This is a genomic window from bacterium, from assembly GCA_030697645.1.
Lineage (GTDB): Bacteria > Patescibacteriota > Minisyncoccia > Phycocordibacterales > VMGT01 > JAUYPI01.
On sequence record JAUYPI010000003.1, the window covers coordinates 1 to 57,671 of the forward strand.

50 protein-coding genes, 2 tRNA genes, 3 rRNA genes and 1 other annotated feature (1 of these 56 running past the window's edge) are annotated in these 57,671 nt (G+C 52.8%); of the genes, 40 read left to right on the forward strand and 15 right to left on the reverse strand.

Going from position 1 to position 57,671, the window contains the following annotated elements:
- Nucleotides 1-185 precede the first annotated feature (185 nt).
- The 3 genes from uppS to Q8R39_00390 all read left to right on the forward strand — a co-directional run bounded on the left by uppS (nt 186) and on the right by Q8R39_00390 (nt 1,354).
- On the forward strand, nt 186-902 hold the full coding sequence (uppS, locus tag Q8R39_00380) for a polyprenyl diphosphate synthase (protein ID MDP3734873.1): 717 nt from the start codon (nt 186-188) through the stop codon (nt 900-902).
- A gap of 76 nt (nt 903-978) precedes the next feature.
- The gene (locus Q8R39_00385; GenBank protein ID MDP3734874.1) at nt 979-1,206 is read left to right on the forward strand and encodes a hypothetical protein; all 228 of its coding nucleotides are present in this window, start codon (nt 979-981) and stop codon (nt 1,204-1,206) included.
- 74 nt (nt 1,207-1,280) lie between these two features.
- Nucleotides 1,281-1,354 (forward strand) — tRNA-Phe (locus tag Q8R39_00390).
- A 1,862-nt stretch (nt 1,355-3,216) separates the two neighbouring features.
- Here Q8R39_00390 and Q8R39_00395 read toward each other — a convergent pair.
- Together Q8R39_00395 and Q8R39_00400 are read right to left on the reverse strand one after the other, a co-directional pair.
- Nucleotides 3,217-3,301, reverse strand: a tRNA-Leu gene (locus Q8R39_00395).
- Nucleotides 3,302-3,466: 165 nt separating this feature from the next.
- Nucleotides 3,467-5,059 (reverse strand): aldehyde dehydrogenase family protein, encoded by a 1,593-nt coding sequence (locus Q8R39_00400; GenBank protein MDP3734875.1) that lies wholly within the window; start codon nt 5,057-5,059, stop codon nt 3,467-3,469.
- Between the two features lie 233 nt (nt 5,060-5,292).
- Here Q8R39_00400 and Q8R39_00405 point away from each other — a divergent pair, with 233 nt between their 5' ends.
- On the forward strand, nt 5,293-6,438 hold the full coding sequence (locus Q8R39_00405) for a hypothetical protein (GenBank protein MDP3734876.1): 1,146 nt from the start codon (nt 5,293-5,295) through the stop codon (nt 6,436-6,438).
- Between the two features lie 296 nt (nt 6,439-6,734).
- Here Q8R39_00405 and Q8R39_00410 read toward each other — a convergent pair whose 3' ends face one another.
- The 8 genes from Q8R39_00410 to Q8R39_00445 form a co-directional block, all read right to left on the reverse strand.
- Entirely contained in the window at nt 6,735-8,693 is a 1,959-nt protein-coding gene (locus Q8R39_00410; protein ID MDP3734877.1) for a ribonuclease J, read from the reverse strand.
- A 238-nt stretch (nt 8,694-8,931) separates the two neighbouring features.
- Nucleotides 8,932-10,728 carry an ABC transporter substrate-binding protein gene (locus tag Q8R39_00415; GenBank protein MDP3734878.1) on the reverse strand — a complete coding sequence of 599 codons (1,797 nt, stop codon included), beginning with the start codon at nt 10,726-10,728 and terminating at the stop codon, nt 8,932-8,934.
- A 299-nt stretch (nt 10,729-11,027) separates the two neighbouring features.
- Nucleotides 11,028-11,264: a preprotein translocase subunit SecG gene (gene secG / locus Q8R39_00420; protein MDP3734879.1), complete on the reverse strand. Its 237-nt coding sequence runs from the start codon at nt 11,262-11,264 to the stop codon at nt 11,028-11,030.
- A 168-nt stretch (nt 11,265-11,432) separates the two neighbouring features.
- Complete coding sequence (locus Q8R39_00425; protein MDP3734880.1) at nt 11,433-13,202, reverse strand: Ig-like domain-containing protein; 1,770 nt, start codon at nt 13,200-13,202, stop codon at nt 11,433-11,435.
- A 141-nt stretch (nt 13,203-13,343) separates the two neighbouring features.
- On the reverse strand, nt 13,344-15,023 hold the full coding sequence (locus Q8R39_00430) for a hypothetical protein (protein ID MDP3734881.1): 1,680 nt from the start codon (nt 15,021-15,023) through the stop codon (nt 13,344-13,346).
- Nucleotides 15,024-15,219: 196 nt separating this feature from the next.
- On the reverse strand, nt 15,220-15,621 hold the full coding sequence (locus tag Q8R39_00435; GenBank protein ID MDP3734882.1) for a response regulator: 402 nt from the start codon (nt 15,619-15,621) through the stop codon (nt 15,220-15,222).
- A 4-nt stretch (nt 15,622-15,625) separates the two neighbouring features.
- On the reverse strand, nt 15,626-16,828 hold the full coding sequence (locus Q8R39_00440) for a PAS domain-containing sensor histidine kinase (GenBank protein MDP3734883.1): 1,203 nt from the start codon (nt 16,826-16,828) through the stop codon (nt 15,626-15,628).
- Nucleotides 16,829-17,238: 410 nt separating this feature from the next.
- On the reverse strand, nt 17,239-17,802 hold the full coding sequence (locus tag Q8R39_00445) for a PAS domain-containing protein (GenBank protein ID MDP3734884.1): 564 nt from the start codon (nt 17,800-17,802) through the stop codon (nt 17,239-17,241).
- Nucleotides 17,803-18,395: 593 nt separating this feature from the next.
- On the opposite strand from Q8R39_00445, the gene Q8R39_00450 reads away from it, so the two are divergent.
- Nucleotides 18,396-18,608, forward strand: a complete 213-nt coding sequence (locus Q8R39_00450; GenBank protein ID MDP3734885.1) for a DUF2283 domain-containing protein — start codon at nt 18,396-18,398, stop codon at nt 18,606-18,608.
- Nucleotides 18,609-18,642: 34 nt separating this feature from the next.
- Here Q8R39_00450 and Q8R39_00455 read toward each other — a convergent pair whose 3' ends face one another.
- The 3 genes from Q8R39_00455 to Q8R39_00465 all read right to left on the reverse strand — a co-directional run bounded on the left by Q8R39_00455 (nt 18,643) and on the right by Q8R39_00465 (nt 22,268).
- On the reverse strand, nt 18,643-19,161 hold the full coding sequence (locus Q8R39_00455; protein MDP3734886.1) for an Hsp20/alpha crystallin family protein: 519 nt from the start codon (nt 19,159-19,161) through the stop codon (nt 18,643-18,645).
- Nucleotides 19,162-19,331: 170 nt separating this feature from the next.
- Complete coding sequence (locus Q8R39_00460) at nt 19,332-20,009, reverse strand: PrsW family glutamic-type intramembrane protease (protein ID MDP3734887.1); 678 nt, start codon at nt 20,007-20,009, stop codon at nt 19,332-19,334.
- A gap of 96 nt (nt 20,010-20,105) precedes the next feature.
- On the reverse strand, nt 20,106-22,268 hold the full coding sequence (locus tag Q8R39_00465; protein MDP3734888.1) for a valine--tRNA ligase: 2,163 nt from the start codon (nt 22,266-22,268) through the stop codon (nt 20,106-20,108).
- Nucleotides 22,269-22,646: 378 nt separating this feature from the next.
- On the opposite strand from Q8R39_00465, the gene rpsS reads away from it, so the two are divergent.
- The 23 genes from rpsS (at nt 22,647) to rodA (ending at nt 42,992) form a co-directional block, all read left to right on the forward strand.
- The gene (rpsS, locus tag Q8R39_00470; GenBank protein MDP3734889.1) at nt 22,647-22,991 is read left to right on the forward strand and encodes a 30S ribosomal protein S19; all 345 of its coding nucleotides are present in this window, start codon (nt 22,647-22,649) and stop codon (nt 22,989-22,991) included.
- Nucleotides 22,992-23,101: 110 nt separating this feature from the next.
- Nucleotides 23,102-23,425 (forward strand): 50S ribosomal protein L22, encoded by a 324-nt coding sequence (gene rplV / locus Q8R39_00475; GenBank protein ID MDP3734890.1) that lies wholly within the window; start codon nt 23,102-23,104, stop codon nt 23,423-23,425.
- A 157-nt stretch (nt 23,426-23,582) separates the two neighbouring features.
- On the forward strand, nt 23,583-24,245 hold the full coding sequence (rpsC, locus tag Q8R39_00480; protein MDP3734891.1) for a 30S ribosomal protein S3: 663 nt from the start codon (nt 23,583-23,585) through the stop codon (nt 24,243-24,245).
- Between the two features lie 168 nt (nt 24,246-24,413).
- Nucleotides 24,414-24,830, forward strand: a complete 417-nt coding sequence (gene rplP, locus Q8R39_00485) for a 50S ribosomal protein L16 (protein ID MDP3734892.1) — start codon at nt 24,414-24,416, stop codon at nt 24,828-24,830.
- 11 nt (nt 24,831-24,841) lie between these two features.
- The gene (rpmC, locus tag Q8R39_00490) at nt 24,842-25,051 is read left to right on the forward strand and encodes a 50S ribosomal protein L29 (GenBank protein ID MDP3734893.1); all 210 of its coding nucleotides are present in this window, start codon (nt 24,842-24,844) and stop codon (nt 25,049-25,051) included.
- Nucleotides 25,052-25,207: 156 nt separating this feature from the next.
- Nucleotides 25,208-25,465, forward strand: coding sequence for a 30S ribosomal protein S17 (gene rpsQ, locus Q8R39_00495; protein MDP3734894.1), 258 nt, complete (start codon nt 25,208-25,210; stop codon nt 25,463-25,465).
- Nucleotides 25,466-25,579: 114 nt separating this feature from the next.
- Nucleotides 25,580-25,951, forward strand: a complete 372-nt coding sequence (gene rplN / locus Q8R39_00500) for a 50S ribosomal protein L14 (GenBank protein MDP3734895.1) — start codon at nt 25,580-25,582, stop codon at nt 25,949-25,951.
- 157 nt (nt 25,952-26,108) lie between these two features.
- Nucleotides 26,109-26,417, forward strand: a complete 309-nt coding sequence (gene rplX, locus Q8R39_00505) for a 50S ribosomal protein L24 (protein ID MDP3734896.1) — start codon at nt 26,109-26,111, stop codon at nt 26,415-26,417.
- A gap of 196 nt (nt 26,418-26,613) precedes the next feature.
- On the forward strand, nt 26,614-27,144 hold the full coding sequence (gene rplE, locus Q8R39_00510; GenBank protein MDP3734897.1) for a 50S ribosomal protein L5: 531 nt from the start codon (nt 26,614-26,616) through the stop codon (nt 27,142-27,144).
- Nucleotides 27,145-27,346: 202 nt separating this feature from the next.
- A complete protein-coding gene (locus Q8R39_00515; protein MDP3734898.1) occupies nt 27,347-27,532 on the forward strand; it encodes a type Z 30S ribosomal protein S14 in 186 nt (61 codons plus the stop codon).
- A 98-nt stretch (nt 27,533-27,630) separates the two neighbouring features.
- On the forward strand, nt 27,631-28,017 hold the full coding sequence (rpsH, locus tag Q8R39_00520) for a 30S ribosomal protein S8 (protein MDP3734899.1): 387 nt from the start codon (nt 27,631-27,633) through the stop codon (nt 28,015-28,017).
- A 171-nt stretch (nt 28,018-28,188) separates the two neighbouring features.
- The gene (gene rplF, locus Q8R39_00525; GenBank protein ID MDP3734900.1) at nt 28,189-28,725 is read left to right on the forward strand and encodes a 50S ribosomal protein L6; all 537 of its coding nucleotides are present in this window, start codon (nt 28,189-28,191) and stop codon (nt 28,723-28,725) included.
- Nucleotides 28,726-28,820: 95 nt separating this feature from the next.
- On the forward strand, nt 28,821-29,165 hold the full coding sequence (gene rplR / locus Q8R39_00530; protein ID MDP3734901.1) for a 50S ribosomal protein L18: 345 nt from the start codon (nt 28,821-28,823) through the stop codon (nt 29,163-29,165).
- A gap of 111 nt (nt 29,166-29,276) precedes the next feature.
- Nucleotides 29,277-29,918 (forward strand): 30S ribosomal protein S5, encoded by a 642-nt coding sequence (locus tag Q8R39_00535; GenBank protein MDP3734902.1) that lies wholly within the window; start codon nt 29,277-29,279, stop codon nt 29,916-29,918.
- Between the two features lie 183 nt (nt 29,919-30,101).
- Nucleotides 30,102-30,557, forward strand: a complete 456-nt coding sequence (locus Q8R39_00540; GenBank protein ID MDP3734903.1) for an uL15 family ribosomal protein — start codon at nt 30,102-30,104, stop codon at nt 30,555-30,557.
- A 636-nt stretch (nt 30,558-31,193) separates the two neighbouring features.
- Nucleotides 31,194-35,222: ribosomal RNA gene (locus Q8R39_00545) — 23S ribosomal RNA — on the forward strand.
- Between the two features lie 57 nt (nt 35,223-35,279).
- Nucleotides 35,280-35,460 (forward strand) — a sequence feature (23S ribosomal RNA rRNA prediction is too short).
- Between the two features lie 335 nt (nt 35,461-35,795).
- Nucleotides 35,796-35,984, forward strand: a complete 189-nt coding sequence (locus tag Q8R39_00550) for a hypothetical protein (GenBank protein MDP3734904.1) — start codon at nt 35,796-35,798, stop codon at nt 35,982-35,984.
- Between the two features lie 4 nt (nt 35,985-35,988).
- On the forward strand, nt 35,989-36,267 hold the full coding sequence (locus Q8R39_00555; GenBank protein ID MDP3734905.1) for a hypothetical protein: 279 nt from the start codon (nt 35,989-35,991) through the stop codon (nt 36,265-36,267).
- 79 nt (nt 36,268-36,346) lie between these two features.
- A 23S ribosomal RNA gene (locus Q8R39_00560) occupies nt 36,347-38,641 on the forward strand.
- A 282-nt stretch (nt 38,642-38,923) separates the two neighbouring features.
- Nucleotides 38,924-39,029, forward strand: a 5S ribosomal RNA gene (gene rrf / locus Q8R39_00565).
- 274 nt (nt 39,030-39,303) lie between these two features.
- Nucleotides 39,304-40,698 (forward strand): phosphoribosylamine--glycine ligase, encoded by a 1,395-nt coding sequence (purD, locus tag Q8R39_00570; protein MDP3734906.1) that lies wholly within the window; start codon nt 39,304-39,306, stop codon nt 40,696-40,698.
- A gap of 258 nt (nt 40,699-40,956) precedes the next feature.
- Entirely contained in the window at nt 40,957-41,721 is a 765-nt protein-coding gene (locus Q8R39_00575; GenBank protein ID MDP3734907.1) for a hypothetical protein, read from the forward strand.
- Between the two features lie 143 nt (nt 41,722-41,864).
- Nucleotides 41,865-42,992 (forward strand): rod shape-determining protein RodA, encoded by a 1,128-nt coding sequence (rodA, locus tag Q8R39_00580; GenBank protein ID MDP3734908.1) that lies wholly within the window; start codon nt 41,865-41,867, stop codon nt 42,990-42,992.
- A 248-nt stretch (nt 42,993-43,240) separates the two neighbouring features.
- Here the strand turns inward: rodA and Q8R39_00585 are convergent, their stop codons facing one another.
- Entirely contained in the window at nt 43,241-44,503 is a 1,263-nt protein-coding gene (locus Q8R39_00585; GenBank protein MDP3734909.1) for a glycosyltransferase family 4 protein, read from the reverse strand.
- A gap of 141 nt (nt 44,504-44,644) precedes the next feature.
- Here Q8R39_00585 and Q8R39_00590 point away from each other — a divergent pair, with 141 nt between their 5' ends.
- The 6 genes from Q8R39_00590 to Q8R39_00615 all read left to right on the forward strand — a co-directional run bounded on the left by Q8R39_00590 (nt 44,645) and on the right by Q8R39_00615 (nt 50,014).
- A complete protein-coding gene (locus Q8R39_00590; GenBank protein ID MDP3734910.1) occupies nt 44,645-44,839 on the forward strand; it encodes a hypothetical protein in 195 nt (64 codons plus the stop codon).
- A gap of 117 nt (nt 44,840-44,956) precedes the next feature.
- Nucleotides 44,957-46,306 (forward strand): sugar transferase, encoded by a 1,350-nt coding sequence (locus Q8R39_00595; protein MDP3734911.1) that lies wholly within the window; start codon nt 44,957-44,959, stop codon nt 46,304-46,306.
- 198 nt (nt 46,307-46,504) lie between these two features.
- On the forward strand, nt 46,505-47,434 hold the full coding sequence (gene thyA, locus Q8R39_00600; protein MDP3734912.1) for a thymidylate synthase: 930 nt from the start codon (nt 46,505-46,507) through the stop codon (nt 47,432-47,434).
- A 10-nt stretch (nt 47,435-47,444) separates the two neighbouring features.
- Nucleotides 47,445-48,065, forward strand: coding sequence for a dihydrofolate reductase (locus Q8R39_00605; protein MDP3734913.1), 621 nt, complete (start codon nt 47,445-47,447; stop codon nt 48,063-48,065).
- A 354-nt stretch (nt 48,066-48,419) separates the two neighbouring features.
- A complete protein-coding gene (gene glyA / locus Q8R39_00610; protein ID MDP3734914.1) occupies nt 48,420-49,583 on the forward strand; it encodes a serine hydroxymethyltransferase in 1,164 nt (387 codons plus the stop codon).
- A 35-nt stretch (nt 49,584-49,618) separates the two neighbouring features.
- Nucleotides 49,619-50,014, forward strand: a complete 396-nt coding sequence (locus Q8R39_00615; protein ID MDP3734915.1) for a hypothetical protein — start codon at nt 49,619-49,621, stop codon at nt 50,012-50,014.
- A 193-nt stretch (nt 50,015-50,207) separates the two neighbouring features.
- On the opposite strand, the gene Q8R39_00620 is transcribed toward Q8R39_00615, so the two are convergent.
- A complete protein-coding gene (locus Q8R39_00620) occupies nt 50,208-50,873 on the reverse strand; it encodes a hypothetical protein (GenBank protein MDP3734916.1) in 666 nt (221 codons plus the stop codon).
- Between the two features lie 109 nt (nt 50,874-50,982).
- Here Q8R39_00620 and Q8R39_00625 point away from each other — a divergent pair, with 109 nt between their 5' ends.
- The 6 genes from Q8R39_00625 to ftsH all read left to right on the forward strand — a co-directional run.
- Nucleotides 50,983-51,777 (forward strand): bifunctional 5,10-methylenetetrahydrofolate dehydrogenase/5,10-methenyltetrahydrofolate cyclohydrolase, encoded by a 795-nt coding sequence (locus Q8R39_00625; protein ID MDP3734917.1) that lies wholly within the window; start codon nt 50,983-50,985, stop codon nt 51,775-51,777.
- Between the two features lie 147 nt (nt 51,778-51,924).
- Entirely contained in the window at nt 51,925-52,572 is a 648-nt protein-coding gene (locus Q8R39_00630) for a phosphatase PAP2 family protein (protein ID MDP3734918.1), read from the forward strand.
- A gap of 133 nt (nt 52,573-52,705) precedes the next feature.
- Entirely contained in the window at nt 52,706-54,067 is a 1,362-nt protein-coding gene (secD, locus tag Q8R39_00635; GenBank protein ID MDP3734919.1) for a protein translocase subunit SecD, read from the forward strand.
- A 2-nt stretch (nt 54,068-54,069) separates the two neighbouring features.
- On the forward strand, nt 54,070-55,020 hold the full coding sequence (locus Q8R39_00640) for a hypothetical protein (GenBank protein ID MDP3734920.1): 951 nt from the start codon (nt 54,070-54,072) through the stop codon (nt 55,018-55,020).
- Between the two features lie 177 nt (nt 55,021-55,197).
- Nucleotides 55,198-55,662: a prepilin-type N-terminal cleavage/methylation domain-containing protein gene (locus tag Q8R39_00645; protein MDP3734921.1), complete on the forward strand. Its 465-nt coding sequence runs from the start codon at nt 55,198-55,200 to the stop codon at nt 55,660-55,662.
- Between the two features lie 367 nt (nt 55,663-56,029).
- Nucleotides 56,030-57,671 carry the 5' portion of an ATP-dependent zinc metalloprotease FtsH gene (gene ftsH / locus Q8R39_00650; protein ID MDP3734922.1) on the forward strand. 272 nt of this gene lie beyond the right edge of the window, so only the first 1,642 of its 1,914 coding nucleotides appear in the window; the start codon lies at nt 56,030-56,032; its stop codon lies off the right edge, out of view.

Genomic DNA, 57,671 nt, shown 5'->3' on the forward strand with positions numbered 1-57,671 from the left:
TCCGATTCCCCATAGGTCCACTGATCAACAATAAATGTTTATATCTATGTAAATCCATGAAAGAAACAAATTATCTTTTTAAGAGTTTTATAAGTGCCGGCGGCGTTTTCGTTTATGTATCGGCCGTGGTTTGGCAATGAAACTGTACAAAAGTAAAAAAAGGTTGGTATAATATTACCGTTTTTATGAATTTACCAAATCACATTGTCGTGGTTCCCGATGGTAATCGGCGTTGGGCAAAAAAGAGGGGATGGCCTTCCTTTTTTGGCCATCGCGAAGGGGCTAAAACAACCGGAAAAATTTTAGAAGCCGCTCTTGACTTGAAAATTCCGTATTTTACTTTTTGGGGGACTTCGCTGGATAATGTTACCAAAAGGCCGTCGTCGGAAGTTAAATTTCTGCTGAATCTTTTTGAACGGGATTTTAAAAAACTGATTAAAGATAAAAAAATTTATCAAAATGGCGTGAAGGTTAATGTTTTTGGCCGCTGGGAGAAACTATTTCCTGAAAAAACCAAAAAGGCCATAAAAGAGGCAATTGAAAAAACTAAAAATCATAAAAACTGTCAACTGACTTTTTTACTGGCTTATAGCGGCGTTGACGAAATGGCAAGCGCAATCCAGAGGATTGCTAAAATAAAAAATCAAAATGCAAAAATCAAAATTGATGAGAAATTGATTAAAAACAATCTTTGGACAAAGGATTTACCGGCCGTTGATTTAATGATTCGCACCGGCGGTGAAAGGCAAGGGTGGTCGCATTTTTCCAGCGGTTTGATGATGTGGGACATGGCCGACGCGCAATTTTATTTCACCAAAAATCTTTTTCCGGATTTCTCGGTGGCGGAATTTAAAAAAGTTATAGCGCAATACAGCCAAACCAAGAGGAAAATGGGAGCATAAAGCAGAGAGTCAGTTTGACAAACTTTCCCGATCCTCTATCATTTATTATTAGAAACCTTGAAAGGGGGTGGGGACAATGAGAAGGATTCTCATCAAGGTTTGGCAGGGGGAGTTAAGTCCCAAACAAGCTCTGAAGGAGCTTGAAAAAATGGGATTTAAATTTGCTGCCGGTAAAGAAAAGAGGGGGCTGGAGGTACTTACCGCCTTAAAAAAAAAGGAGGTCAATGTTAATGAAGCCGAAGAGGAGATTGCGCTTCTTGAATGTGTTGGGTGCCAGAGAGAAAAGGATCTCTGCCAAATCTAGAATCTCCCTCAAAAAGCCCGCCGAAATCTTTTAAAAAAATAAAAGAAAGTAAGCGGGCTCACCTATTTAGGTAGGCCGCGGTAGCTTAATGGTAAAGCAGGTGCCTGAAGAGCATCTGAAGGCAGTTCGATTCTGCCCCGCGGCACCACAAACGAACTGAAAGGTTTTTTAGAAGCCCAAAGGTGGGACGCGCGAAGCGCGTCCCACTGATTTCCCCCCATTTTTCCAAACGAATTCGGAGTCCCGCCTTCGGCGGGACGGACTGTTTTTTCGCCAAGAAGCAGGTTCGAAATCAGAAGCAATTTTGACATAGTATTTGCTTTGAATACAAAAAGAATTTTTGTCCTTTTTTCAAAAGTGGTATACTAACTTTGCGCACAATTATTATTAGTAAATCAGCAGAAATGGTTGTGCTAGAACAATTTTGATTTACGTTGAAATTGTGCGCCTAGTACAACCATTTCTGCTTTTGTAAATATATGTCACAAAAATTCTTTTTGTATGCTCGCAAGAGTACCGATGTCGAGGACAAGCAAGTTTTGAGCATTGATGCGCAAATTACGGAATTGCGCGCTTTCGCCAAAAATGAAAAGTTAGAAATCGTTGAGGAGTTTGTAGAAAAGCGTACGGCGAAAATTCCAGGTCGTCCCATTTTTGGCGAAATGATGAGGCGAATAGAGAAAGGTGAAGTGTCTGGGATTATCAGTTGGCATCCCGATCGTTTGGCGCGCAATTCTGTGGACGGCGGACAGATTGTGTACTTTCTCGACATCGGAAACCTTGCGAGCCTCAAATTCCCTAGCCATTGGTTTGAAAACACGCCACAGGGCAAATTCTCGCTGTCTATGGCATTCGTACAAAGCAAATACTATGTTGATTCTCTTTCCGAGAACACGAAGCGTGGACTTCGCCAAAAAGTGAGAATGGGGATATTCCCAAGCCAAGCGCCAGTGGGTTATCTGAACGACAGTAGAACAAAGACGATAGTGGTGGAAAAGAAAAAATCTCGTATCGTGCGCTTGGCTTTTGAGAAATACACGAAAGGAAATATGAGACTGGAAGATGTTTCAAACTTTTTGGCGAAGAACGGAATCAGTACGCGTTCCGGAAAGAGAATCTCAAAAACTAGAGTGTCTTTCATTTTGTCCAATCCGTTCTATGTCGGACTGTTTAACTACGCAAAAGAATTGCACGAAGGAAAACACGAGCCAATCATTTCAAAGAAACTTTTTGATGAAGCACAAGAAATTTTGAAATCTCGCGGACAACCAGAGCGTAAACCACAAAACGAACCTCAACCTTTTTGCGGACTTATTTCTTGTGCTTCTTGTGGAATGATGATAACTGGCGAACACAAATTCAAACGGCAGAAAAATGGAAATGTCCACGAGTATATCTACTATCACTGCACAAAAAAGCGAAAAGTTTTTAAGTGTCCCGAATCTGCCGTTAGAGAAAAAGAATTGGATCGCCAGTTATCATCCCTAATCAAAAAAGTTTCTTTGCCCAAAGACTGGGCGGAGGAATTATTGAAAATGGCGAACAATGACCACAAAAATTCCGCCCAGTCTTTGACTGCTTGTGTGAAAGAGAAAGAGGAAAAGATTTCTTCTTTGTCGAAAAGGTTAGAGCGACTTCTTTCGGGTTATCTCGACCAAGATATTGAAAAGGAAATTTATCGTGTTGAAAAAGGAAAATTGATTTTGCAAAAGAAGTCGCTCGAAGAAGAAATCACTAATCTTTCACACAAGCAGAATGATTGGCTCGAACCGTTTACCGAGTGGCTGAAAGACGCACAATCATTGGACAAAATTGCTTCTGATGATGACCTTTTTGCGAAAAAGGTCAAAGCCAAAGAAATCTTTGGCTCGAACCTGCTTCTTGGCGAAAAAACAGTCCGTCCCGCCGAAGGCGGGACTCCGAATTCGTTTGGAAAAATGGGGGGAAATCAGTGGGACGCGCTTCGCGCGTCCCACTTTCTGGCTTCCAAAAAGCCGTTTAGTTCGTTTGTGGTGCCGGAGGTGGGACTCGAACCCACAAGCCTTTCAGCATGCGATTTTGAGTCGCACGTGTTTGCCAATTTCACCACTCCGGCGCGAGGTTTTTTGCGGGCAGATCTACCAATGCCGCCACCCCGGCGCTGTGCAATGTACGGATTAGTGGTTTCAGTATATATGCTCCGGTGTATTTTTCAAACTCTCTATTCAAAGTAAAGAAGGCCCCCTGTCGCAGAGGTCTGCGACAGGGGGCGAAGCGTGGCTTATGTTTGGACCAAAGGTGCCGCAGTGCGAATCGGCGCTATCGTGTCGAAAATAATTTCACGATGGGCGGTCCATGTTTCTCGTATTGCCTCGGGCGTCCCAATACCGGCGGCGCATGGGCCGCACGGGCCGAACCAGTGGTTTTGTGGCGCGCCGGTGGTTTTGGCTCGTAGGCCGACGTAGGTTGTTCCATTCGTCGTGTGTCCGAGCATGGTGTTCAGAAACCCGTGCTCATTTGAAACAATCGCCGCAGCGAGGCGTGGCTTAATGTGCTCAATGATGCGGAGCAAAAGCTCGATATGCTGGTCGCCGTAGGTAGTGATGATCTGTAAGGGCCCAAACAACTCTTTGGTAACCAGATCAAAATACTTGGGCAGCTCTAAGCGGCGAAACGGGACAAAGATCGCCGTCGGTTCGAACGCGCCATACGTATTCGGTATGGTGTGGTTTTTGAGCCGTTTGCCACCCCAGAGAATGTATGTGCCGCTTAATTTGAGGATTGCGGCGATGTGCGCCTCCACGTACTCGTTTGTCACTGAGAGCAGCGGGCCATTGGTGAGGTCGGAGAGCGTCCGTGTGCTCGCACGGATTTGCAGTGCGTCATAGAGCCGGTATGCCTTCTCGTGGACAAAGAGCAACGATTGCGCAGAGCATTTTTGCCCTGCCGCCGCGTATGCATCCTGATCACACTGCCAGGCGACGTATTCGAGCATGTCATCGCTCACATCGCGTCCTATGACTTTCGGGTTGAAGCCGGAGTCCTCGAGCTTCACTCTGCCTCGAAGCTTTCGCATGAGAGCCGCGCCGACCGCGGATGAACCAGTGAACTGGCACAGAGCAATGTGTTGCTCTGCGGCGTCAATAAACGCAGCCATATGCTCGCCGCTGCAATGGATGAGATCGACGTCGTGTGCGGACAAGCCACAGGCGAGCAAAAGCCGAATGAATTGTTCCGCAACGATTGAGACCTTCAGATCCGCCTTCAGGAGCGGTCGGTTTCCAGCGAGGAGCGCTCCGACGACTTGAAGTGCGGGGATCTCGAGCGGGAAGTTAAACGGCGTGATAATGACAACCGGACCAAGCGGCCAGCGGTACCCATTACTCTCCTGCCCCGCGTGATTGCCGGGAGTGGAAAATCCTCGGCCGAAATGAAAACGAGGATTATCGCCGGCAAAATTGTAGAGAAAGTCTCTCGTTACCTCTACTTCCCCCATGCACTGCGGGAGTGATTTTGGCATGACACGCTGTATGAGCCGCGTGAAGAAATATGCAATGTCGGGATCGGCAAGCGCTCTCGCCGCTCTACTGCATACGAGCCCGAGCCCGCGGTAGCGTTCCACGTTGCGAAACGGATTGTGAAGACCGTAAGACGGACAGGACCGAAGGCCTTCTATAAAACTTTCGAACTTCACCGGAGGCGTGTCGGGGATGCTGATCATGCCTGCTCCGGTGAGCGGGTCCGGCATGAGGTGCGTGAGTGAATTTTCAACGAACCAGAACTTTCCTTCTGAGAGGTTCATGGCGAATGCGGTGCACCCTGTCGCTTTGTGCCGCATCGTATCCGGATCAAGTGTTGCAAACGATAGATCCATCTTTCTTCCTCCTCATATCTTACGAATGTGCGTGTTTTGCCGAGGCCGTCGGGCGGGGCGGTGTCGCTGTAGCTATATGAGCATAAAATCCCCTTGTGCGCAATAGACTTCTTCGGAAACTCCTTACATCGTATAAACGTGGTATAATGTAGACATGCCGCAAAACGAGTCTCGATGTGCGAAGTCGTTTATCAGTCATCAGTCTAGCAAAAGTTTTTTCAAAGAATAAAAATATGAACTCGAAAGGCGCAATCACTACCGTCGTAGTTGTTGGGGTCGTGCTGCTTGTCGGAGTGGCGGGCTTCCTTGCGTTGAGAGAACGGGCGTTGTCGCCCGTGCCAGCCCCTTCACCGACTCCAATGCCTACTCCAATCCCGACACCAACCCCTGCTCCGACACCTACTCCCATACCAACCCCAAAGCCTTCCCCATTACCTAAACTGGCGGCGTTTGAAGACCAGATCACCCTCACGGTTGGCGAGAGAGTAAAATTTAGCGATGGCTTGGTCGTGACGCTTCTCGAAATAAACGATTCGCGTTGCCCAGCACCACCAGTAGTTTGCGTATGGGAGGGCGAACTGGCGCCGGTGTTGCGCGTCACGGGCGGCACTATAGGTAAGGAGGTCAAGGAAGTCCGCCTCGGAACCGTGCGCGCAAAGAGTGTCATTGAAAACGGCTATGGATTTGTATTGGATGGTGCAACCATGACGATGGCAACGGTCGCAGTAACAAGGAAAGAAGGAGACGTATCTTTGCAAGAAGGAGAGCGGGAGGGTCCGTTTTTACTCGAAAAAATTTATCCTGACCACGTCACCGGCCTCAATTTTCTGGAGTATCCTGTAGCGACCAACGTCGGGCACCCTCTCGCTCTGCGGGTCGGCGAGAGCGCGAGTAACGGCTGCACCGTAACGCTCACCCTCACTCGCATAGAAGGCGAGACTGCCACGTTCAGCAAGGAAACGGATTTTGACCGGCCGTGCCCGATATGCCTTGCCGGCGCTACGCTGCTTGATACGCCATCGGGATCAGTGACAGTGAAAGATGTACACGTCGGCATGCCGATATGGACGACTGATATGAATGGCCATCGCGTCCCCGGAGTCGTGATCAAGACTTCGAAAACGCCGGTGCCGCTCACACACCTGATGACCCATTTAGTTTTGAGTGACGGGCGAGAACTCTTTGTCTCCTCCGGACATCCGACTACTGACGGGCGCGTCGTCGGCGACCTCAAGGCCGGCGATGTGTATGATAGTGGCGTCGTAGCGAGCGCTGAGCTCGCTCAGTACGGCGAGAGCGCAACGTATGACATCCTCCCCTCTGGAGAAACAGGCTTCTACTGGGCGAGCGGCATTCTCCTCGATAGTACGCTGTATTAAAGCAGGTGCTTCGTACTGTGAATTACGAAATTGTAAGACATTCGGGTCCCCCGTTCCAGTCTGAATTTCGAAATTCCAAAAAACCCGTCTCCAAACAAATCTCAATACTTAAAATCCAATCTCCAAACACGACGTGCGTGTTTGGAGATTTGATGCATTGGAATTTGAAATTTGGTTGGAGCTTGTTGGTTGGAGCTTGGAATTTATTTGTTTCGGATTTTGTGTATCGAATGTTTACGTCGGCAATTTCGTTATTCACAGTAGGGTAGATTAGAGCGGAGCATGGCGGTACGTTTTTACACCCCGATGAGGACCGGGATGACCATGGGTCTCTTGTTCGTTTTCTGGAAGAGGAAGCGGCCGACGGCGTCGGTCACGGCGCCGCGGATGTAGTCGAAGTTGATCGGGCGCATATTCTCGGTTGCGTCCTCGATCGTCTTTTTGATGATGAGCCGCGTCTGGCCGAGGAGCTCCTGCGACTCGCGGAGATAGACGAACCCGCGCGAGACGATGTCCGGCGACTTGCGGAGCTTGCCGGTCTTCGGGTTCACGCTCGCGATGATGACGAACATGCCTTCCTCGGCGAGCATCTGGCGGTCGCGGAGCACCACCTCCTGCGTGTCCCCGATCGAGAAGCCGTCAACGAGGATGACGCTCGAGGGCGCCTGCTCGCGACGCACGACGATTTTCTCCCCGCGCTCGATTTCGATCACCATGCCGTTGTCGGGAATGACGACGCTCTGCGGCTTCATGCCGCGCGCCTCGGCGATCGCGGCGTGTACGCGGAGCATGTAGTGGTAGCCGTGAATCGGGATGAAGAATTTCGGATTGATGCGGTTTTGGATCCAGATCGTCTCCTCGCGATTCGCGTGCCCGCTCGCGTGGACGTCCGCGACCTGGTAGTGGATGATCGCCGCGCCCTGGCGCGAGAGGTTGTCTTTGAGCTTCTGCACCGCACGCTCATTGCCCGGGATGATCGAGGAGGAGAGGAGGATCGTGTCGCGGTTCGTAATTTTGAAGAATTTGTTCGTCTTGTTCGCCATGCGCATGAGGGCCGCGAACTCGTCCCCCTGCGCGCCAGTCGCGAGCACGACGATTCGGTCTGGCGGGAGCTGCTCCATTTCGGGAGCGCTAATCAGGGTGCCGGGGCGGGTTTTGAGGAGCCCGAGCTCTCGCACGATCTCGACGTTCGTCTTCATGCTCCGGCCTTCGATCACGACTTTTTTATTGTAGCGCTCGCAGATTTCGACGATCTTGATGATGCGCTCAAGCTGCGAGGCGAAGGTACCGATAATGAGCCGGCTGGGAACGTTTTTGATAATCTGTTCGATATTTTTGTGGACAACCGGTTCTGGTATCGAGAAGCCCGGCCGCTCGACGTTCGTCGAGTCGGACATGAGAAGCAGGACGTTCATATTTTTGAAGACGCTGTATTCTTTTTCTTCTTTCTCGCTCGGTACGCCATCGAGGTGGTCAAGCTTGAGGTCGCCGGTGTGGACGATCGCGCCGTAGGGCGTTTCGATGATAATGCCCATCGCGTCGGGGATCGTGTGGGTCACCGAGAAGAACCGCACCTTGAGGCCGCCCAGGGTAATGGATTCTTCCTTCTCGACAACGCGGATATCGAGCGGCGGCAGATGCGGAAATTCTTCCTGGCGCTTTTTGATCATTACGGTCGTGAGGAGTCGGGAGTAGATCGGGGGATTACCGATCTTTTCGAGAATGTAGGGGATGCCGCCGATGTGGTCGAGGTGGCCGTGGGTGACGAGGATCGCGCGGATTTTATCTTTGCGCTCTTCAAGGTAGCTTGCATTCGGCAGGATGTAGTCAATGCCCGGCGTATCGTCGTCACGGAACTGCACGCCCGCGTCAACGACGATGATATCGTCGCGGAATTCGATGAGCGACATGTTGCGCCCGATTTCCTCGACGCCGCCGAGGGGAATGATGCGCACGGTGTCAGGCGCCGGCGGGGGGATTGGCATACTCCGCGAGCGCGACAAGCCGCGCCGCTCGAGGCGCTCGCCGCGCCTGTGCTCTCCGGTCTGCCGCACGAGGCGGCGCGTCTCGCGCGGTGGGCCGCCGCCTGCCGCTCGCCGCGGGGCGGGCCTTCCCCCTTCGGGACGGGGCGCGTGGCGCGGAGCGCGGTGATCGAACCGAGAGCGGCGGCGGGCCTGTCTCCCGCCGCCCGGTCCCCGTCCGCCGCTCTGCGGCGAAGAGGAGGGGCGGGAGTTGTTTGGGTGTGTTGGGTTCATAAAGGGGTCAGATTTTTGATTATAGTTTTGGTTTTTATAAGCAATGACATTATAACAATTTTCAAATTTTCAATTTTCAATCAATTTTCAATTACTCAATTTTCAAACACGACGTCGCCGCAACTCAGTCATTGAAACATTGAAAATTTATTGAAAATTGATCCTTGAAAATTGAAAATTCGCATGAGTAAGAATCTCCGTTCTCTGAGACTGCTAGAGGCGGTTCGACCGAGAGCGCCTACTGTGCTTTGTTGAAGAACGGCCACACTTTTTCGCGTTCAACATACCAGTCTTTAACCTTGAGAAAGCGCTCGGAGGCCACTGTCATGACCCCGAGCTCGAGTCCGCCGAGCCGCTCGGGGACGACATAGATGAACTCGGGCGCATAGAGAAAAATGGCGGGCAGATCTTCTTCGACCTCGCGCTCGAGAGCGCGATAACGCTTGATCCGTTCCGTGTTCGCGGAGACCGTGCGCGCTTCCTCGAGCAGTTTGTCTGCCGTGAGGTTCGTGTACAGAGCGACATTGAGTCCGGGGTCCGCGCGCTGCGATGAGTGCCAGAAGGGGTAGAGGTCAAGGTCGCGGCCGATGACCTCGCCGAAGAGAAGCGCGTCATACTCTCGCGGACGGATGACGTCGTGCTGGAGCGCGCTCATGTCAAAGACGGCGAGCGTGACGCTGATCCCGAGCCGCTCCCATACTTCTTTGATATAGAGTGCGGCGGCTTTGAGCTCTGCGCTGTCCGCGGTTGCGAGCGTAAAAGCAAGCGTTTTCGTTTCTTTGCCGATGCGTTTTTCGAGTGCGTTAGTTTGGGTGTTTTGTTTCCAGCCGGCGCGCTCAAGTATTTCTCGCGCCTCGGCGAGGTGCTCGTCCGGCGCTCGGCGCGCCATACGCTCACTCCGGTCCGCGCCACGCTCTCCATCACTCGCGCTCCGGTGCGGCTCTACCTCGTCCGCAAGACTCGCGAGTAGCCCGGGCGGGATCGGACCCTCTGCCGGAGAGCCGTAGCCGCGGAGCACACGCTCGATGAGTGCCGTCTTGTCAATGGCTGCCGCAAGCGCGCGGCGTACCGCCGCCTCCGAGAACACCGGAGAGCGGTTTTGGTTGAGGAAGACGGCAAAGAGGCGCGGGAGCGTCGAGAGCTCAATGCGAACCCCTGAGGCGGCGAGCCGCTCGGCATAGAACGGCGGCACACTCGTGAGCGTGTCAACATCGCCCGCAGTGTAGGCATCGAGCAGCGCGGCTTCATTGGGGTAAAAAAGGAACTTGATAGTTTCAAGGTACGGCGTGCCGAGCGCATAGTCCTCGAAGCCCTCGAGCGTGTAGCTTTTTGGGACGCCGTTTCGATCGCGGTCAATGCGGCGCAGCCGAAACGGCCCCGCGCCGACCGGCTCGCTCATGAGGGTACTGAAGAGAAACGTGTCCGGGTCGAACTCTCTCCAGAGGCGCGCGGGGAGAATCCCAAGCGTGAGTGCTTCCGGAAACGGCGCATAGGGTTTCGCGAGCGTAAACCGAACATGTCGCTCATCGAGCGCTTCAACCTGGACACCCTCCCAACTCCCCCGCTTCGGGCTCTTCAGCCGGCTGTCTTGCGCCGCAGCGACGGTGAAGACCACATCCTCGGCGCGCACGCTCGATCCGTCGTGGAATCGGGCGTCTTCGCGGATCGTAACGGTGTAGGAGAGGTTGTCGTTTGAAATCTCATACGACTCGGCGAGCTCTGGGGCGAGCGAGCCGTCCGGAAGGGGCTTCAGCAGGCCCGCGTAGAGGAGCGCCGTGAGGTCGCGCTCCGGCTCTGAGAGCGCAAAGAGTGGATTGATGAAGCGCGGCGTGCCGATGAGGCCTTCCCGGAGCGTGCCGCCCCGAGCGGGTATCTCCTCGAGAAGTACCTCATTCAGCCGGCCGAGCGCGAGGAGCGACGTGCCGGCGAGGAGGAGCGCGAACACCCAAAAACAGACTCGCTCCAGGGGCGAGAAATTCTTGCGAAGCCGCTCGAGATAGGCAAGCGGCGCTATGGAGAAAGTGCCGGTTCGCACAAAGTGATAGTGTCAGGGCGCGGGCAACGCTCTATGGTAACCACTCGCATCTTTTATTTTTGTGCTCGTGCTTCGGTGTTTGGAAATGGTGTCGCCTCGTTTACGAAAAACACAGAACTCGGCCTCCCTTTGGTCGGCCTCAGACAGCTGTGTTTTTCTACTCGGCTCGCCATTTCCTAAACACCTCTCGCAATGCACAAAAATAAAAGGCGCGAGTGGTTACGCTCTGTGGCGTTGCCGCACCCTATTTTCCGTGCGGTTTTTTTGTCCCGCTAGACTTCTCTCAAAAAGAAGAAGTCTTACTGATGCAGGAATACTGCCGTGAGCGCGGAGAGAAAGAAAAACGATGCGAAGACGATGGTGAGATAGAAGAGCGTTTTTTCAGCGCCGCGGCGGGTATGAAATCCCACATCCGTGCCAGCTCCGCCGAGCACTTCAGAGAGCCCTGCGCCAGTCTGCTGAAGCAGGATCGTTGCGATGAGGAGGACGGCGACACCAATCTGGAAATACGGCAATCCGGCCGTAAGCGCAGTCATGTGTTTCTATTTATACCGCAGAGCGCCGTTTGTAGCAAACATTGACTTTAATAATTTTTGTGGCGCAGACTACACATATGCGCACCCCACTCCACGGAAATGGGCCTGACCCCATTTCGCCATTCTGACCCCATTTCGCCATTTCGACTAATTTTTTATCATAGTTGGTTATTTTTTAATTTTTTCAAGACCTTTTTTAAGATATGCTTCCATCCTCTTAACATTTTCCTGGAGTTGCTTCAGCGCATAGGCGTCATCAGCGCTCGTCGGAGTCTCGGACGCTTTGGATAGCCGCTCGACATCGTCCATAATCAATGTGAATATTTTTGTGACCTCGGATTCGACGAGCAACACTCGTAAAGAAATTTTCTCCTGCCGTCTTTTATAAAACCAAATTCCTCCGCCAAACCCTGCTATGAGAATAAAGAGAAGAAGCACCGCCGCGCCGCCTTTCCCGAGCTCTAAGAACCCGATCTGAATAATCGGTTTACTCTTCACTTTGATCGGCGCTGAATCCACAATCAAACTCAACGCGCCTCGCGCATCTTTGCTTTGGGCTGTTGCGGTATAGCTCCCATTTTTGAATGCTTGGTCAATAGTAAACTCCCAATTCCCTTTCTCGTCGGTGCGTGCCGTCCCCTCTGCGACGAGCGCCTCTTTTCTATACACCCGAAGAAGGACGTTAATCGCCGGCAGGGCAGTCCCTTTTACGGTCAACCCTTTTTCTTCATCGGAAAACAACTCCTTGGTAACAAAGGTAATGGTTGGAGACGCAATAGGAATCGTTTGGAGCGTCACGCTATCCTCAATGCCATTGTCCGCCTCGTCAACCGCTCGTACACTGATGTGCCGCGTACCGGGAGTTTGTAATGGCAAGGTAAAACTGCCGTCAAATTCTGCTGCGGGGATTTTCAGTACAGCTCCATCCCCTACTCGTATCTGATATTCTTTAAGACCGGATAGGGCGTCGCTCGTTCTAAATTGAAGTGTGGGAGCCGGGTTGTCGGTTGCCTCACCTTCAACAATGGAGAGCTCAAATCCAAGCGGGGGCTCGGTATCAATGGCTAAACGGTGATGTGCTGTCGGCCCCCAGCCGACATCGTTTCGAAAACGGATATGCAGATACCACACGCCATCCGAGAGTGAAGCAAACGTTTTATTATCAAACAGACCTTCGGATCGTTCGGGCGGGATAGAGTTTGGATATTTATTGAGCGCCGTGCTCACGCCGGAGATATCAAGCGGCACATCCCATCGTACCGTAAACTGCGCCACCAGATTATACCAGCGGTTCTCTTCGGGGTAGAGCGGAATTTTGAGCGTGGGCTTCAGGGGCAATTTCCCCGAAGGCACGGGTTTCCGGACAATTTGTTCGGGCTCCGGAATTTTTTGTTGCACCGCCGGAGCCTCGGGAGGCTTTCGCTCTGCCTCCGGCGTCTTCGGGGTAACCCTCTCGGGAATGACCGCAATCGCCGCATCATGCACCTTTGATAAAATATTGGTTCCACTCCCGTCTGATGCGGTAATTGCGGCATCGCTCGCTGAGAGAGTGCCGGCGCCGCTCCCTTTGGCGGTGAATATAACTCTCAAAATCTGAATGGAGCTGCCGGAAGCGCCGTACGGCGTTCCGCCAACAAATGAAATGGCCCCGTCGGTATTAGAAAAGTTTGGCTCCTCAAGCCAAAAGCTGAATATCGAACCGGTTTTATCCACAGAAACGACTTCAAGAATATCTTTCGGAAAACGAAGGACTGCTTGCGCGGCATTGAGACTCACCCCCTCGCTGTCAGTTTTAAGATCGACGGTGAGTTTTTCTCCCATGCCAACTTCGGAACTCGGCGGCGCGATAAAAAGAGTTGCCGCTTCTGCAACGAAAGCACGCGACAAGGCGCCAAGCCCCCATGCCACGAGTACAATAAGTAAAATTTTAGTTTTCATGTTATGACTACACGTAACTCCTCACACTCGTCATTGCGAGCGGAGCGAAGCAATCCAGAGTATAAGTCTATAGTCCCCCTGGATTGCTTCGTCGCTCCGCTCCTCGCAATGACGAAATTTGCCAAAGTTTAGTAAATACCTTCATCGTTTTCGTATATTTCGAACGAAAATACTAAAATCGGAAATATCAATGGCGCCGTCTTCATTCAAATCAATTAATCGGCGAGACCCCGCGTCTTTTGAGGCCCATCGAGACAGAAAAATACTCCAGTCCTTAATATCAACCCGACCGTCGCCGGAGAAATCCGTTTTGGGAACGGCAAGGCGCGACACGACTAAGTTTTTTGTTGGTGAAAAATCGCTTTCTTTCTCCTCTTCTTTCTCCCCCCGAGAGAGCAGTTGCTTCACCCGTACCCGATGCGAGCCAAATTCAAGCATGCTGGTCGGGGCCGCTACCGTATAGGAACCGTCGTCTGCTACTCTGACTTCTTTTTTAATTGTACCATCCATTTCAACGACGACACTGCTTCGCGGCGACGCGAATCCGGTAATAGTTGCCTCATCCCCTCGCGTCACCACGGAACGGACGAAAGCAACGGTCGGTGGAACAACGATGTCTTTTTCCACCAAATCGTCGGCCAGCGTATTCACATTAAAAAACTTCGTTTGCGTCGTCCGGCCTTCTTTGTCTTTAATCAGAAGGCCGAAGCTATGCTGACTTTTTAAGACTCCCACAAAACTCGTATTAAAAGAACCGTCATCGTTTGTAATTACGTCTTGACTCACGATTGTCTCGCGGTGGCTATCCTTATCAACAACGAACACCTGTGCACCCGGGAAGGCCTTCCCGGAAAAACTTATCGTTGTAGGCGTCACTCCCCCGGATATCGGCTGAGAAGGGGGTGGCTGAATTGTTAAAGTCGGACATGCTTCATAGGCATCAAGAGTAGCAGCGTCGTTGGTAACACGAAAGCTATAGGTTCGGCCGAGTGGGACATCGTCTGCGGCTTTCAATGACCATTCGTATTCCGTGGATTGGCCCTTGAGCATGCTCTGGGCTGACGCTGGATTTGTTGACTCAAGAATCTTTCCAGCGACAAAATTGAGGCCGCCTACCAGCTGTTGCGTAGTCGGAGCACTATCATCAAAATTCGTAGACGCCATGAGATTAAAACTGGCGCTTGCGGGAGTAATAATTGCCCAACTGCCTGTAGTACAATCGATTCCTTCTTTAAATTCTACACGAGGCGAGATAGTACCATCAGCGGTGCCGAGTTTGATGGCAAAACGAAGACGAAACGGCGTCCCCTGGGGTACATTTGTAATGTTCGTATTCTGGCTTACATTTTCAGCCCCATAACCAGTGTCGGTGATTTCAGATCCGTCATCATCTCGAAACCAAAATTTCTGTTGATTCCACGATGGTGTTCCACCACCGCCGCCACCACCACTACCTGTTGAAAAGATTGTGGTTTGTGTAGAACTCACATCGAGCCCAGTTGTTTCTGTATCGGAGAGCGAAAGTGTTACGGTTTCGGCCACGAGATCATTGATTTGTCGCGTGCCAACCCCATTCACGATATCCACCACACCTCCACCGGTTGCCGAACCGCCCGCAACAAGCGTGACGTCGCTCTGGTATCCGGTATCTACCTGATTATTCTGTTTTCGCGCTTCAACGGTGACCGTAACCGGCACGCCCGCGGTACTATCATCGGGATTAACAATAAAAAATTTTACTGCTACGCTCGGAGGAGCGGCTACTGCCGCGACCGGTAGTAAACAGAAAAGCAACAAAAATGGTACAAAAGGCAATCGCATAGTGGGGCTAACTTTGGATCACACGCAAAAGCACTGGTATTCCGTCATTGCGAGCGGAGCGAAGCAATCCAGAATATCATCTGTGGCAAGACTTGTCTGAAGAGGTTTAATCCTGGATTGCTTCGTCACTCCGCTCCGCTGCGTTCCTCGCAAAGACGAACGTGAGTCAGAACCATGCTTTTGCGTATGATCCGTACTAACTCTTGACCGGCGGAGTTTTTACCGCTTTTTTCCCCTCCAGATACGCTTTGGTTTTTTCAATCACCTCCTCAATCGGGTGCTGGGATTTTACAAAATAATCATCCGCGCCGAGCGCGAGCGCCCGTTTGATTTGTGTGTCATCGCCAAGATTGGAAAGCACGATAATCGGAATCAGCTTCCAGTCCGGATTTTTCTTCACTTCTTCCAACACATAAAAGCCGTCCTTTTTGGGCATCAAGAGATCGAGCAGAATGATATTCGGCTTCATCTTTTTTATATGCTCCACCGCTTCTTCTCCGTCTGCCGCCGTATCCACACTACAGCCCTCGGATTCGAGATTATCCTTCAGCGCCCGCATCAAAAACTCTTCATCTTCAACGATTAATACTTTGCTCATACGTTTAGGTTGTAGATTTTAGCTTCGGAACGCGTAAATAAAATATCGACCCTTTGCCGGGCTCCGATTCAAGGAGAATTTTCGCCCCGATTTTCTCCGCGAGCATTGAGGCGACATATAGGCCCAACCCAGTGCCATCGGGCTTGAATTTTTTGGCATTGGACGCGCGGTAAAATTTTTCAAAGATGCGCCCCTGCTCGTCGTTGGGTATCCCGATGCCGCTGTCTTTCACGGAAAATACCACACTCCCTGTTTCTTCGGTGACGTCAAAAAATATATCCTGCCCCCGCTCGGAATAATTGATTGCGTTTACGATAAACGTCTCAAGAATGGAGCGCAGCATCTCCGCGTCAGTCTCGACAACGGTCGTGGCGAGATTTTTCACGTCCGCGTGAAGCCGCACCCCTCTCTGCTCGGCGACAGGCGCCGTCGCGAGAGAAACGTCTCGAGCGAGGCGCGCAAGGGAAATCGCTTCTGTTTTCATCGCGACGTCGCCGCCCTCGATACGTAAGGCGTTCAGCATGTCAAAGACGATTTTGAGCGCGCGCTCGTTCAATTGGTAGATTTGATCAAGATATTCTTGCTGTTTTTGATTTACAGTACCGAGTATCTTTCGATCGAGCGTTTCAACGAACCACTTGATGCCGGAGAGCGGCGTTCGCAGTTGGTGCGAGGCAAGAGCAAGAAATTCAGTTTTCATGCGATCAATTTCCTTTTCTTTGGTAATATCGCGAAATACTTCAACGGCGCCTATAATTTTTCCGTCTAAAGTGACGGGGGTGACAATACCCGACGCAGGAAACCTGGTTTTATCTTTGCGAATATAATACCAACTACTACTACTACTACTAGTAGTAGTAGTTCCCACCAATGCCTGCGTTATTGCTCTTTCTTGAGGCGGCACCAAATTCCCGGCTTCATCTTCTTGTGGCACTACTTCAACCATTCGTTTCCCCGCGATTTCCTTTTCACCCCAGCCGGTGAGCGCTTCAAAAGCTTTACTGATGAAAAGAATATTTCCTTCCTTATCGACTGCCACAAGTCCCTCGCCGATGCCTGACAAAATTGCCTCATCTTTGGCTTTGGTATTATCCAGCGCTTCTTTTTCAACTTGAAGGTCTTCGAAGACGTTTTTGGCGGCCGTCCTTGCATTTTCCAAATCCTCCTCTATCTGCTTTCGGTCAGTGATATTTTGCAACACTGCCACAAAAAATCCTTTTTGGGGACTATACGCCGAAACCAAAAACCACATCGATAACGGTTTAACGTATATTTCGAACCTCTTTGATTTTCCAGTTAAATAAAGCCGGCCGTAAATCTCAAACAATTCAGGATTAGACGCGCGAATTCCCGGAATTATCTCTGATATTTTCTTTCCTGTAACATTTTTCAATCCCGTCAGATTTTCATAATTTTTATTAACCCTTAAATGGATCCAATCTATCAGGTTTCCTTGCATATCAAAAATCATTTGGCAGTAAGCCAAACCGTCAAGCATATTATCAAAAAGCGACTCATAAAAGACGCTGGGATCTTCGGGTTTCATTTTTTGTCGGCCATTTTTATGATTACCATTGTGATTTTTCCGGTTCCATTCTTGCCGTTGCCGTTTTTAACTCACTGCCGCTTCAGAATTTCAATTTCTTTTTTAAGCTCCGCCATTTTCAATTCTCTACCAACCATACTTTTATTTGTCTTCTCTAATTCTTTAATTTTATCAGTAAGTTCTTCTGTTTGTTCTGCCACTTTTTTCTCCAGTTCATTTGTATAATCGTCTAATTTTATTTCAAGCTCCTTTCTGACAGTTATGTCTTCAATGGCTAATATGATCAATTGCACCGAATCTATCTGCATGGCGTTGAGCAGCATTATTTTTTGCCCGATTGTTTCAAACTCATGCCTAACCTCATAATCTTTTACAACTTTTTTATTAGGCAAAATGTCTTCCAGCAATTTTTTCAATTTAGGAATATTCCATTGGCCATTTCCTAATCCATAAAGAGATTTGGCCTCTGTTTGTTTTTGCGAGACCTGAAAGGTTTGGTAAAAAACTGGGTTTGCCGAAATCACCACAAGATTAGAGTCAAGAATTAAGAATGCCTCTCTGGAAACATCTACCAGTGTTTTCATGTAATGCAAGGCAAGTTCTTTGTTGTCTAATATATTTTTATTATTTTCCATATTTTTAGTTTTAATCAAACAATTCCTCGCAGCTCTGCTGCGAGGTCGTACAGAACTCGAACGAAGTCACAGCCAGAAAAAAATTATGAGCGAAGCTCCTTTAGATACCTCGGAGCAGAGCTCCGAGGTAGTTCATTTTACTTTTTAGCTAAGTTTATTTCGACCTTTATGCCCCCGTTAGAAGTACCGGCTTTCTATTTTCCAATAGGGCGATAAAACAAAAACACGCGGCCAAAAAGCAGCATGTAAAAACTTTCCTCTAAACGGAGGATCAGAGAGAGAGAGAGAGAGAGAGAGACGAAACCCGTGCCAAATTTTGATATCCAGTGAGCATAAGTTTATGATACCATCAACTTGAAATGTTACCCACATCATTGTGGATAAAATCTTTATTCCCCGTGTTATACGGCGGGTCAATGTAGATGACATCCATCTTGCCTTTGTGGGTATAGTTGAGCACCGAGAGGGCGTGGTAATTCAGTTATACCGTCGCAGCGTGCTGCACGGTTCGTGATTGTTACCGTATATTTCACGAAGAAGATAAAAGAAGGTGAAATCGTATGGCAAAAAAAATAAACAAAAAAGTAACGGGCATTGCTCCGATTCGGGTGTGCTACGATTCTTTCGGGAACACGCTGAACGTATGGTTTGACGATCCGGCAAAAGAGCATATCTCTGAAGAGGTGGGAGACGAAGTGATTTTGAACAAAGATCGTCGCGGGCGGGTTATCGGTTTTGAAAAGCTTAATTTTTCTCACTTCACCGGCAGCCTCACGAAGCTCCCCATAGAATCTCGTGCGTGGTAGACGAGAGACGACATGTCGCACCACCAAGCGTGGTTCACGCCGGGCGGACTTTGAGTTTTGTTTGCCGGTCTTTGTCGAGTTTGGGCAATTTTATAATGAGGAGTCCCTGGCGCGACATCGCTTCGGCCGAGTCGGGGTCCACTTCGGCGGGGAGAAGCACGGTGCGTGAGAACGTGCCCCAGTAGAGCTCGCGGTGGAGATAGTCATCCTCGGAGATCGTGCGGGCCTCGGAGCGGCTGCCGCGGATCGTGAGCATGTCGCGCGTGATGACGATATCTATCTCATCAGGCTTCACACCGGCGACCATGGTCTTCACCACGATATCGGAGGGCGTTTGGTAGACGTCAACGGCGAGCTGGCCTTCGCGCGACTCCGCAAGGAGGTCGGCCGCGTTCTCGCTGTCTGTGTCGAGCGTTGCCTTGTTTTTCCCGATTTCGTTCGCGCCAGCGAGCCCCATACGCTTCGCGAGTGGGACGGTGCGGCCCTCGTCGTCCTCGTTTATTACCTTGTGTCGTGCGCCGGTGAGGCGCTCAAGAAATGATCGTTTGGACATTTGTTTACGAGATATTAGGTTTTAGGTTATAGGCCGCTAGGTTCTACGCTCCCTTATAGGCTCTCGTTTTATCGTCAAAACCTAACACCTATAACCTAGCATCTAGTTAATAACTGCTAACAAGGTCGGCGAACGCTTGCTGCTTACTGCATACTGCTTGTTGCACGTTTTCATCCTCTCCGTTTTATTTTCTCAAACAGGATGATAAGCCCAACCATACCTGCCCAGACTGACGCGAAGACGGAGAAGAGGGCGGAGCCGTTTGAGGTGATTATAAGGAGATTGAAGAGCGCATGCAAGATGACCGCGGCGAGGACCCCGACGAGAAGGTAGTGGTGTCGGACGCTCCGGTGGCGGTGGAATGAGAGCGCGAGCGCGCCGCCGATTGCTGCGGAGGAGAGCGTGTGGAGGAGGGTCGCGCCGATGAAGCGGAGGTTCCCGGTCACGAGCCCGGCGAGGAACCCATCCTCCGTGAGTGGACCGATGAGGAAGAAGGCGTTTTCAAGCGCCGCAAACCCGAGCGCGGTCGTCATAAGGTAGATCAGCGCATCTATCGGCTCATCAACGTAGCGACTCCGGAGGACGAGCACTGCCGCTAGAGCGTATTTTGCGAGTTCTTCTATGACGGCCCAAAGTATGATAGTAGTGCTCGACGCGCCGTAGATGCTCCACACCCAGCGCTCCAGGGGGATCACGAGCGGCACCGCGAGCATCCCCGCGACGAACGCGAGCGCAATCATCCCGCGCGGCTCCGGGCGCTTGCGATCTTCATGGCGCCAGAACCAAAGCCAAAAGAGGGCAGGGAGGAAACCGCCGAGGGCGGCGTACAGAATGGTTGTTAGGTGCATGTTTTTGGTACTAGGTGCAAAGTGCACGGTACACGGCGGGAATTACTAGTATGCATCGAGTGTTGCACCTTGCACTGGGCACCGTGCACCTGGTGTTTACTTCGGCCATCGTTCTACGAGCAGCAATTTCTCCTCGCCTTCGCGCCTCGGTATGATCTGCCAAATCGCCTCGGTGAGAAAGGGCATGAATGGGTGGAGGAGGATGAGGACTCGGCGCAGGAGGGAGTCGAGGAGTAGCGCCGCCACACGCGCATCCTTCGCGTCCTCTCCCCTCAGGCGCGGCTTCGCCTCCTCTATAATTTTATCAGCAAACGTGTGCCAGACGTAGTGGTAGAGCTTCTCCGCGGCGACGTGAAGTCGAAAGTGTTCCATGTCGTCGGTAACCTCGCGCGAGAGCTCGTCAAGCTCGCCGAGGAGTTTGTTGTCGCCCTCGTCTGTATCTTGTATTTTGTATCTTGTATTTTGTATCGTTCCTTCGGCGTTCTCAACAACAAACCGCGCGATGTTCCAGAGCTTGTTTGAGAAATGCTTGTACCCCTTTATCTTATCCTCGGCAAGCGCGAGCGAAGTGCCTGGAGTGTTACCAACAATGAGTCCCATGCGGAGCGCGTCGGTACCATATTTTTCGGTGATGGTGAGGGGATCAATGACGTTGCCTTTCGATTTGCTCATTTTTTTCCCATGCGCGTCAAGGACGAGCCCATGGAGATAAACGGTGCGAAACGGGACCTGGCCCGTCACATAGAGCGAGAGCATGGTCATGCGCGACACCCAAAAAAAGATAATTTCTCCCGCAGTTTCAAGCACATCGGTGGGGAAGAAGGTTTTGAAATCGCTTGAGTCCGGGTAGCCGAGCGCCGCGAACGGCCACTGGCCTGAAGAGAACCAGGTGTCGAACGTATCGGGGTCTTTTCGTACTGCTCCGCCGCAGCGTGGACACACCCCGATGTTTCCTTCGAGATCAACGAAGCCATCCTCGCAGTGCTCGCAGAGCATAGCGGGGATCGGGATGCCCCAGACGATTTGCCGTGAGATATTCCAATCAATGATGTTCTCGAGCCAGTGGAGTACTATCTTTTTATAGTAGTCGGGAATGAAGACAACTTCGCCGCTTTCGATCGCCGTTCTCGCGCGCGCGGCGAGCGGTTGCATGCGTATGAACCACTGCGGTTTTATCTGCGGCTCAATCGGCGTGTCGCATTTGTAGCAGACACGCACCGTGTGCTTATAGCTCTCGTCGACATGGTCGAGCAGCCCTTTTTGTTTTAGTTTCTCAACGATGAGCGGCCGCGCCTTTTTGATGTGCATGCCAGCGAATTCTCCGGCGATGGGAAGCAGCTTTCCGCCCCAATCGATGACTTGCTCCTTATCGAGCCCGTGCCGCTCGGCGATCTCAAAGTCGACGGCGTCGTGCCAGGGAGTGATGGTCATGACGCCAGTGCCGAAATCTCGGTCAATAGCAGTGTCCTTGATAACAGTCGCCCTGACCGGTCCATTGATCCACTCGAGCTCCAGAGTCTCGCCATCTCGGTAATTCCGGTAGCGTTCATCATCCGGGTGCATAACCACATATTTGTCGCCGAACTTCGTTTCCGGCCGCGCGGTGCCGATCGTAAACGGCCCGTATTTGAGATAGTAAAATGCATCGGTGCGCTCTTCGTCCTTGATTTCAAGGTCGGAGAAGGACGTTTGGTGCTTCGGGCACCAGCTTACGATCCGCTTGCCGCGGTAGAGGAGCTTGTCGTCGGCGAGCCTTTTGAATGTCTGGTAGACGGTGCGCACGACATCCTCGTCCAAGGTGAATTTCTCGCGGGACCAGTCGCATGAGGCGCCGAGACGGCGTACTTGGCCGTTGATGTTCGCGCGGTTGGCTTGGGTGAACTCCATGATTTCATCATAGAGTTTCTGCGGCGGCATATCGAAGCGGGAGCGTCCTTCTTTTTCGAGTTTTTTTTCGTACACCACCTGCGTTTCAAATCCCGCGTGGTCATTGCCCGGGAGCCAGAGCGCGCGCTTGCCACGCATACGCTCGTAGCGCACGAGAATGTCCTCGATCGTCATGACGAGTGCATGGCCCGCATGGAGATTACCGTTCGCGTTCGTCGGCGGCATGATGAGCGTAAACGCCGTATCGCGCCCGCCCGGGAGTTTGTCCGGGTTAAAGAAACCGCTCTCCTCCCACCTCCGGTAGAGTGCCGCCTCCCACTCGCGGTGATCGTATGGCTTTTTAAGCCGCTCGTCTGCCATAGGCATTATCATACAAAGATCGCCCGTACGCCGCAACGGATCGGATCGGCTTTGCGTACCATGCTCGCGCGGCGATCCTATTACACAGTACTACACGGTAATGACGCCGTGAGGGCCTTTTTGTGTTGCATTTGCAATAACACTGCGATCGCTTTGTTATTGCAAATGTACGATTACGATAAAGATTACGGTTCAACAACTGGATTGCTTCCCGCCATGCTTTGCTCTGCACTGTCTGATGTAGGGCTTCGCTCGCGGCTTCGGCCAAATCGCTCGCAATGCATTAAATGACGGGCGTGAGTGATTACCGTGTGCCGTTTGAAGTTTGACAAGACGCCTTTCTTTGCTAGGATGAATGTTGAGCTCGTCCACGGGCGGGCTTGTTTTAGTATGTCACGGTCGCTGAAGAAAGGTCCCTATGTGGACGCGAAGCTCCTGAAGAAAATCTCCGGCAAGAAGCCGGAGGACTTCAAGCAGCCCGTCCGCACCTGGGCGCGCCGGAGCCAAATCAGCCCCGAGATGGTCGGGTTCACGTTTGGCGTGCATAATGGACGAGAGCATATACCAGTATTCGTGAGCGAGGAGATGGTGGGGCAGCGGCTCGGCGAATTTTCGTTGACGCGCAAGTTCGTGCGACACGGCGGCAAGATGCAGAAGGAGATCGAGACCAAAAAGAAAGAAGCCGAGCTCGCCGCGGCAAAAGCGGCGAAAGAGCCGGCGGGAGTGAAGAAGTAGTGTTTATTTTAGGGATTAGTAACTCGTCACTAGTAACTAGGGACTTCTTCTGTATCGGTTCTCGTCGCTCGTTTCTAGTTACCAGTTACTGATTACCAGTCCCTCGTTTTATGAGAGCCACCCTCAAAACCTATCGTCAGTCGCCGCGTAAAGTGCGACTTGTTGCTGATACAATCCGAGGCAAGCGGGTCAGCGAGGCGCTCACCGTGCTCTCGTTTCTTGAGAAGCGCGCGGCGGCGCCGATCAGAAAATTGCTTGAGTCCGCGGTTGCGAATGCGCGGCAGAATTTCGGCGCTGATCCCGACGGGCTTGCCGTCCGCGAGATCACCGTGAACAAGGGCGCGGTTCTCAAACGCTCGATGCCTCGCGCGCGCGGCAGGGCGACGCCGATTCGTAAGAGAACCTCGCATATAAGTATTACTTTGGGCGAATGATTTTTAAGTTTGCAGGGTTAGGTTATAGAGTCGAATTTTCAATGTACAATTTTCAATTTTCAATCAATTTTGCAATGACTCAATTTTCAAACACGTCGACGTTTATCCGTCGCTCGTCGTCGAAACATTGAAAATTGATAATTGAAAATTTCAACGTATGTCTCACACCGTCCACCCCTACGCCCACCGCCTCGGCATCATTCGCGACTGGAAGTCGCGCTGGTGGGCGTTGGGTGAACAATACAAAACGCGTCTCCGGGGCGACGTGTTGCTTCGCGAGTATCTTGAGAAGCGCCTGCGCGGGCTCTATGTGAGTACGATTGAGATGGAGCGCGGCGCGCACATGCTCCGCATCATCGTGAAAACGACGCGCCCGGGGCTCCTCATCGGCCGCAGTGGCGAGGGCGCGACGCGCCTTCGCGGCGACATCGTGAATTTCCTCAAGAAGCGCCGCGGTCTCCTTGAGAGCGCGGGAGACATCAAACTCGACATTGAGGAGGTGCGCTCGCCGGAGTCGAACGCGAAAATCGTCGGCTACATGGTTGTGGACGGCCTCGAGAAGCGCATGCCGTTTCGCCGTGTGCTCAAACAAATCGTGGAGAAAGTGATGGCGAATCGGGATGTACTTGGCGTGCGCATAAAGCTCTCCGGCAGGCTCGGGGGTGCCGATATGGCACGGCAGGAGGACGTGCGTAAGGGTAGGATTCCGCTTCAGACGTTTCGCTCAGACATAGATTTCGCTCGGCTTCGAGCTACGATTCCGCAGGGCGATATCGGTGTGAAGGTGTGGATCTATAAAGGAGAGGTGTTTCAGAAGTAAAGTAAAGGACGTGAAGATGGTGATGAAAGAATTTTCAATTTACAATTTTCAATTTTCAATCAATTTTGCAATGAATCAATTTTCAAACACGACGTCGTTCGTCATTGAGTCATTGAAACATTGAAAATTTATTGAAAATTGAAAATTGGGACTTGAAAATTTTCGACTATGTTGTTTCCCAAAAAAGTAAAACATCGTAAGTGGCAGAAACACCGGCGTAATCTCTCGAAGGTTGGCGTCGCCTCGCGTGGCACGACGGTCGCATTCGGGTCGTGGGGCTTGCGCGCGACGAGTTACGGCAGGATCCGTTCGACGCAAATCGAGGCGGCGCGTCGCGTGCTCTCGCGGGGCGTTGCGAAGTCCGGCCGGGTGTGGATCCGGATATTTCCGGACCGTCCGTATACTGCGAAGCCCCCGGAAGTAGGCATGGGCAAGGGAAAGGGCGACCCGCAGGGCTTTGAAGTCGAGGTGCTGCCCGGACGGATACTCTTTGAGATAGATGGCCTTGCGCGCGAGGCGGCGCTTGATACGCTTCGTAAGGCCGCGAGCAAGATGCCAGTGAAGACACGGGCAGTGAGTGCGTAGTCCTTTACTTTATGAAAAAAGCGACGTATAAAGATATATCCGATGTCGATCTCGCCAAGGCTCTTCGCGAGAAACGCGAGACGCTTCGCGCATTTCGTTTTGCCTCCTCGGGTGCCAAGGTGAAGAATGTGCACGAGGGACGGAATGTGAGGAGAGATGTGGCGAGGATATTGACGGAGTTGGAGCGCCGTTCCACTAGTGGGGTGCGTGGGGCAGCGTAATTTCCAATTTTCAATTTTACAATTTTCAATCAATTTTGCAATTACTCAATTTTCAAACACGACATCGTTCGTCATTGACTCATTGGAGCATTGAAAATTTATTGAAAATTGGAAATTGGAAATTGAAAATTTTTAGCGGCGATTACTTTTAGAGATATGGTAACTTCTAATATAAAGTCCCATGTTAGAGGCGGCAGGGTGCTACGCGGTACCGTTGTCTCCGACAAAATGCGCGACACCGTCGCGGTTGTGGTGACGCGCTACGTGAAGCACCCGCGCGTCGGCAAGTATGTGCGCTGTCGGAAAAAGTATCTCGCGCATGATGCAGGCAACACGCATCACACGGGAGATACTGTCACCATACGGGAGACCAGGCCCCTGTCTAAACGAAAATCTTTTATCGTTGCCCCGTAGGGACTCGTAATCAGTAACTCGTAACTAGCAGCCGGCAATTTGGCGTGACTGTAACAATAGCAAGAGGCGATGTCGCCCCTAGTTACCAGTTACTAGTTACGAGTCCCCACTTACATGATCCAGCCCCAAACCATCGTCACTATAGCGGACAATTCCGGCGGCAAGATCGGACGCATCTTCAAGGTGCCCGGCGGATCGCGCCGCAGGTACGCGCGTCTCGGGGACGTGGTCATTCTCTCGGTGCAGGTCGCGGAGCCGCGAAAGACTGTGAAGAAGAAAGACATCTGCCACGCGGTCGTCGTGCGGCAGCGGCAGCCCTTTCGCCGGAAGGATGGTTCGTACGTGCGTTTTGATGACAACGCCGTGGTGCTCATTGAGAAGGGCAAGCTCGAGCCGCGCGCGAATCGCATCTTCGGCCCGATGCCGCGGGAGCTTGCGGAGAGGGGATACCAGAAAATAATATCTCTTGCCCCCGAGGTGGTATAGTTTGGGAATTTTCAATTTACAATTTTCAATCAATTTTGCAATGGCTCAATTTTCAAACACGACATAGTCCGTCATTGAGTCATTGGAGCATTGAAAATTATTTGAAAATTGCAAAATTGAAAATTGAAAATTTTTAGCGGCGTGGGAACCCATCGTCATGAAACTGCATCGTGGTGACAATGTCATAATTATTTCCGGCAAAGACCGTGGTCGCACCGGCACGGTAACGCGCGCGCTTCCTGCGAGCGAGCAGGTGATTATTGACGGCCTCAATATGCGGAAGCGTCACCGCCGTCCGCGTCGCGCGAATGAGAAAGGGCAGATTGTCGATCTTGCGCACCCGATTCATATCTCGAACGTGATGCTTGTTGACCCGAAGACAGGGAAGCCTACGCGGGTGGGGTACAGGATGGAGGGAGGAAAGAAAATAAGGTTCGCCAAAAAAAGTGGAGCCGCACTCATCTGAATAAGCGTAAAGCGCAAAGCGAAAAGCGCAAAAAAAAACAGTAAAAAATTTCAAGCTCCAACCAACAAGCTCCAAACAAATTTCAAATTCCAATGCATCAAATCTCAAACACGCACGTCGTGTTTGGAAATTGGATTTTGAATATTGAGATTTGTTTGGAGACGGGTTTTTTTGGAATTTGGAAATTAGTGAACGTATGGTTACCGAAAAATTACAAAGCGCTTTCGGCGCTCTCAAAGACCGTTTTGGCTATACCAACATATGGCAGGCTCCTCGCCTTGTGAAGATTGTCGTCTCGGTCGGCGCGGGCCGCGTGAGCAAAGACGAGAAGCGGCTCGCGCTGATTGCAGACCGGCTCGCGAAGATCACGGGGCAGAAGGCGGCACCCCGCGCCGCAAAGAAAGCGATCGCTTCGTTCAAGTCGCGGCAGGGGGACATCGTGGGTTACCAGGTGACGCTCCGCGGTCGACGGGCGCGCGATTTCCTCACGCGGCTTATCTCGATTGCCCTGCCGCGCACGCGTGACTTCCGCGGTGTTGCGCGCAGTTCTGTTGACGAGATGGGCAACTGCACCGTCGGCATTTCGGAGCACATTATCTTCCCCGAGAGCGCGGACGAGGAGTCGCGCGACATCTTCGGCTTTGCGGCGACGATTGTTACCACAGCCCATACGCGAGACGAGGCGCTCGCTTTCCTTGAGCACCTCGGCATGCCGTTTACAAAGTGACTCGTGTTCGACTATAGTTTTCGGAGAAGTGAATGGTTTTTTGCTTCGTTTGCAATCGATCGCGCGTCCCTGCGGTTCCGACCGTTCGGGGCGCTGTCTTTTTTTTGGCGTGACGATGCGCGTTTGACTTCAGCGCGGAGTTTCGCTACTATAAAGCCCGAGCCCACTGAGCTGCGGGCTTCTTCATTGCTTTTGGAAAGGTATGGCGAAGACATCGGTCATTGCACGGGCTTTGAAGCCCCCCAAATTCCGCTCGCGGGTCGTGCGGCGGTGTTTTCGGTGTGGCAGGAAGCGCGGCTATATGAGTGACTTCGATCTCTGCCGCATCTGCTTCCGTGAGCTCGCGAATGAAGGGATGATACCGGGCATTAGAAAGTCGAGCTGGTGATTTTTTTAACGAGGGGTTAGTAATCAGTAACTGGTAACTGGGGACGGGATGGCGTCGCGTCCTAGTGACTAGTTACCAGTGACTAGTCCCCAGTAACCATGGATCCTATCGCCGACATGTTGATACGTTTCAAAAACGCGGGGAGCGCGCGGAAGCCCTCGGTTTTTGTGCCGTATTCAAAGATGAAGTTCTCGATCGCGACGCTCCTTGCGCGCGAGGGTTTTCTTGGCGGCGTGACGCGTCGCACGCGCCGCGGCAAAAAAATGCTCGAGTGCATGCTGCGCTCTGGGGAGGGAAACTCCGGGATCCGCGGCGTGCGACGCCTCTCGAAGCTCTCGCGGCGAGTCTACCTCGGCGCTGACGGCATTCGCCGCGTGCGGCAGGGTTTCGGGCGGCTAGTACTCTCGACCCCAAAAGGCATCATGACCGGCGAGGAAGCGCGGAAAGAGCATGTGGGAGGGGAGGCGCTGTTCACCATTTGGTAAAACATTTATGGAGTAAAGTAACCGCTTTTTTTGAGAAGCTAAAATTTTCAATTTTCAATGTTTCAATGACGCAATGACGAGTGGCGGACGAATGTCGACGTGTTTGAAAATTGATTCATTGCAAAATTGATTGAAAATTGGAAATTGTAAATTGAAAATTCAGACTATACTATGTCTCGTTACGGCAAACAACCTATCACGATTCCCGTGGGCGTTGACGTCACCCTCGGCGACGGCGGTGAAATTACTGTCGGCGGTGCGCACGGTACGCTCGCGCGTGTTTTTCGTTCGGAGATCGAGATTCGTAAAGATGACAATGCGCTCCTTCTCGCGCCGAGAGCGAAGACCGAGCTCGCCCACGCGCTCTGGGGCACCTACGCGGCGCACCTGCGCAACATGATCCAGGGCGTGCGCGAGCCGTTTGTGAAGAAGCTGGTGATAGAGGGCGTCGGCTTTCGGGCAGAGGCCGCAGGCGAGACGCTGACGCTCCAGCTCGGCTTTTCGCACCCGGTGAAAGTCGCGATACCGAAAGGGATTGCGGCAAAGGTGGAGAAGGGCACCATCACGATTACCGGCGCGGACAAGGAGCTCGTGGGGGAATTTGCAGCGCGGGTCCGGGCGCTCAAGAAGCCGGAGCCGTACAAGGGCAAGGGGATTCGCTATGAGGGTGAGGTCGTGCGTAGGAAGCAGGGGAAGAAATCGGTGTAACGGGTGTAACGAGAGGGTAGAGAGTGGAAAGTGGAGAGTAGATTGTAGTCTACTTTCTCCCTTCCACTTTCTACTTTCCAAAATAAAACAAATATATGCGCCCAACAAAACAGACACAACGTATTCGTCGCCACAAACGCATCCGCGCGAAGGTACGCGGTACCTCCGTGCGTCCCCGTCTCGCCGTGTATAAGTCCAATCGCTATCTTCACGTGCAGCTTGTTGATGACCGTACGGCGAAAACGATCGTTGGCATCATGAGTCGCGGTATCGGCTCGGGGAGCAAGGTCGAGCGCTCCCGGGTGGCAGGTGAGCAGCTTGCAAAAGCCGCGCGCGCAAAAGGCATCGAGCGCGTGGTGTTTGACCGTGGTGGCTTTAGCTTCAGAGGGAGGATTGCGGCATGCGCAGAAGGGGCGAGATCAGGAGGACTTGTATTTTAGCTTTTAGTTGTTAGCTTATAGCTTTTAGAAGCTTCGAACGACTACGTCGCAACGCGCGTGTACCGCAGTATCTCTAAAAGCTAACAGCTATAAGCTAAAAGCTAGAAATTTATGCCAGATCAAAGACCACAAGGACAAAGAGGAGGAGCGCGCGGGGCGAGACCGCCACGCGGGCAAGGAGGCGCTCGTCCTGAGCGCGCGCGCCCTCAGCGCGGCGGGCGCGCTGGTGGCCCGCGCGGCGGCGCAGAGCGCCGCCCGCGCCGCGGCGGGCCCGAAACATCAGACCGTTCACGTCAGTACAAGCCGGAGTTCGATCAAAAGATTCTCGACATCCGCCGTGTCGCGCGCGTTGTTTCCGGTGGGCGCCGATTTTCTTTCAGCGTGACGATTGTCGTCGGGAATCGCGCCGGCTCGGTCGGCGTCGGCCTCGGCAAGGCTGGGGACACGCCGCTTGCGATCGAGAAGGCAACGCGCGATGCCCGTAGAAATCTTATCGTCATCCCGCTCACCGAGAGCAAGTCGATCCCTCACGACACCGCAGCGAAGTATGGCGCGAGCATTGTGGAGTTCACGCCCGTCCGCGGACGCGGCCTCGTCGCGGGGAGCTCGGTGAGGAGCGTGCTTGAGCTCGCGGGCATCACCGACGTGTCCGCGAAAATTCATTCACGGAGTAAAAATAAGTTGAACAATGCGCGGGCGGCGGTGAAGGCGCTTGAGCAGTTTGTGTCGCATTCGACAAAAATCAAGGCATAAAGCGAATTGGGAACCCACAAGCTCCAAACCAAATAAATTCCAAGCTCCAACCAACAAGTTCCAAACAAACTTCAAATTCCAATGCATCAAATCTCAAACACGCACGTCGTGTTTGGAAATTGGATTTTGAGCATTGAGATTTGTTTGGAGACGGGTTTTTTGGAAATTGGAAATTCGTATCGTATGCAACTCCATCAATTATCGCGAACACATACTCATAAACACGCACGGCGCGTCGGCCGCGGCGGCAAGCGCGGCAAGACCTCGGGACGCGGCACGAAGGGGCAGCGCTCTCGCGCCGGGCACCGGATGCGCCCCGAGCTCCGCGACATCCTGAAGAAGCTCCCGAAGCGCCGCGGCTACGGCAAGAACCGCGCGCGCGGCGTGAACTCTTCGCGCGTGCGGCCGCTCGTTCTGAATGTCTCCGCGCTCGAGCGCACGTTTGCGGGAGGCGCGCGCGTTACTCCCGCCTCGCTCATCGCGGCAGGTCTCATTTCGAAGCGCGGCGGCAAAATGCCGCTTGTGAAGATCCTCAGCGACGGCGCGCTCACCAAGGCGCTCACGGTGAGCGGCTGCAGTGTCTCCGCTTCGGCGAGGGCGAAGATTGAGGGAGCGGGAGGGGGAATAAATCAAAAGTAAAAAATCAAAAATTAAAAATCACGAACCGCGCAGCTTGCTGCGCGGTTCGTGATTGCGGTCTTCTGGTGAGATACCGGGTCCCGGTCTTCACCTGATGGAATATGCAGATTTGCACGGGCAACCCCTGAAAAACCCTTGCTAATCCGCGTCTTCCGTCGACTACCGCCACAACGATTGTCCATCCTTGTCCCTCGAGAATTTTCTAACTCGTATACGCCGAACGCGGGGAAGTTTGTCAACAGTAGGCGAGTTTGACAGGGGACGAAAGGGTGTATATAGTGATTTTACGTATGAGTAGATTGACTAAACTACACAAAAAGCGGAGGAGCTGACACTCGTCTTTGGTAGACTGTGTTCGTCCCATCCGCTCAAGGTGAGCGGTTTTTGTTTTGTCCGAACGATTGGACGATTGATTCTTTGTCAACAAAATAGGCCCCACGGCAAGAACGCATGGAGCGTTTTTAATTTCGATATTTTGAAATTTTGATATATCGAGGTGCCGGTGGCGGGCTAAAGCAAAAAGAATCAAATTAAGCAGGTAAAACCGTGCTTCGCACGGACATTTCGAAATATCGATATATCGAAATTTCCGCGCGGAGCGCGGTAGCGGTTTTTCCGTTCCTCACAGGAATGGAAGCGCATATGGTGGATGCCTAGACTCCACATGGCGATGAAGGACGCGGCCTGGCGGCGATACGCTTCGGGGAGGTGCCTGGTAACCTTTGATCCGAAGATTTCCGAATGGGGAAACCCCTTTGCATAAAACGCATTGATCTGCCTGTATGTTTTGACTTTTGATTTTTGACAAAAAACCGACTGTCTGACACCTGACGTCAGAGCAGTCGGCCGCTTCGAACTCGCCCTCGATCCTTAACTTACATAGAGGATGAGGGAGAATGCGAGTAGTAAAAGCAATGCTGCGAGCATATACCAATATTTGTTGTTTTTATTGAGCTCGCGATTTGCAGCCCCCAGCGCTTGCGCGGGCACTTCCTGCTCTTCCGTTCTGAGTAAGGAATGGGGATGCCTGTTATTGTGCATGGCATTGCTCCTAATCTAAGGTAAGAACTTTAAACTCACCCCGTGAGCTTACGTCACGAATATTTTATACTATAAGTATATTTTTGTCAAGAGTCAAAACATACAGGCAGAGGCATACCCAGGGAAGTGAAACATCTCAGTACCTGGAGGAAAAGAAAACAACCGTGCTTCGCACGGACATTTCGAAATATCGATATATCGAAATTTCCGCGCGGAGCGCGGCCATTCCCTTAGTAGCGGCGAGCGAAACGGGAGGAGCCTAAACCGTGCGCAGCACGGACATATCGATATTTCGAAATTTCGATATTTCCGCGCTGCGCGCGGTGTTGTACGGCAACGGCGTAGTTTAACTAGAGAAGTTACAAAGTGGTTTGTTAGCGGAATCTGCTGGAAAGCAGAGCCCCAGCGGGTAATAGCCCCGTACGCGAAAGCACGCCACCTTCTTTGCTGTTGTTCGTGAGTACCTCGGGACATGAATAGCCCGAGGGAATCTGGCAGGACTAACTGCCAAGGCTACATACGTGTGGAGATCGATAGTGAACAAGTACCGTGAGGGAAAGGTGAAAAGCAGCCCGGTGAGGGCGGTGAAATAGACCTGAAACCATATGCGTACAAGGAGTCGGAGCTGCCGCACCTCATTGCATTCGGTGCGGACATTTCGATATTTCGAAATATCGATATATCGAAATGTCCACCGCGCCGAGTGTAGCGAGGTGCGGCGGTCACGGCGTGCCTATTGAAGAATGAGCCAACGAGTTGTCGTTTGTTGCCCGTCTAACCGCTTGTCGCGGGAAGGCATAGGGAAACCGAGTGTTAAAAGCGCGATCGCCTGCTCATATTTTTGGATTTTTATTAGTGGAAGTTAACTGAAACCGCCACGTTCATGTTAAACGTAGCGGTTTATCCCTGAGTCCAAGGAAGAGCGTCTTCCTCACCTTGTGAGGAAGAACCAGATTTTATCTGGAATGAGCTTTTGAAGGAAAGAGCCTGGAACAAGGAAATAAGCAAGTGCAATACAGATCAAAAGCGGCCAATATATCCACCTTGGGACGAAATACCCGAGAAGATAGAAAACACCAGCAACGATACCAATAATGATATGACCTTTAAGGTTCATTTTCGTCTCCAATCTCGAATGAGGTGCCAGGGGGATGGGGGGTTCTCTATACAACAAATTAGTATAAATGTATTAATTTGTCAAGAGTCCAAAAATATGAGCAGGTACAGCAGCAAACGCCAGACCCGAAGCCGGGTGAGCTTGCCATGGGCAGGGTGAAGGCGATGGAAACATCGCTGGAGGCCCGAACCGGTCAGCCGTGCAAAACTGTCGGATGACCTGTGGCAAGGAGTGAAAAGCTAATCGAACTCGGTAATAGCTGGTTCTCTCCGAAATAGCTTTAGGGCTAGCGTTCTGTGTTCCTTCCGGGGGTAGAGCACTGGATGGAAAGAATAGGGAGCAATCTCGTCTTTCCAATCAAACTCCGAATACCGGAAGCACGCCGCACCTCATTGCATTCGGTGCGGACATATCGATATTTCGAAATTTCGATATGTCCGCCGCGCCGAGTGTAGCGAGGTGCGGCGGATAGCAGGGCAGTTAGACTATGGGGGCTAAGCTCCATTGGTCAAAAAGGGAAGAGCCTTTGATCTCCAGTTAAGGTCCCTAATACGGCGCTCAGTGCATCTTAAGGAAGTAGAGACCCACAGACAGTGAGGAGGTTGGCTTAGAAGCAGCCATCCTTTAAAGAAAGCGTAACAGCTCACTCATCGAGGGTTTCTGCGCCGCAGATTCACGGGGCTTAAGCGCCGAACCGAAACTGAGGATGCCGTGCGCAGCACGGACATATCGATATTTCGAAATTTCGATATTTCCGCGCTGCGCGCGGTGTGGTAGGAGAGCATCCTGCACCCGCAATGAAGCACGGGCGTGAGCTCCGTGTGGAGCGTGCAGGAGTGAGAATGTTGGCACAAGTAACCGCAATGCGGGTGAAAGCCCCGCACGCCGAAAGCCCAAGGTTTCCTTGGCGATGACAATCAGCCAAGGGTTAGTCGGGCCTTAGCCGATGGCGAAAGCCGGAGGTGATGGACACACGGTTAATATTCCGTGACCCGGATCCATTTCGATGTGGTGACGGAGGAGATAAGCGGGGGCGCATTATTGGATTTGCGTCGCCCGTGCGAAGACGCGCCGCCTAGGTAAATCCGGACGGCACGCCGCCGCACCTCATTGCATTCGGTGCGGACATTTCGATATGTCGATATTTCGAAATGTCCGCCGCACCGAGTGTAGCGAGGTGCGGCGGTACCGTCGAGCGCGGTAGAAATTCCGGGGTTCGCCCCGGGAAATCCTCGCGAAGAGCCTTCCAAGAAAAACCACTAAGGCTAGGTGGATTCGGTCCGTACCGCAAACCGACACAGGTGGGCAGGTCGAGAAGACCAAGGCGAACGGGTGAGTGTTCCCCAAGGAACTCGGCAAAAAAGCAGCCGTAACTTCGGGATAAGGCTTGCCTTGTCGGGGCTGAAAGAAGGAAAATTTTGTTCTTTAAGGAGACGATCAATGGATAGCATAGGTGGGAGGCTGAATTATTGGAGCGGCGAAAAATCCAATAGAAATACCAGCCGTCAGTGGAATACCACCCTTGATCGTTTTCGTCCGGAAATTCGCTTAAAAACCGAGTTTCCGGTTGAGTTCAGTGGAGCAAATCGGGCGTTTAGTCGAGTGCTTCCATGCCGTGTAAAATAGCGCTTGTCTGATTTGCTCCGCCAGTCCAATGGAGCGGTCAGGCCGGAGAGTTCTCCTGCAATACGTGGGTGACCCATGAGAGGTTGCTACGTTCCCTTGCAAGGTTCTGTAAAAATCTCCCGCCCTGCCGAGTGGTTGAAGTCCACGCCGCTCCAACCCGACCAATGGGGTAGATCATGGATACTTTCTGGGATATTGGGAGTGATAACCTCCGAACCCAATTTCCGGAGTAGCAAGTATGCATGGTCTACTCCTTCAATCAATCGGGGGATGTCTCTGATATCCCCTCCTTCTTTCAGCTCCGATGAGGCCGCAGCGAAAGTACCCCTGCCGACTGTTTACCAAAAACACAGCTCCCTGCGAACTCGCAAGAGAATGTATAGGGGGTGATGCCTGACCAATGCCGGAAGGTCAAACAGTGGTGGTGACCGCATCACACGGCGTGTGATGCGGACATATCGATATTTCGAAATTTCGATATGTCCGCATCGCGCTTCGCGCGATGCGGTTGCTGGCCGCTGTAAGCCCCGGTGAATGTCGGCCATAACTATAATGGTCCTAAGGTCACGGCTCTCTTGATTTTTCAAGGGAGTCGTGAGGACTGGGACTATTATAGCGGTAAACAGAAAGTGCAAGCTACCTTATCGTGCGGTAACGCACGAATTAGTCCGCACCACGACTCACATGAGAGGCCATACGTCGTGCTCCGACACCACTTTTTGGTTTCAGTCTTAGCTGAAACCAAAAAGTGGTGTCGGGTGAAGATATGGTCCTTCGCAAGAAGGAAAGCGAAGAGCGAAATTCCTTGTCCTCTAATTAGGGACGCGCACGAATGGCATAACGAGTGGGGGACTGTCTCGGGGAACAGCCCGGTGAAAATACAATCCCGGTGAAGATGCCGGGTACCTGCAGCTAGACGAAAAGACCCTAGAAGCTTTACTATAACTTGATATTGGTCGTATGTTTCCACTGCGTAGCATAGGTGGGAGGCTTTGAAGCTCTGCTCTCGGGCAGCGTGGAGCCGTCAGTGAAATACCACTCTGTGGGAGTGTACGCTCTAACCTCGACGGCAAAAACGGCGAGGGACAGTATCTGGTGGGTAGTTTTGTTGGGGCGACATCCTGAAAGTTCTGCGAAAGGAGGCCTTTCGCAGCGTCGTCCCGGATCGTCATTTATTCCTGACGGTTCGAAGCCGTGCGTGGCACAGAATTTCCAATTTCCAATAACCAATTTCCAATAAAATGTCCAATGTTTCAATTTCCAATGTTCAAACGTTCATGTTTGAGATTTTGAATTTGAGATTTGGAATTTGTTTGGAAATTTAACACTTGGAGCTTGGAGCTTCCGCGCCGCGCGCGGCGAAGGGGATCCCGTATGGCAACATGCGGGCAAACATCTTGCTATTTGCTGGAACAGCCGGCGTATCTGGCACTACCATGAGAGGAGGATGATACATGTATTATCTTTTACAGATCCAAACGAATGAGGAAATTATGTTCACCGAAAAAGATGATCACCGTGCGCTTCGAGAAGCGCGCAAGTATCTTTGGGAGCATGGAATAACGAAAGAGGACGGATCAAAAGTTAAGCACGAAGTCACCGTTACCCTTTCAGGGTTACTGCGACGGATCAAAACATGGTGAAAATGTGACCAGTGCGGCCAACCAGCAGGGAAGGAGAAAATTACCAATGAGTGCAGCAACACCAGTGGATGATCTTGGTGAAACAAAGACAAAGATAAATATTGTAAAGGAGTTAGACGATATTTTACACGATTACAAGTCTGAACGCTTCAAGTTAGATACGGTGGCGTATCATGTATCAGTGCCTGCAGGAGAAACAGAGAAAGAAAGAGAACGATTAGCTAAGCAGACGCTGAAAAAATGTCTTTGGCTGGTAGTTAATTATCTCACCCTCAACGACTAAACGCAGGATTCCTTACCGACGGGCGATTTCGCTCGTCGGTAAGGAAAAGATATAGTCTGATCTCCATGGCGACATGGAGAGGCACGCAGAAATGACGTGCCCGCGCCGTGCTTCGCACGGAAATTTAAATATTTAAACATTTAAACTTCCGCGCGGAGCGCGGCGGGCAACAACAATGCCTAAAAAGTAACGGAGGAGTCTATTAAGGTCGGCTAGGCGCGAATGGAAACCGTGCCGATAGTGTAAGGGCACAAGCCGGCTTCACTGCGAGGCGTACATGCCAAGCAGATGCGAAAGCAGAGCCTAGTGAACCGACGGTTCGCTTTAGAAGCGGCCGAAGATTAACGGATAAAAGCTACTCTAGGGATAACAGGCTGGTACCGCCCAAGAGTCAATGAGGCTCCCTCTGGCGGCAACGTCAGAGTAAACTGTGACTCAAATCGGTGAAATCCAGCGTTCGCAATTTGCAATTTCTAATTCCCAATTTCGAATTAGTAGTTGATAATTCGTAATTGCGTCAGCTGGACAATACCGAGGGTAAGAGAACTTGAAATTTGTTATATGGAAACAAAACGCGCACAACGCGCTCGTGTGCTACCTCTCGACCAGAGGCAGCGTGAGATCGTTATCGGATCTCTCCTAGGAGACGGACATTTGGCACGGACAACGCGAGGATATGCGTTCCGGGTCAATCACGGGATAGGACAGCGTGAGTATGTTAATTGGAAGTATCAGGAGCTCGAGTCGTTTACGAACTCGAGGCCGAATACATGTGATCGATCGTACTATTTTCGCACCGTATCTCACCCGTACTTCGACGAGTTGCGTCGTGTGTTCTATGTTGGCAATCGAAAAATAATTCCAGAAATGCTTGAGGGCTGGTTGACGCCACTCGTGTTCGCCGTGTGGTTTATGGACGACGGCACGCGAGACGGAAAACAAGTTCGACTGAATACGCAATGCTTCAGAAGAGAAGAGCACGAACTGCTCGTGTTTCTTTTACAAGCTAAACTCGGGATAACGGCGACAATCAATCGAGATAAAGCCCAGTACCGTTTGCGCGTGTGCGAGAAAAGCATGCCGCGCTTTCGAGCACTGGTGTCCCCGTTGATTATTCCGAGCATGCGCTACAAGTTCTCCCCGTAACGACTTCCGCATTTCACTGCGGGGACTGCGGGCTTAAAAAGCCGCAGTAAAACGTCACCGTCCCGAAAGGGACGAAGGTATAGTCTACCTCATGAGTAATCATGAAGTGCCATATCGCCGGCGGTGTTCGGCACCTCGATGTCGGCTCACCTCATCCCGGGGCTGGAGAAAACAGACCTTCTCTCCTTCGCGGAAACGCGAGGGTAATAAACGAGCTCAAAACGGTGAAGGCCTTGAGTTAAAGGTTAACGCCGTAGGAAGCCCACTAGTAATTAGTTCCTAGTAACTGGTAATTAGTGTGGCCCTCTAACGACTGAATCCCGCAAAATGCGGGATGAGATAGAACCATCGCCACGGGTTCTATAATACGGCTCGCACCTACGGTCCGTCTCAGAGGCGGACTACGGTGAAGGCATAGTCTGATATCCGTAGTAATACGGGCAAACACAAACTGAGGTCCCAAGGGTATAGCTGTTCGCTATTTAAAGAGGTACGCGAGCTGGGTTCAGACCGTCCAGGACGTGAATTATGAATGAAGAATCATGAGTCATGGATTGGACAGTCTGAACCCGCATCGAAACTTTTCGTCTATGAAAAATGAAAAAGGCCTAAACGCACTATACAGTGCGTCGGCCAAGGAACCCCACTATCGCTAAAGCTATGGTGGGCGAGACCAATCATATCACGGCGGTCGCCCGCAGTAATGCGGGACGAAGAAGCTGACTATATCGGTGGAACCCTGTTTTACACAGGACAACACCGAGGGAAGTCCGCGTGACCCCGTAGAGACTACATGTCAGCCCTCCGATTTTATCGGAGAAAGGTATAGTCCAATGCACACAGTAATGTGTGGAAACATGCGTGAGACAGGTTGGTCTCCTATCTGCTGCAGGCGTTGATTCTTGAGGGGAGTCGTTCCTAGTACGAGAGGACCGGAATGAACGAACCTCTGGTCTATCGGCTGTCCCGCCAGGGGCACCGCCGAGTAGCTATGTTCGGAATGGATAACCGCTGAAAGCATCTAAGCGGGAAGCCAATCCCAAGATGAGGAATCGCGTCGCCGCATCACACGGAGTGTGATGCGGACATATCGATATTTCGATATATCGAAATTTCCGCATCGCGCTTCGCGCGATGCGGCGGCATCGGCCCGTGGGAGATGACCACGTTGATAGGCACCAGGTGTACGCGCAGTAATGCGTTTAGCCGAGGTGTACTAATCCGCCGAAATTCCTGTGAGGAATAGAGGAACCGCGTCGTACCTCGCTCGGGCTCGGTGCGGAATTTCCAATTTCCAATTTTACAATTTCCAAATAATTTCCAATGACCAAATTTCCAATTTCCAAACACGACGCCGGATGTCGCTCGTCGTTTGAAAATTGACTCATTGAAAATTTATTGAAAATTGAAAATTGATAATTGAAAATTCCGTGTCGAGCACATGGGGGTGTTGAAAAACTTTTACCTGCTTCTTTTTGCTTATTTTTTCGCGACGTTTCGAACGCCGCGTGCTGGTGATTTATCGCCGGGGCCACACCTGTTCTCATTCCGAACACAGAAGTTAAGCCCGGCTGAGGCGATGGTACTCGAAAGGGGAGAGTAGCTCGTCGCCAGCACGCGGCGTTTGATGTCTATCTATCTTTATGCAATACTCCAGCAAGACAGAGGTCTTGGTGGAGTATTTGCTTTAAGAATGTGTTGTAGAGCGAGGAGCGTGTATCCTTAAGGAGCGACTATGAATTGGTGGTTGTCCGGACTTTGTATGCTTTTGGTTGGTTTTCTTCTTGCGGCGATATACAGCCCGATTTTGCCGTACGACGTGCGATACTCATTGTGGTTGTCCGTAACGGCTTTGTTCCACTGAGAACGTCGACAACAGGAGGATTTGTGATGAAAATTTTGATTGTCGGCTCTGGCGCTCGGGAGCACGCGCTTGCGGCAAAGATTGCGGAAAGTCCACTTGTGGAGACGCTCTACGCAGCACCCGGAAATGCGGGGATGGAGATGGTGACCCTTCGATCGAGTGGTTTCTCGCTCGAGCCTGTACATATACAGGCGAGTGACATAAACGGCCTGTGTTCGTTTGCAAAGTGTGTAAGCGTTGATCTTACGGTCGTTGGTCCAGAAATTCCTCTTGCCCTCGGCGTTGTCGATCGATTTCTCGAGTGGGGTTTGCCGATTGTCGGGCCGACGATGGCTGCAGCGAGGCTCGAGGCGTCGAAGATTTTTGCCAAGCAACTCATGTGGGGTCTCGGGATTCCGACGGCCTCGGGGGCAGTTTTCTGTGGTGATGATGTGTGTCTCGCCTCGGTCCTCGGGTATGCCGAGGAGCACTTTCGTCGCGTAAAGGGGCCGCTCGTTATCAAGCAGGATGGTCTCGCTGGCGGCAAGGGGGTGACCATCGTCCGTACGCCCGAGGAAGCGGAGGCGAGCATCCGTGCTCATCTTGAAGAGTGGCGTTTCGGTGACGGCGGCAGAGGACTTGTGCTCGAGAAGTACCTCGGAGGGGAAGAGCTCTCGTTCCATGTCGTTGCTCGCGGCGAGGAGTTTGTGGTTCTCCCCACGGCGCAGGATTATAAATTTCTCTACGCATCAGCGGAGGACGGGGCTCTTGGCGATAACTGGATGACCGGCGGGATGGGGGCATATGCACCAGTCCGCATTACAGCGGCGCTGTATAAGAAAATCATTGATCGTATCGTGCGTCCGACACTCGCCGGCATGAGCGCGCGCCGTACGCCATTTAATGGCGTGCTCTATATAGGTCTTATGATTGTCGAGGATGAACCGTACGTCCTCGAGTTTAACGTGCGGTTCGGCGATCCTGAGGCGCAGGTGATCCTTCCGTTGATCCCGGGCGATATCGTGCCCCTGCTCCTCGCGTGCGCATCGGGAAGGAGGTTCCTCACAGGCGAGTATCGTGAACTGGCATCGTTTGTGCTCCCGGGAGGAGAATCGTCGGGATATGCGGTCTGCGTCGTTCTCACCAGTGATGGGTATGCGAAAGAAAAAAAGCACGGTCGGCACGTGATTGCAGGGCTCGATGTTGTCGCGACGCTGCCCCACACGCGCGTCTATCACGCGAGCACAGTTCGCGGGAGCGACGGCGGGTTTCAGGCGCTCGACGGTAACCGTGTGTTAAGTGTCGTGGGAGAAGGTGATACGCACGAAGACGCATTGGAGAGAGCGTATACTGCGGTCGAAAAAATTTTTTGGCCTGGGATGTATTTCCGCAGGGACATTGGGTTCCTAAAAAAGGATAGTACATGGACAAAACAGCGCTGAAGACCCTGTTGAAGATGGCTATGCGACCCGTACTGCTGGCGTTTCTTGTTATGGTAGCGGTCACCACCGGTGCGGCATTCCTCTCTGATTTGACCGGTACTGGCGTGTGGCCAGTGTTGTTCCTTGGAGGCGTCGCTATAGTACTCCTTGTAATTCGCAGATTTGTTTAACGTGATCTCTTACAGGCGCGACCCTTGGTCGCGCCTGCTTCCCTTTTTCATCTAAAAGCTATAAGCTAAAAGCTATAAGCTCGCACCTATGAGTCTCTGGTCCCTCCGCCATCAGCTCGGCTACGCTTTACTTGGAATCGGGTTCCTCGCGCTTCTTGTGGGGGTGCCGATCACGCTCACTCTGCTCGGGAGGTCCCCGACGTGCTTTGACCGCACGCGCAACCAGGGTGAGAGCGGCGTTGACTGCGGCGGGCCGTGTACGCTTCTCTGTGGCATGGAGGCTGCGGCACCGCTTGTACTTTGGGCGAGAGCAACGCGCGTGACCGAGACGGTCTACAACGCTGCCGCGCTCATTGAAAACCGCAACGCGGGCGCCGGCGCGCGCAACGTGCCGTACTCGTTTAAGCTCTACGACAGCCGCAATGTGCTCATTCTCGAGGAGCGCGGCACGATCTCGCTTCCGCCGCAGACGCGCATCCCTATCTTTGCCGGGGGACTTGTGGTCGGCGCGCGGCCTCCGGCTCGGACATTCTTCGCATTCACTGACGAGCCGATTTGGGAGAAAATGGAGCACCGCGCAGCCGCGCTGACCGTGCAAAATGTTTCGCTGTCGCATGAAATGACAGCTCCGCGCGTCACCGCTGAGCTCGTGAATACCGGCGTTGAGACGATACGCGACATTACGGTCGTAGCCCTGCTCTATTCTCCCGAGGGGAGCATCGTCGCGACCTCTCGCACCGTGGTTGACCAGCTCGGGAAAAACCGCGTCGCGACTATCACGTTCACCTGGCCGGAGCCCCTACCTGCGCGGGTAGGGAAGGTTGATCTGTTTCCGTCCGTCCCATTGGAGTGAGAGAAAATAAGAGAGAGAATAAGACAATTGACATGTAACATTTGACCATTGACCACGAACGAGAGCGCCCGTCGTCGTCAAATGTCAAAGGTCAATTGTCAAATGTTTTTACGCAATTCCATGCTTCGATATTTGGCTTTTGTATGTCTTTCCATGTCCTTCGCCACATCGACTGGCTTCTCCTCGGCGCAGCGGCGCTCATTGTGTCTGTCGGCCTCGTGACCATGTACTCCTTTCGCGGGGAGAACATTTTTTTTGCGCGGCAGATTGTCTGGGGGGCAGGAGCGATTACGATGGCGTGTGCTTTAAGCTTTATCGACTTTCATTTTTTGCGAAGGCCCGGAGTGCTCGTGGGCCTTTTTGGGGCGTTTTGCGTCCTCCTTCTCTTCTTGATTTTTTTCGGTACGAGCGTGCGTGGGGTGCAGAGCTGGCTTGATCTCGGGTCATTTCGCGTACAGCCGGCGGATCCGGCGAAGCTCGTCCTCATTCTCCTCCTCGCGAAATACTTTTCGCGCCGTCACATCGAGATCGCGCACGTGCGCCATATTTTGGTCTCGGGGTTCTATGCAGGTGTGCTTTTTTTGCTTGTGCTCTTGCAGCCGGATTTCGGATCGGCGATCATCATCGCATCGCTCTGGCTTGGCATGGTCGCGATATCCGGCATCTCGAAGCGCCACCTCGCTTTGGTCCTCGCGACTGGGCTACTTGGCGCGAGCACGTTGTGGCTCTTTGTCTTCGAAGATTACCAGCGTGCACGTCTCGTCAGCTTCCTCAATCCGATGGCCGATCTCCAAGGTGCCGGATACAACGCGTATCAGTCCGTCGTCGCGATTGGCTCCGGCGGGCTCTTTGGTAAGGGCATCGGCTTTGGGAGTCAATCGCGGCTGCGCTTTCTTCCCGAATACGAGACGGATTTCATCTTTGCAGCGTTTGCAGAGGAGTGGGGGTTTATCGGCGTCGTGATGCTCTGTGCGCTCTTCGCCATTATTATCTGGCGGCTTCTCCGGGCATCGATCCGTGGCGCGACTAATTTTGAGACGCTCTTTGCTGCTGGGCTCGCCGTGCTCATCATGAGTCACGCGACTGTCCATATCGGAATGAATCTAGGCCTCCTTCCGGTCACCGGCACGCCGCTGCCGTTTATGAGCTACGGTGGCTCGCACCTCTTTACCGAATTCATCGGCATCGGGATTTTAATGGGCATGCGGCGCTATGGCCGCGCCACACATCGAAGCGAGCTCGCACGGGAGGAGGTGGATGTAACGCCATAGGCCGTATGAAGCGCTCAAAAATACCAGATTGAGTAGGACGTTCGCGCCTTGTTGGAAACCCCCGGATACAAATTTCCAATTATCAATTTTCAATTTTCAGTCAATTTTGCAATGAATCAATTTTCAAACACGACGTCGTTCGTCATTGAGCCATTGAAACATTGAAAATTTACTGAAAATTGAAAATTGTAAATTGAAAATTATGCGTATGATACTACCGGTGGAGTTTTGTACTCGAGTTTCGCTGCTCAGTTTTCATATACCGCGTAAGTCCTTGTTATCATTCGCTCGAGCGAAAACATTCGTGCGCTCTCGCGCGCGCTCGTGCCGAGTCGTGCTCTAAGCTCGATGTCGCTCGCGAGGCGCTCGATTGCCTCGGCGAGCGCGGTGCTGTCGTTGGGCGCAACGAGCAAACCGGTTTCCTCATGTATGACGATCTCCGGTATGCCGCCGACCCGTGTTGCAATAATCGGCACGCCTGCGTGGAGCGCCTCGATGAGCACGTACGGCAGGCCTTCTTTGCGCGAGGGGAGTACAAAAAGGTCAAAGGCAGGCAGAAGCTCTGCTGCGTTTTCAATGTGTCCGGTGAGCACAACATGCTCGCCGAGGTCGCGCTCGGCGATGAGCGAGGCGAGCGAACCGCGGAGTTCACCGGAACCGATTAGAAAAGCTTTTAGCTGATAGCTTTTAGCTTTTAGGAGTGCGAGCGCCTCGATGAGCGTGTCGAGTCCTTTGTTTGGATGTAATTCCGCGATAGTTCCGATCCATAGATCAGGCACTGGCGTTTGAAATTTGACATTTGAAATTTTATTGGAAATTGGAAATTGCTTGCCCGCCGGAGCTTCAGTGAAGGCGGGGAAATTAGAAATTGCGGCACGTGTCAGGATTTCTTTCCGTGCCTCTGTGGTAGGCATGTATTCTGTTGTTTCGATGCCGTTCCATATAGTTACCACTTTGCGCCGCAGCCCCGGCCATTTCTCGACAATCCGTCGATCGTGCTCCGAGACCGTGATCGTTTGGTGTGCGAGAAGCATCGTAAACCACGTGAATATTTTGATGAGTTGGCGTTGCCAGAACGGACGTGGCTCGAGGTGGGGAAGGCCGTGGAGAGTAACGATGATTTTGGGGACTGGTAACTGGTAACTAGTAACTAGGACGACGAATCGGTACGCGCGCGCCGCGAGCACTCCGATGCCGGCGGCTTTGGAGGAGTTGAGATGGATGACATCGGGTTGCTCGCGGCGGTAGAGCGCAAGCAGAGCGAAGAACGCGCGAACGTCCTTCGTGATGCCGACGTCGCGCTCGAGGGCGAGAACGGGAACCACCCGTACTCCTGCTGCTTCGAGCTTGTCTTTGAGGGCCCCGTCGCCGCCGAGAGCAACGATTGCCTCCGAGCTGTTAGCTTTTAGCTTATAGCTTTTAGCAGCGACGGCGAGATCGTAGACGTAGCGTTGCGCCCCGCCCCAGTTTGATTTCGTTATTACGTAAAGAATTTTTTGGTTATTTGACATATCAAATTTATATGCTAGGCTTTTGTTAGAGTGATGTCCCCGCTCAAATAGGTGTCATTGTTGTATTGATGACACGATAGAAACCAGAAAGAACCTTGGAGGTGTGGCATGGACCGAGTTAAACGAGAAAGCACGGCCAGTATGATTTTGAGTACAGTGGGAGACATGGTCGTATGGCTGTTGCTTGTCGCCAGTTCAGTGAGCGGCATAGTCAAGGGACCACTAGAGTATTTCCGCTATGGGCACGTTGATACCGACGTCGTGTTGATGGCCTTGCCGGTTCAGGTTTTTTGTCTCGGGTATTGTATCCTCATGGACCTTCGCCGCCGCGGGTAAAAAATCTTCCTGAGCAAGAGGACAATCGCAACCGCGGTTGTCCTCGCTCTGTTTTACAGCGTATGATATAGGAAGTTGGCAGAAAGCAGACGGCTGATAGCCGAAAGCTGCGCTAGCATGACTATCCGCTCCAAAACTGAATCCCTGCTTCTCTTCATCGGCGATGTCGCGCTGTTTTTTGCTGCGCTGTGGGTGACACTCCTCGTGCGCTACGCCGCCGTACCGTCAGCGCACATCTGGACGCTCCACTTCGCACCATTCGCGCTCCTCTTTGTCGCGTGGGTCATCGTCTTCTACATTGCGGGCCTCTACGGCAAGCACACGCTTATGCTGAAGAGCAAGCTCCCGACGACGATCCTCAACGCCCAGCTCGTGAATATGGCCCTCGCCGTGGGCTTCTTTTATTTCATCCCGCTCTTCGTCATTACGCCGAAGGTACACCTTTTCATCTATCTCGGCATCTCATTCGTGATGATCCTCCTCTGGCGCATCTACGGCCACCGAGCGTTTGGTTTCCGCAAGCGGGAGAAGGCGATCCTCATCGGCTCCGGCGAGGAGATGCGTGAGCTCCGCGACGAGGTCAACCACAACCGTAGTTATTCGCTCTCGTTCGTTTCCTCGGTGGATCTCGACGAGATCGATGCTCTCGACTTTGAGGAGGAGATCATCCGACGGCTCTATAGCGAGGGGATCGGCGTCGTCGTTATCCACTTCCGCTCCGAGAAGGTGGAGCCGGTCCTTCCCCGTCTCTATAACTTGATTTTCTCCCACATTCGTTTCATAGACATGCACCGCGTGTACGAGGACATTTTTGACCGCGTGCCGCTCTCGCTCCTCCAGTATAGCTGGTTCCTCGAGAACATCTCCTTCGCGCCAAGCCGGCTCTACGACATCCTGAAGCGCGCGATGGACCTTACGCTCTCGGCCCTCGCGGGACTTGTGACGCTGCCGCTCTACCCACTGGTCTATTGCGCGATAAAGCTCGACGACGGCGGGCCGATTTTTGTCTTTCAGACGCGTGTGGGCCAGAATAATCATCCGGTGCGCCTCATTAAGTTTCGTACCATGAGTTTTGACGATGGCGGGCAGTGGGGAGACGCAAACTATAATGAAGTGACTCGAGTGGGAAATTTTTTGCGCAGGACGCGTCTTGATGAGCTTCCGCAGCTCTTTAACGTGTTACGTGGCGATATTTCACTGATAGGCCCACGTCCGGAATTTCCAGAGGCGGTAAAAGAGTACGAAGCGCAGATTCCATATTACGGCGTACGCCATCTTATAAAGCCGGGGCTTTCCGGCTGGGCACAGATACATCATCAAAAACACCCACATCACAGCGTTGACATTGTGGAGACCGAGAACAAGCTCGCCTACGACCTCTACTACATCAAAAACCGTTCATTCATGCTTGATGTGAAAATCGCGGTTAAGACACTGCGGATATTGGCGTCAAGGAGTGGGCTCTAAAAAGCAGTATGCAACAAGCAGTATGCAGTAAGCACAGCGCGTCTACAGGCGATGGTTAGGCTCCTCGCCACGCATCACGAGAGGCGGGCCACCTTGTATTGGATGCGCGTTAGTGTCAAGTTGTCGCACTGTTCTCTGCATGAGACGATTATAGTGGACTAATTTAGCGGCGACACTTTTTAGCAGGAGTATACGCATATGCGCCAGTACCTTGATTTACTGCAGGATATTCTGGAGAATGGTGTGCGGAAAGATGACCGTACCGGCGTTGGCACGCAGAGCGTGTTCGGGCGGCAACTCCGTTTTAATCTCACTGACGGCTTTCCGCTCGTAACGACAAAGAAAGTGTTCGTTCGAGGCGTCATAGTGGAACTTTTGTGGTTCTTGCGTGGCGATACGAACATTCAATTTTTAATCCAGAACGGTGTCAACATCTGGAACGACTGGGCGTTTCAAAAGTACCTCGAAGCGAATGATTTGGCAAATCGCTTCGAGCGGTCATCGGAGACATGGCGTGACGAAGTCAAGTTGTTTGCCGAGCGTATCAAGACGGACGATGAATTTGCGTGTCTCTACGGCGAGCTCGGGCCGATCTACGGTAAGCAGTGGGTACGCTGGGAGTCTCGGGATGGGGAGGAGATCAATCAAGTTGCGCAAGCAGTTGACCTGATCAAAACCGACCCGACATCGCGACGCATCATTGTGTGTGGGTGGAACGTCGGCGAGCTCCAGGAACTCATCCGGGCGCGCCATCACGCGCCGCCGTCGTGTCATACGCTTTTTCAATTTATGGTGATCGGCGATTCGCTGTCATGCCAGCTCTATCAGCGTAGCGCGGATATGTTTCTCGGCGTGCCGTTCAATATCGCCTCGTACGCGCTGCTCACGATGATGATGGCGCACGTGACCGGACTCAAGCCAGGTGAGTTTATCCATACGTTCGGCGACGCGCACATTTATCTTAACCACCTCGAGCAGGTGCGCGAGCAGCTCGCAAGAGAGCCGCGAGAGCTGCCGCAGATGAAACTCGCGAGCGGTGTGCGGGACATTTTTGGCTTTGTCTACGATGATTTTACGCTTGATGGCTACGATCCGTGGCCAGCGATTCGGGCGCCTATAGCAGTATAGTGGAGGTTCTATGGGGGAAGAGCAACAAAGACAGACGCTGAATATAATCGCCGCCGTGGCGCGAAACGGCGTCCTCGGCAAGCGCGGTGGGCTGCCGTGGTATCTGCCCGAGGATTTGAAGATGTTCCGCAAGCGCACGATGGGCTCGCCGGTTATTATGGGACGGCGTACGTTCGATTCGCTTATGGCGATGCGCGGCAAGCCGCTCGACGGACGCACGAACATTGTGGTGACGCGACAGCGTAAGTTCTCTGTGCCCGAAGGCGTCTTTGTCGTGCGCTCACTTGACGAGGCGTTCAAGATTGCCGCCGAGCAGCCGAGCGTGCATGACGATGTATTCGTCGCGGGCGGTGGGGAGATCTACGCGCTCGCGCTGCCTCTCGCCGAGCGCTTCTATCTCACCGAAGTTGACGCGGATCCAGATGGCGAGGTGTATTTTCCGCTCTGGCAGCGTTTCGTGCCGCAGTGTACGCACCCGGAGTGGAAGTGCATCGCCACCGAGAAGTGGCGCCGCGATGAGGCGAGTGACACGCGTTTCCGATTTCTGACGCTGCAGCGGAAGCTTCCTGTGACCGCTTCGTTTGAACAGGCGTGTGGTCCGTGTCGGGACCACCCAGAGGAGAACAATTGAGACTTCAATGGCCCGAGACCAATCTCGGGCCTTCGTTTTTTTTGCGCTTGCGGATCGAGCGTCATAATAACAATGCGGCCGCATTGTTATTATGACGCGCTCGAATGTCGTCGAATGCAGACCGACTGTTTGGTTCGCGTAGACAATAGACAGAAAAAAACCTCCCTAAGCCAAGTGGCTGAGGGGGGTTGATGTGCGGTAGTGTTACCGCTCGGGTGTGTCGCTTTGCGACACCAAACAAACTATATAGTTTGTTTTTGAGAACAGAGTGCGGTACTGTTAAAAACACAGTACCAACTTTTTCTTTTCTGTACCTAGTGTATTTTCCACAGGTACTATTCGTCAAGCGCGATTATGGTTGACAAACAAATTAAAAAACTTGTCAAGTTAGAAGCGGCACGCCAGATAGGCGTGATTAATCTTATCGCATCAGAGAATTATATCTCAGACGGTGTTCTCACAGCGCTTGCCTCGCCCTTTATCAATAAGTATGCCGAGGGGTACCCGGGCGCGCGATATTATCAGGGTAATAGTGTGGTAGACGAGGTTGAGTGGCTCTGCATAGAGAGGGCGCTCAAACTTTATAAACTGTCGCCCCAAAAATGGCACGTCAATGTGCAGTCGCTCTCCGGTGCACCTGCAAATTTTGCACTCTATTATGCGCTTGTGCCTCTTGGCGAGAAAATCATGGGTCTCGCGCTCGACAGCGGCGGGCATCTCTCCCACGGGCACAAAGTCTCGCTCACCGGAAAGCTTTGGAGCCAAGTGCCCTACGGCGTGAGCCGGATAGACGAGCGGCTCGACTACGATGAGATCCGCGCCATTGCGCTCCGCGAGCGGCCGAAGATGATTGTCACGGGCTACACCGCCTACTCGCGCATTATTGATTTTAAGAAATTCCGCGCCATCGCGGACGAGTGCGGCGCTCTGCTTCACGTCGACATGTCACACTTTGCCGGGCTTGTCGCCGGTGGGGTATACCCATCGCCGTTTCGCTACGCCGACACCGTGATGACGACGACGCATAAGACACTCCGCGGCCCGCGCTCGGCGATAATCTTCGTGCGCGAGGAGCATGCGAAAAAGCTCGACAAAACGATTTTTCCCGGCATGTACGGCGGCCCGCACATGAATCAAATCGCCGCGGTTGCCGTTTGCCTTTTTGAAGCCACGCAACCCAGCTTCAAGCGCTATGCTGCCCAAGTCGTCAAAAACTCCAAGGTTTTGGCGCGGAGTCTCCAGTCACTCGGTTGGCGTATCATCTCCGGCGGCACAGATACGCATCTTTTCCTCGTTGATACGTGGATGGAGGGGAAGGGCATTGGCGGCAAGGAGGCTGCGGAGAGGCTTGAGGCGGCGGAAATTATTGTTAATAAAAACGCGATTCCCTTCGACACCCGTCCGCCAACCGACCCATCCGGCATTCGCCTCGGGACCGCGGCCGAGACAACGCGTGGAAAGAAAAAGGAGGATATGATAGAAATTGCAGAGAGGATTGATAGTTGTTTGAAATCGTAGGGCAGCATAAATAGAGTTTCTCTGCATTTTTTTGTTTGGGGGCGAACACGTCAAGAAAGGGGGATGAGGTGAAGCACTTCGCGTTATTCGTAATCAAACCACCGCGTAACGGGAAGGAATATGTGCGGCTTATGTATGTCGAGAAACCTTCCGAGGCTCTTCTCATTTCGGGGGAACGATTGCTCGCGTATGTTGTTATTGATAGACAATTCAGCGCGGGAGAAAAAAAGATTTTAAAAAAAGTCGTGGAAGTAGGGCAGCCCGTTTCAGACCTCCTGACACGAGTGTATCATGAGCCGCAATTCTGCGAAGTCTATGAACTGTTGTCCGAAATTGATGCTGCCACAGCTCCGCTGGCGAAGAGAAGTGATACAAATTTCCACTTACTCCTGCAGGTGTGGGAGTTAAGCGGATACACAAGGAGCACATGAAGAAAAGGTGCGGAATGTTTTCTGCTTTGAATACCTGAACAAATCATAGAGCCCTGCCGTTACGGCAGGGCTTTCTGCTATTCGCTATCACGGTGAGTTTTCAGCAGCGTCTTGTTTCAAGCGTCGCAACTCTCCTCAGAAACGTGGACGTTGCACTCCCCGTAGGTAAGGTCTGCGGGGAGTGTTTGGCTCGCTATGTATTGGCGGAGGCTGCATCTGCATGGATGCGCGGTGCGAGGAACAAGTCGCTGTATGCTCTGTCGGGTGCGACGAGTCGTCTCTTGTAATAATCTGGGCGGTGTACCGCTCTGATACGCACGCCGTACTCGACGACGCCTCTGCCGACTGCAGTTACAAAAACAACGTCGAGCGTGCCCGTATCAGAGAGGCGATCGAGACCCAGACGATTTTGCCCTATGGTCACGTCAATAATTCGATCGAAGTGCGTGTGGCTCATGCTCCTCCCGAAGAAGTACAGGTAGCGTACCTGCTCGACCACGCGCCACTGGCCCTCTGATTTGAAAAAGGTACACCGCTCTCGTGCGCAGTAGAGGAGGGTATAGAGTATGCGCACGGCGAAAAAGGCGGCCACGACGACGAGTACTTTTATGCCCCCGTAAAGTAGCGGAACAGGATACAGGAACCACGGCTTTTTGATAGTGCGCGGCAGGGCAGCAAACGCTTCCCGCGTTGGGACGTCGAGCGCAGCGTACGTAGCGTTGGCATGCTGCTCGAGTAGAAGCGCGAGGCAAACGGAGACGCCGATCCAGAATAGGCATGACAGATAACGCGACAGAAAACCGCGGTTGGTACTTTTTATTGCGAGGTACACCAGCGTGTCTTCGGTATGTTCGTTCACGTCATTTCTCCCATACGATGTGTTTTGGTTCCGAACGTACTTTGTCTGATAGTATTTCAGCACGTATCAGAGAGGAAAAGCAAGCAATTTTTTGTTATAGTTTTAGCATATGCTCGTGGAGGGTAAAAAAATTGCGGACGACATCAGGTGTGAGCTTGCGGAGCGGATTGTCGCGCTCGGGCGGCAATTGATTCTCGCGGTGATTCAGGTCGGCTCGGAGAGGGCGACTGAGAAATTTATCGAGCGCAAGAAAAAATTTGGCGAAGCCGTGGGCGTTGCGGTTGTCGTGTACCAGTTTCCGTCCGATGTGGCGGAGGATGCGCTCGCGGCTGAGGTGAGAGCGATCGGCGAGGATCCTGCCGTCGGCGGCCTTATCGTGCAGCTGCCGCTGCCGATTGAGATCAACGGGGGCGCGGTGCTCGAGTGTATTCCGCCGGAGAAGGACGTGGATGCACTCTCAAGCACTTCGCGCGTACTCGCGCCGGTTGCAGGCGCGGTTGCGGAAATTTTTACGCGCTACAGTATTGACCCACGCGGGAAGAAAGCAGTCGTCGTCGGAGAGGGGCGGCTCGTGGGGAAGCCGGTCGCCGATTGGCTGCGAAGAGCGGGTGCGCTCGTCGAGACGGTTTCGCTCGAGATGACGAGAGAGATGCGCTCCTCTACCCAGCGCGCAGATATTATTGTCTCTGGTGCCGGTGTGCCGCGGCTCATTACGCCGGAGTTCATCAAGGATGACGTCGTGCTCATCGACGCCGGCACTTCGGAGAGCGACGGCGTGCTTGTCGGCGACATTGATCCTGCCTGCGCGGAGAAAGCGGCGCTCTATACGAGCGTGCCGGGGGGAGTGGGGCCGGTGACGGTTGCGAAGCTGTTTGAGAACCTTGTTATATTGGCTGGAGGCTAATTAATTTTCAATTTTTAATTTTTAATTTTCAATCAATTTTGCAATTTCTCAATTTTCAAACACGACGTCGTCCGTCATTGGTCATTGGACCCTCCAGCTGGCGGATTGAAAATTTATTAAAAATTGAGCATTGAAAATTGAAAATTTGTGAATACGGCACTTTTTTTACTTCTGCACTCATTTGCAGATCGCTCTGCGGCACTCGACGCCTTCATTGTGTTCGTGGCCGACTACCTCGCCTTTATTTTCTTTTTCGCGCTGCTCGCCTACGAGGGTTGGCAGTGGATGAAAGGGAGACGAGCACGGGCGCGAGAGTTGCTCCGTGCTATCGGCATCGCGGGCTTAGCGTGGATTATTGCCGAAGCGGTGAAATTTTTTGTCGCAAGCCCGCGGCCGTTTTTGGTGATTGAAGGCATTGCGCCGCTCATTCGGCATGGCGGCTATGACTCGTTCCCGTCAGGGCACGTTACGTTTTTTTTCGCGCTTGGTGTCGCGCTTTTTCTTTCGGCACGTCGTCCATTTTTCGGGAAAACATCGGGTGTTGAGAGGGAGCCCCGCACTCTGCAACAGAGAGCGGGGCGACGGGAAACGCCGGATGTTGAGGAGAAAAATGGACTCGTAAATCGTCTGCTCGGCACTCTTTTCATGGTCGCCGCGCTCCTCATGGGCCTTGCCCGCGTCGCGGCAGGCATCCACTGGCCGATCGATGTGCTTGGGGGAATCATCCTCGGCTGCGGTATGGCGTTATTAGCGCAGGGCAGTGGGGACTTCAAAACAGAGCACCAGCAGACCTGAATCTGCTGGTGTGATTGTTAAGGCCCCGTCCATAAATAGTTTCCCTAATTCCGATTGGACAGAATATGCGCCACTTTTCTTTATAGGCGTATGGCTGTTGAGAACTGCGCCAAACCATACTATAGTTGACGTGATGCACAAGCCACGATTATGGGCTATCGTGATTCTCCTCACCGGGGTTGCGGCGGGGTATCTTATATTCGCGAGCGAGCGCGCGGGCGGGCGATTTGCCTTTAAGCTCGGGCTTGATCTTGCGGGCGGCACGCAGCTTGTCTACCGCGCTGACCTCTCGAGCCTCGAGGAGGGTGAGACGCGCGAGGCCATGCAGGCGCTGCGGGACGTCGTGGAGCGCCGCGTTAACCTTTTCGGCGTCTCGGAGCCCTTGGTCCAGCTCGAGCGATCAAGCGCCTTGGCCCTCGGGGAGCGCGAGGAGCGGCTCATTGTTGAGCTCCCGGGCGTTACCGACATTGACGAGGCGGTCGCTCTTATCGGCCAGACGCCGCTTCTCGAGTTCAAGCTCCTCTCGCGCGAAGCCTCGCCCGAGGTAGCAGGTGCCAGCGACGTCGCAGAGAACGGTTCCACCCTCCACCCTCCACCCTCCACCTTCGAGTCCACTGGCCTCACTGGCCGCTTTCTGAAGCGCGCGCAGCTTCAGTTCACCGGCGGGGGTCAGAGCGAGGCATTTGCCGAGCCGGTGGTCGCGCTTCAGTTCAACTCTGAGGGCGCGGAGCGCTTCGCCGCGATCACGCGCGAGCACGTTGGCGAAGTGCTCGCCATTTTTCTCGACGGTAAGCCGATCACGACGCCGGTGATCCGCGACGAGATCACCAGCGGCGAGGCTATTATTACCGGCTCATTTACACCCGAGGCCGCGCGTGAGCTCGTGCGCGATCTTAACCTCGGCGCACTGCCGGTGCCGATTGAACTCATCTCAACGCAGAACGTCGGCGCGACGCTTGGGCGCGAGGCGCTCGACGCTGGCGTCAAGGCCGGGCTCGCGGGTCTTGCCGCGGTTGCCGTTTTCCTTATATTTTGGTATCGCCTCGAGGGCGCGGTAGCATCCCTTGCGCTCGCGCTCTACGTAATCGCAATGCTCGCGCTCTTCAAGCTGGTACCCGTGACACTCACCGCGGCTGGTATCACGGGCTTCATCCTCTCGCTCGGTATGGCGGTTGATGCGAACATTCTCATCTTCGAGCGCATTAAGGATGAGCGGCTGGGCGGGGGGGCGCGTACTGATGCGATCGCCGCGGGTTTCAAGCGCGCGTGGGATCCGATCCGCGACGCCAACCTCTCGAGCCTCATCACCGCCGCGGTGCTCTTCTGGTTCGGCACCTCCCTCGTCCAGGGCTTTGCACTCACATTCGGGATCGGCGTCGTAGTCTCGATGTTCACTGCCGTGACGATTTCCCGCACGCTCCTTGTGGCGACCGAGACGGGGCAGCACCGTCTCGAAATCAGAAGCACGCATCATCCCGCTGGCAGACGAATTTGAGTATGAGAAAAATACTTATCACCCTCTTGTGCTTCACCTGCTTTCTTTCATATATATTCCTGACCGCAATAGTTGTAAAAACGTTTTTTCCGGATACCCGTCTGTACAGGGCTATTCAGCACATAGAGAGGACGTGGCATGCACCGGAAGCCCCGCCTCCGATTATAAATGTCCTAGAAGGAACGATACTTCCCGGGCAGACGGTGCGCCTTGGGGAGGTGAGCATCTCACTTTCAAATAGTGCATCAGACGGCATGGCCGGCACCACGACGCAATTTTTATGGACATTCAGAAACGAATCCACTCAAAAACCGTTTTTCCCGGATCGAGCGATGCATAATTTTCTCACACACGTCTATGCATGGCACGAAAATTTGGCTGGAGCTGTTGTCCACGCTCATCCCGAGCAGTCGGTTGGCGCCTCGACAGAGGGGCCGATTGAGGAAACCATTCACTTCACGCACACTGGAGCATGGACACATGTTATGCAATTTGCCTACCGAGGCACGGTATACAATCTGTATACGCCGGTCATCGTTCCCAAAGGGAGCATCGCGCAGCAATCAAGGGAGATCGAACCGCCCGATCGTGGCCGTGTGCGAGGCGAAGATTTGAATGACGTACTTCTTACAACAAGTCCTGAAACTATAAAAAAGAACGTTCCGACACTCCTCACCTTCACGTTCCCGAACATTGCTCAAGCTGATGATATACGACCGGGACTCTCTGGTAGGAATTTTATTGTGGCGCTTGCCGGCGAGAACCTTTTTTGGAATGAGCATGGCGATGGGAGCGTCGAATACGTATCGGGCCAGTCGCAATTCCATGTCGTCTCACAGGAGCCGACACGGAACGCGGCTTCATACCTAACCACGTTCCCAAGAGCCGGGAAGTGGCTAGTACGGTTTGAAGACCGAGGAGACCACGATTTTTTTGTTGCGGTGGATGAGTGAAGGCAACGAAGCTTGTTGAATGTCAAACGGTCGAGCACATTTATCCACAGGCCTCTCTTGCAGAAGCAGGCTCGTATTATTTATACTAGAGAAGTGAATAAAATTAATGGTCGATGCCACGGGCTCGGGTGCACGGGGCCCGTCTTTTAGAAGTTAGAAGTTGGAGATTGGAATTTTATGATGAACATAAAGAACGGAAAAAGAGGTTTTACGCTGATCGAGCTCCTTGTCGTGATCGCGATCATCGGCATTCTCTCCGGCGTGGTTCTCGCGAGCCTACAGAGTGCTCGTGAGCGTGCGCGGAACGCTACGCGTATCAGCGACGTACGCCAGGTGGTTCTTGCACTGGAACTCTATTTTGACGCGAATTCTGGATATCCCATCGCCGCTATGGGCGATGATGTGCCGGACATTTTAACGATGCAGGGGTACTTGTCGCAAGAACCAAAGGAACCCGTGGCCGGACGACAGGCATACAGGTATGTTGCCATTACTGGCAATGCGGGGTATTGTTTCGGTGTTGACTTAGAGGGTACGCCTTCTGTTCCGAAAAACAATGACCCTCAGTGTCTTTCAACTGGAATGGGCGTTGAACCAAATCGGATAACTATCGCTGCGATTGACTACGCCGTCAGCCCGTAACCCCTTGGCCAGTCTGTCCATCGCGCGCGCTTCTGTCCGAGTAGCGCGCAACTCACACACCTCCGCGCGAGCGGCGGTGTGTGTTTATATAAGACCTCTTGCATAACCCGCTCCTGCTGCGATTTTTGATTTTTTGCTGCGACTTCGTCAGACTTCGCAAAATGGTTCTCGCCGTACAACAAGTACGCCGTCGAACCATTTTGCTTGTCTTCCTCGTCTCGCTCAAAAATCAAAAATCTCGCCACGAAACGGGTTATGCAAGAGGTCTATACTATGCGGGGGACATCGGAGTCTCGGATCTCGTAATTCACAGACCGTTTTCAATGTGATGGATTTAATTTTGCGTATTTTGTGCTATTGTACAAATATGGACACATTCGCACCGCCGCAAGGGAGAAAACAGGGCAAGCGCCCGGGTGCTGCCCCGGAGAAGCCGCAGGTCATGAACCATCTCGTGACAGCACTGCTCGTGCTCCTTGCACTGATGACGCTCTACTCGTATGTGAGAGAGCAGAGCACGCGCGCTGAGGAAGTCCCGATCTCGACGCTCGCAGATGACGTGCGAGCAGGACGGGTCGCAGGCATCGTGGTCCACGGCGAGGATCTCACGATTAGCTATAAGGATGAGAGCACGCGCCGCGCCAAAAAAGAGCTCGGTACCGCGCTCTCGGAGACTTTTGGTAACTATGGTGTGACGACGGAGATGCTCGCGGCTGTCGAGATGCGCGTCGAGGAGCCGAGCGGGCTTTTCTTCTTGGTTTTGAATCTGCTGCCGTTCATGCTGCCGGTGTTTTTCATCGTGTTTTTCCTTTGGTTTCTCTCGCGGCAGGTGCGCGGCGCCGGCATGCAGGCGTTCTCCTTCGGGCAGTCGCGCGCGCGGCTCATTGACCCGCGCGATAAGAGCCAAAAGGCGGTGACGTTTAAGGACGTGGCTGGCGTGAAGGAAGCGAAAGAGGAACTGCAGGAAATCGTCGAGTTCTTGAAGCACCCGAAGAAGTTTCTCGACATCGGCGCGCGGATCCCGAAGGGCGTGCTCCTCATGGGCCCGGCCGGCACGGGAAAAACGTTGCTTGCGCGCGCAGTCGCGGGTGAGGCGGGCGTGCCGTTCTTCTCGGTCTCCGGTTCAGAATTCGTCGAGCTTTTTGTCGGCGTTGGCGCAGCGCGCACGCGCGACCTCTTCCGCATGGCGAAGAAAGCGGCGCCGGCGATTATATTTATAGATGAAATTGACGCGGTCGGCCGCGTGCGAGGCGGGGGGCTTGGCGGCGGCAACGACGAGCGCGAGCAGACGCTGAATCAAATTTTGGTTGAAATGGATGGTTTTGAACCGACGGAGAAGGTGATCGTGCTCGCAGCCTCAAACATGGCAGGGGTTCTCGACCCGGCGCTTCTGCGGCCAGGCAGGTTTGATCGTAGGATTACGCTCGACATGCCGGATCGGGAGGAGCGCGAGCAGATACTCCTGATCCACGCAAACCACAAGCCCCTCGGCGAGGATGTCAATATGCGCGTCATTGCCGAGCGCACGCCTGGGCTCTCAGGCGCTGATCTTCAGAATCTTATGAATGAAGCCGCGATCCTCGCCGCGCGCGAGAATCGTAAGAAGATCACCCAATACGATATCATCCGTTCGATCGAGAAGGTGATGCTTGGCCCAGAGCGCAAGAGCCACCTGCTCTCGAGGCACGAGAAAGAGATTACTGCCTACCACGAGGCCGGGCATGCGCTTGTGGCGTCGGTTTTGCCGCAGGCGGATCCGGTGCACAAGGTCTCGATTGTCTCCCGCGGGCATGCGGGCGGATACACGCTGAAGCTTCCGCTTGAGGAGCGACGGTTGAAGACCCGGCGCGAGTTTACCGACGAGCTTGCCGCGATGCTCGGCGGCTACGCCGCTGAGGTGCTTCTCTTCGACGATGTTTCAACCGGGCCATCGAATGATCTTGCGGTTGCCACCGCGCTCGCGCGCGAAATGGTCGTGCGCTACGGGATGTCAGAGGTAATCGGGCCGC

Excerpts from the sequence above, each read along its gene's own strand:
- uppS (MDP3734873.1), top strand. The coding sequence starts at position 186 with ATGAATTTACCAAATCACATTGTCGTGGTTCCCGATGGTAATCGGCGT.
- Q8R39_00385 (MDP3734874.1), top strand. The coding sequence starts at position 979 with ATGAGAAGGATTCTCATCAAGGTTTGGCAGGGGGAGTTAAGTCCCAAA.
- Q8R39_00400 (MDP3734875.1), bottom strand. The coding sequence starts at position 5,059 with ATGGATCTATCGTTTGCAACACTTGATCCGGATACGATGCGGCACAAA.
- Q8R39_00405 (MDP3734876.1), top strand. The coding sequence starts at position 5,293 with ATGAACTCGAAAGGCGCAATCACTACCGTCGTAGTTGTTGGGGTCGTG.
- Q8R39_00410 (MDP3734877.1), bottom strand. The coding sequence starts at position 8,693 with ATGAACCCAACACACCCAAACAACTCCCGCCCCTCCTCTTCGCCGCAG.
- secG (MDP3734879.1), bottom strand. The coding sequence starts at position 11,264 with ATGACTGCGCTTACGGCCGGATTGCCGTATTTCCAGATTGGTGTCGCC.
- Q8R39_00425 (MDP3734880.1), bottom strand. The coding sequence starts at position 13,202 with ATGAAAACTAAAATTTTACTTATTGTACTCGTGGCATGGGGGCTTGGC.
- Q8R39_00430 (MDP3734881.1), bottom strand. The coding sequence starts at position 15,023 with ATGCGATTGCCTTTTGTACCATTTTTGTTGCTTTTCTGTTTACTACCG.
- Q8R39_00435 (MDP3734882.1), bottom strand. The coding sequence starts at position 15,621 with ATGAGCAAAGTATTAATCGTTGAAGATGAAGAGTTTTTGATGCGGGCG.
- Q8R39_00445 (MDP3734884.1), bottom strand. The coding sequence starts at position 17,802 with ATGGAAAATAATAAAAATATATTAGACAACAAAGAACTTGCCTTGCAT.
- Q8R39_00455 (MDP3734886.1), bottom strand. The coding sequence starts at position 19,161 with ATGTCCAAACGATCATTTCTTGAGCGCCTCACCGGCGCACGACACAAG.
- Q8R39_00460 (MDP3734887.1), bottom strand. The coding sequence starts at position 20,009 with ATGCACCTAACAACCATTCTGTACGCCGCCCTCGGCGGTTTCCTCCCT.
- Q8R39_00465 (MDP3734888.1), bottom strand. The coding sequence starts at position 22,268 with ATGATAATGCCTATGGCAGACGAGCGGCTTAAAAAGCCATACGATCAC.
- rpsS (MDP3734889.1), top strand. The coding sequence starts at position 22,647 with ATGTCACGGTCGCTGAAGAAAGGTCCCTATGTGGACGCGAAGCTCCTG.
- rplV (MDP3734890.1), top strand. The coding sequence starts at position 23,102 with ATGAGAGCCACCCTCAAAACCTATCGTCAGTCGCCGCGTAAAGTGCGA.
- rpsC (MDP3734891.1), top strand. The coding sequence starts at position 23,583 with ATGTCTCACACCGTCCACCCCTACGCCCACCGCCTCGGCATCATTCGC.
- rplP (MDP3734892.1), top strand. The coding sequence starts at position 24,414 with ATGTTGTTTCCCAAAAAAGTAAAACATCGTAAGTGGCAGAAACACCGG.
- rpmC (MDP3734893.1), top strand. The coding sequence starts at position 24,842 with ATGAAAAAAGCGACGTATAAAGATATATCCGATGTCGATCTCGCCAAG.
- rpsQ (MDP3734894.1), top strand. The coding sequence starts at position 25,208 with ATGGTAACTTCTAATATAAAGTCCCATGTTAGAGGCGGCAGGGTGCTA.
- rplN (MDP3734895.1), top strand. The coding sequence starts at position 25,580 with ATGATCCAGCCCCAAACCATCGTCACTATAGCGGACAATTCCGGCGGC.
- rplX (MDP3734896.1), top strand. The coding sequence starts at position 26,109 with ATGAAACTGCATCGTGGTGACAATGTCATAATTATTTCCGGCAAAGAC.
- rplE (MDP3734897.1), top strand. The coding sequence starts at position 26,614 with ATGGTTACCGAAAAATTACAAAGCGCTTTCGGCGCTCTCAAAGACCGT.
- Q8R39_00515 (MDP3734898.1), top strand. The coding sequence starts at position 27,347 with ATGGCGAAGACATCGGTCATTGCACGGGCTTTGAAGCCCCCCAAATTC.
- rpsH (MDP3734899.1), top strand. The coding sequence starts at position 27,631 with ATGGATCCTATCGCCGACATGTTGATACGTTTCAAAAACGCGGGGAGC.
- rplF (MDP3734900.1), top strand. The coding sequence starts at position 28,189 with ATGTCTCGTTACGGCAAACAACCTATCACGATTCCCGTGGGCGTTGAC.
- rplR (MDP3734901.1), top strand. The coding sequence starts at position 28,821 with ATGCGCCCAACAAAACAGACACAACGTATTCGTCGCCACAAACGCATC.
- Q8R39_00535 (MDP3734902.1), top strand. The coding sequence starts at position 29,277 with ATGCCAGATCAAAGACCACAAGGACAAAGAGGAGGAGCGCGCGGGGCG.
- Q8R39_00540 (MDP3734903.1), top strand. The coding sequence starts at position 30,102 with ATGCAACTCCATCAATTATCGCGAACACATACTCATAAACACGCACGG.
- Q8R39_00550 (MDP3734904.1), top strand. The coding sequence starts at position 35,796 with ATGTATTATCTTTTACAGATCCAAACGAATGAGGAAATTATGTTCACC.
- purD (MDP3734906.1), top strand. The coding sequence starts at position 39,304 with ATGAAAATTTTGATTGTCGGCTCTGGCGCTCGGGAGCACGCGCTTGCG.
- Q8R39_00575 (MDP3734907.1), top strand. The coding sequence starts at position 40,957 with ATGAGTCTCTGGTCCCTCCGCCATCAGCTCGGCTACGCTTTACTTGGA.
- rodA (MDP3734908.1), top strand. The coding sequence starts at position 41,865 with ATGTCTTTCCATGTCCTTCGCCACATCGACTGGCTTCTCCTCGGCGCA.
- Q8R39_00585 (MDP3734909.1), bottom strand. The coding sequence starts at position 44,503 with ATGTCAAATAACCAAAAAATTCTTTACGTAATAACGAAATCAAACTGG.
- Q8R39_00590 (MDP3734910.1), top strand. The coding sequence starts at position 44,645 with ATGATTTTGAGTACAGTGGGAGACATGGTCGTATGGCTGTTGCTTGTC.
- Q8R39_00595 (MDP3734911.1), top strand. The coding sequence starts at position 44,957 with ATGACTATCCGCTCCAAAACTGAATCCCTGCTTCTCTTCATCGGCGAT.
- thyA (MDP3734912.1), top strand. The coding sequence starts at position 46,505 with ATGCGCCAGTACCTTGATTTACTGCAGGATATTCTGGAGAATGGTGTG.
- Q8R39_00605 (MDP3734913.1), top strand. The coding sequence starts at position 47,445 with ATGGGGGAAGAGCAACAAAGACAGACGCTGAATATAATCGCCGCCGTG.
- glyA (MDP3734914.1), top strand. The coding sequence starts at position 48,420 with ATGGTTGACAAACAAATTAAAAAACTTGTCAAGTTAGAAGCGGCACGC.
- Q8R39_00625 (MDP3734917.1), top strand. The coding sequence starts at position 50,983 with ATGCTCGTGGAGGGTAAAAAAATTGCGGACGACATCAGGTGTGAGCTT.
- secD (MDP3734919.1), top strand. The coding sequence starts at position 52,706 with ATGCACAAGCCACGATTATGGGCTATCGTGATTCTCCTCACCGGGGTT.
- Q8R39_00640 (MDP3734920.1), top strand. The coding sequence starts at position 54,070 with ATGAGAAAAATACTTATCACCCTCTTGTGCTTCACCTGCTTTCTTTCA.
- Q8R39_00645 (MDP3734921.1), top strand. The coding sequence starts at position 55,198 with ATGATGAACATAAAGAACGGAAAAAGAGGTTTTACGCTGATCGAGCTC.